We start from the raw sequence: 56,770 nt of genomic DNA, 5'->3' as shown, positions 1-56,770 counted from the left end.
GCGGGGGGGGGGTCTCGTGGGGGGGGGCGCGCGGGGGGGGGGCCCCCCGGCGGGGGGGGGGGGGGGGGGGGGGGGGGGGCGCCCCCCCCCCCCCCCAAACCCCCCCCCCCCCCACGACCAAGACCGACGCGCACTACAGCCAGCCGAAAGCGCCGGCCTTCAAAAGCCTAAGCCGACCCCGAATAAGCCAAAGCCATCTCGATCGTCTCGCTCGCCCAAACATCCCAGCTCAGGCCATCGGACCAGAACCGGCCACTGGCGGCCCGGTGCACACAGGATCCGATGATGGTCCGGCTCATCATCCGGATCGCCTGCTCCCGGTCCGCCCGGCGGATCTCCCCGAGACAAGGCTGGGACGCCTCCACGAAATCGCGCTGGATCGTGGCCAGCGCTTGGAGGCCACGATCCCGCCCCTCGGCGCGCTGACTGTCGAGCAGCTCGGAGAAGATCCGGTCGTGGCGGGCGAACGTCCTTGCCAGGGCCCGGGTGAACGCACCGACCACCCCGCGCAACCCGGGCTCAGCGGAGCCGAGCGCTTCGCCGACGCCGGATTCCAGTTGCCCGAGCAGCTGGTCTTTTACGGCGTAGAGCAGCTGATTCTTGCCGGAGAACCGGCGATAGATCGCACCCACCGACATTCCCGCCTGCTCGGCGACCGCCGCGACGGTGAACTCCTCGAAACCCTGGCTTGCCAGAACGTGCTCGGCGGCGGCCAGCACCTTCTGCAAGGACTCCCGGCTGCGGGCTTGCTGCGGCGGGCGGAAGCCCTGCTCGACGGATGACTGGCTCACCGGCCGGACGTTACCACAAACGCGAATGATAACTTCCGTTCGCATCTGACGAGCATGAGGAGGCCGGCCCGTGGTGAGCATCGAAGTACAGGACGCCTACGTCGATTTCCCGATTTTCGACGCCAAGACCCGGTCGCTCAAAAAGCAAGTGCTCGGCAAGGTCGGCGGCAAGATCGGCACCGACGCGAAAGTCCCGGTCATCGAGGCCCTGCGGGACATCTCCCTGTCACTGGGCGACGGCGACCGCGTCGGCCTGGTCGGGCACAACGGCGCCGGGAAGTCCACTCTCCTGCGGCTGCTGTCCGGCATCTACGAGCCGACCAGGGGCAGCGCGCGGGTCGCCGGGCGGATCGCGCCGGTGTTCGACCTCGGCGTGGGACTGGATCCCGAGGTCTCGGGCCACGAGAACATCCTGATCCGCGGTCTTTTCCTTGGCATGAGTCGCAAGAAGATGGAGAAACGGGTCGACGACATCGCCGAGTTCACCGAACTGGGCGACTACTTGCACCTACCCTTGCGTACCTACTCCGCCGGTATGCGGGTGCGGCTCGCGCTCGGCGTGGTGACCACGATCGATCCCGAGATCCTCATCCTCGACGAGGGCCTCGGCGCGATCGACGCCGCATTCCTCACCAAGGCACGCGAACGGCTGGTCGACCTCGCCCGCCGCTCGGGGGTGCTGGTGTTCGCCTCGCACTCCGACGAACTGCTGCGCGAACTGTGCACCACCGCCCTCTGGATGGACGAAGGCCGGATCCGCGCACGCGGCTCACTGGACGAGATTCTCGCCGAGTATCACAAAGTCCTTCGCGCGTAGCCGTCCAGCTCCGCACGGGAGAACGAAAGCTCCGCCACGTCCACGGCTCCGCAATCCAGTCCTCGCGACAAAAAGCTCGCCAGAGCCTGCGCGGTCGCCGGTTCGTCCAGCACGCCACGCCCGGTCTGGTCCGCGTAGTCCCGCAAACGGCTCAGCGCCGCCGGGAAACCCTCGCGGAAGAAGGCGTACGTGGCGGCGAACCGGGTCGGCAGCTGATGCGGATGCAGATCCCAGCCTTGATAGAAGCCACGTTCGAGGGATCGCCGCACCAGGCGCAGATGTTCGCGCCAGGCCGGGAGGATCGCGTCGCCGACGGGCAGCTTGTTCGTCGAGCCGTCCGAAAGCCGGACGCCGGTGCCCGCGGCCGAAACCTGCATGAGCTGCTTGGCGAAATCGGCGGCCGGGTGTTCCATGCTCTGGTACTCGGCGCTGATCCCGAGCCCGGCGCTGTAGTCGTAGGTGCCGTAGTGCAGGCCGGAGCAGCGGCCGCGCGCGGCTTCGATGATCCGCGGGACCGCCACCGTCCCATCGATGTCCACAATGGACTGCGCGGTCTCGATCTGGACCTCGAACCGCAACGTGCCGTCGGTCAGGCCGTACGCGGATTCGAGGCGCTCCAGGACATCCGCCGCCACCTCGACCTGCTCGACGGCGGTCACCTTCGGCAGCGTGACGACGAAACCTTCCGGCAGCGGCCCGCTTTCCAGCAATCCGGCCAAGAAGAGATCGAGCGTGCGGATACCGCGACGGCGGGTCGCGGCTTCGAAGCTCTTGAAGCGGATGCCGACGAACGGCGTGCCGCCCGTGACGGCGAGGGTCCGCCCCGCGGCGAGCGCGACGGCGTCCTCTTCCTCGTCACCCGGCCTGCCGAGGCCGTCCTCGAAATCGATCCGCAGATCTTCGATCGGCTCGGTCAGCAGTTTGGTCCGGACCCGGTCGGCGATGTCCGCGTCCAGGCCCAGCTGGTCGGCGTGCTCACCGAAGACCCGCAGGGCCTGCTTGCCCCAGTCCGCCACGAGCCGCGTCTTGTACTGCGACGCGGGCACGTACACGGTGTGCACGGGCTGGCGGCCGGGCGGCTCGCCGGGGTACTTGGCCGTGACGCGCGCGTCGGCCTCGGCGAGGCGCGCGTCAGCGGCGGTGTAGACGTCCTCGGTGAGCCGCCCGTTCCCCATCGGTCTACTTGATCCGTTCGTAGGCGGGCAGGGTCAGGAAGTCCGGGAACTCGTCGGCGAGCGCGACCTGCTCGAACAGCTCGACGGCGGGCTCCAGCAGTTCCGGTTTGATCTCGGCGGTGAGTTCGCCGCGGACCTCGGCCAGCACGCCGCGCACCAGTTCGGCGGTGACCTTGTCGCCGGTGTCGAGCTGCGTGCCGTTGCGCACCCACTGCCACACCTGCGAACGCGAGATCTCCGCGGTGGCCGCGTCCTCCATCAGGTTGTGAATGGCGGCCGCGCCGTTTCCGCTCAGCCAGGAGGCGATGTAGCGGATGCCGACGTCGACGGCGGCGCGCAGACCGGCCGCGGTGGCGCCACCCGGCGTCGAAGCCGCGTCGAGCAGCTGGTCGGCGGTGACGGACACCTCGTCGCGGGTGCGGTCGAGCTGGTTCGGCTTGTCGCCGAGGACCTTGTCGAACTCCTCGCGGCAGATGTCCACCATGCCGGGGTGCGCGACCCAGGAACCGTCGAAGCCGTCGCCGGCCTCACGGCTCTTGTCGGCGCGGACCTTGTCGAGCGCCGCGGCGGTGACTTCCGGGTCCTTGCGGTTCGGGATGAACGCGGCCATACCGCCGATCGCGAACGCGCCGCGCTTGTGGCAGGTGCGCACCAGCAGTTCGGTGTACGCGCGCATGAACGGCGCGGTCATGGTGACCGAGTTGCGGTCCGGCAGGACGAACTTCTCGCCCGCGTCGCGGAAGTACTTGATGACGCTGAACAGGTAGTCCCAGCGGCCGGCGTTGAGGCCGGAGGCGTGCTCGCGCAGTTCGTAGAGGATCTCCTCCATCTCGAACGCGGCCGGGATGGTCTCGATCAGCACGGTCGCGCGGACCGTGCCGTGCTCGATGCCGAGCGTCTTCTCCGCGTGGGTGAAGACGTCGTTCCAGAGCCGCGCTTCGAGGTGGCTCTCCATCTTCGGCAGGTAGAAGTACGGGCCCTTGCCGCGGTTGAGCAGCTCCTGCGCGTTGTGGAAGAAGTGCAGGCCGAAGTCGACCAGCGCGCCGACCGCCTGGCGCCCGCCGAAGGACAGGCCGCGCTCGCCGAGGTGCCAGCCGCGCGGGCGGACGACGATGGTCGCGTGCTCGACATCGTCCTTCAGCGCGTAGCTCTTGCCGCCGCTCTCCAGCGTGATGGTCTCGCGGACCGCGTCGTACAGGTTGACCTGGCCGGAGACGACGTTCGCCCAGTGCGGCGTGTTGGCGTCTTCGAGGTCGGCGAGCCAGACCTTGGCGCCGGAGTTCAGCGCGTTGATGGTCATCTTGCGGTCGGTCGGGCCGGTGATCTCGACGCGGCGGTCGCGCAGGGCGGGCGGGGCCTCGGCCACCTTCCAGTCGCCCTCGCGGATCTCCTTGGTCTCGGGCAGGAAGTCGAGCTTCCCGGTGATCCTGGCCTCCTCGCGGCGTTTGCTCCTGGCCTGCAGCAACTCGTCGCGGCGGGCGGCGAAGGCCTCGTGCAGGCCGGCGAGGAAGGCCAGGGCCTCCGGCGTGAGGATTTCGTCCCCGCGCTCGACCGGATCGCCGAGCACCTGAGCTTCAGACATGAGTAACACCCCGAGTTCGGAAAGATAACGTCCCTACGGTTTTACATGACGGACTATAGTTTCTGCATAGCGGAACATCAACGCCGACGTAAGGAGTACCACGGTGGCAGCGGAGAAGAACGGGCGCGATGGCGGCGTCCAGTCACTTCAGCGGGCCTTCGAGCTCCTCGAGCATCTCGCGGACACCGGCGGGGAGGCCAGTCTTTCGGAGCTGGCGACCCTGTCCGGGCTGCCGATGCCGACCATCCACCGGCTGATCAGGACACTGGTGGACCTGGGCTACGTCCGGCAGAACACCAACCGCCGGTACGCGCTGGGCGCCCGCCTCATCCGGCTGGGCGAGAACGCCAGCATGCAGTTCGGCTCGTGGGCACGCCCGCTGCTCGCGGAACTGGTCGACGAGGTGGGTGAGACCGCGAACCTCGCCGTCCTGGAGCGCGACGAGGTCGTGTACGTCGCCCAGGTGCCGTCGAAGCACTCGATGCGGATGTTCACCGAGGTCGGGCGGCGGCTCCTGCCGCACGGCACCGGAGTGGGGAAGGCGATGCTCGCGCACCTGCCACCCGAAGACGTCACGGCGCTGCTCGCCCGGACCGGCATGCCCTCCTACACCGAGCACACCTTCACCGACCAGGACGCGCTTCTGCGCGAGCTGGCGAAGATCGCCCAGCAGGGTTACGCGCTCGACGAAGCGGAGCAGGAGCTGGGCGTCCGCTGCGTGGCCGTCGCGGTCCCGGGCGCACCGGTGCCGGCCGCGGTCTCGGTGTCCGGGCCTTCGGGGCGGCTCACGATGGAGGCCGTCGAGCGGATCGCGCCGGTCGTCCAGCGGATCGCGACCTCGCTCGGCTCGACCCTTTCGCGGGACGGGGTCACCGTTTGAGCCTGGTCTCCAAACCGTCGAGCATCCTGTCCAGCCCGTAGCGGAACTTTTCGTCGCGGAGCCGGACAGGATCGGCTTCACCCTCTCCCCTGGCGAGCATTTCCCGCTGGTGCGGGTGCTCTCGCGCGGCCTCCTCGACGGCGGGACGCAGACGTTCCGCCCACTCGCGCTCGCTCCGGCCGCTCTTGGCGACGGTCGTGAGCCAGGCCGCCTCCGTCGTCCCCATGCCGATGACGTAGGAGATGACCGCGCTGATCGCCTGATCCGCCTCGTCTCCGGGAAAGCCCGCGCTCACGAAGACATCCAGCAGCCGCTCGTTGAGCCGCATGACGTTCGGCCCGAGGTACGACAGGCCGACCGAGCCGAGCAATGAAGCCACCCACGGGTGCCGCAGGATCATCGCGCGGACGCTTTCCGCCCCCACGACGGCCGCTTCACGCCACCGCGCCGGATCGTCGCCGTCCGGCACGGTGATCTCGCCGTAGACCTCGTCGACGACCAGTTCGATCAGCTCGTCGCGATTGGCCACGTGCCGGTAGAGCGACGTCGCGCCCGCGTTCAGCGCGGTGCCCAGCCTGCGCATGCTCAGCGCGTCGACACCTTCGACATCCAGGAGCCGGACGGCCTCGGCCACGATCTGCGCCTGGCTCAACGCGGGCTGATCCCGCTTCCGGCGAGGGCGGGTCCACACCGACTGGATCGGCTGTTCATCGACTGACATGCCCCCAGCCTAGCGCACGAAGTACCCCCTTGCGTACGTCGTTCCGATCTGCGTACAGTGTGCGCATCAACCGAACAACGTACGCAAACACTTCTGGGGGTTTCCCGATGAACGAGCCCATACGCGATCCGCGCCGCTGGTGGATCCTGATCGTGCTTTGCCTGAGCACGCTCGTGCTGGTCGTCGACAACATGGTGCTGACGGTCGCCGTGCCGCCGCTGGCCGAAGACCTCGGGGCGAGTGCCCAGGACACGCAATGGATCCTGGATTCCTACATCCTGGTGTTCGCCGGGCTGCTGCTCACGTCGGGAAGCCTCGGCGACCGGTTCGGGCGCCGGAAGGTGATGATCATCGGCCTCCTCCTGTTCGGGGTGGCCTCACTCGTCGCGGCGTTCGCCACGAACCCGCTCGAACTGATCGCTTCCCGCGCGGTGATGGGTGTCGGCGGCGCGCTGATCATGCCGAGCACGCTGTCGATCCTGATCACCGTCTTCGACGACGAGGAACGCCGCAAGGCGATGGCGGCCTGGAGCGCGGTCGCGATGATCGGCCTGATCGGCGGCCCGGTGCTGGGCGGCGTGCTGATCGCGTGGTTCTGGTGGGGCGCGGTGTTCCTGATCAACGTGCCGATCGTCGTCATCGCGGTGATCGCCGCACTCACCCTGATGCCGGAGTCCAAGGGCCCGTGGCAGAAGCCGGACCCGCTCGGCGCCGTTCTCTCCGCGGCGGGCATGGTCGCACTGGTCTGGACGATCATCGAGCTGCCCAAGCACGGCTTCGCCGAGGCAGGAACCCTGATCCCGCTGGCGATCGCGGTCGTGAGCCTGACCGGGTTCGTGTTCTGGGAGCGGCACACGCCGTCGCCGATGGTCCCGCTGAAGCTGTTCCGCAAGCGCAACTTCAGCGGCGGCAGCCTGTCGCTCACGCTGGTGCAGATCGGCAACGGCGGGCTGCTGCTGCTCCTGACCCAGTACCTGCAGTTCGTGCTCGGCTACACACCGACCGAGGCCGGGCTGGCGTTCATCCCGATGGCCGTCGCGTCGCTGCTGTTCAACACCCTTGGCGCCACGCTGGGCCAGAAGATCGGCAACCGGGCACTGACCACGGTCGGCATGATCGTGATGGCGGGCGGGTTCGGCCTGCTCGCGACGCTGTCGGTGAACGAAGGCTTCCTCCTGCCCGCGGCCGCGCTGTTCCTGCTCGGCGCGGGCGGCGGGGTGGCGATGCCGGCGGCGATCGCGGCGCTGATGGGCGAGGTCCCGGAGGAACAGGCGGGGGTCGGCTCCGCGCTCAACGACACGATCCAGCAGCTGGGCGCCGCGCTCGGCATCGCGATCCTGGGCAGCATCGTGTCGAGCCTGTTCACCTCGCAGATGCCCGACTCCGCCCCGGCGCAGGCGCGGCTTTCGATCGGCGACGCCTTCGCGACCGGTAACGACGGCCTCATCGCCGCGGCCCGCGAGTCGTTCACGTCGGCGATGTCGACGACGTTCCTGGCGAGCGCGGCCGGTGTGCTGGCCGCGGCGGTGGTCGCGTTCCTGGTGATGCGGGACAAGAAGACCGCACCGGTTTCGCCCGACGAGAACGTCACTGTCACAGCCTGACGCGCGCTATGAACGGGCCGTTCCTTGCAAAATTTGCAAGGAACGGCCCGTTCATAGCATTGGTCAGCTGCTGAGCAGGGCCTCGACGAACGCGCCCGGCTCGAACGGCGCCAGATCGTCCGGCCCCTCACCGAGGCCGACCAGCTTGACCGGCACCCCGAGCTCGCGCTGCACCTGGAAGACGATGCCGCCCTTCGCGGTGCCGTCCAGTTTGGTCAGGACGATGCCGGTGACGTCGATGACCTCCGAGAACACGCGGGCCTGCATCAGCCCGTTCTGCCCGGTGGTGGCGTCGAGCACCAACAGCACCTCGTCGACCTTCGCCTGCTTCTCGACGACTCGCTTGACCTTGCCCAGCTCGTCCATCAGGCCGGTCTTCGTGTGCAGGCGGCCGGCGGTGTCGACCAGTACCGCGTCCACCCCGGCCTCGGTGCCGCGTTTGACGGCGTCGAAGGCGACCGCCGCCGGGTCCGCGCCTTCCTTGCCGCGTACGACCTCGGCGCCCACGCGCTCGGCCCACGTCTGCAACTGGTCCGCCGCGGCGGCGCGGAAGGTGTCGGCCGCGCCGAGCACCACGGTGCTCCCCTGCGCGACGAGCACGCGGGCGAGTTTGCCGGTGGTGGTGGTCTTGCCGGTGCCGTTGACCCCGGCGACCAGCACGACGGCGGGCTGCTTCACCCCGTCGACGGTGTGCGGCAGCGCGCGGACGGCCCGCACCGCGTCGGTCGACAGGGCGGCGGTCAGCACCTCCTGCAAGACCGCGCGCGCCTCCTCGGACGTCCGCACGGCACGGCGCTTCAGCTCGTCGCGAAGACGCTCGACGATCTCGGTGGTCGTCGCGGCGCCCAGGTCCGCCATGAGCAGCGTGTCCTCGACGTCCTGCCACGAGTCCTCGTCCAGGTCGCCGGCACCCAGCAGGCCGAGCAGGCTCTGCCCGAACACCGACCGGGACTTGCCCAGCCTGCCGCGCAGCCGCTCCAGGCGTCCGGTGGCCGGGGCGATCTCCTCGGCGGGCGCGGGAGCCGGTTCCTCAGTGGCTTCGACGGGTTCGGGAAGTTCGACGTCGCGCACCGTGCGCTGCGCGGAATCCCTCGGCACCGACGCGTCGTCCCCGACCGCGGGCTGACCGTCGGTCTCCGGGCGATCCTCGACCGGGTGTTCCGGTTCCTCGGTCTCCTCGCCGCCGGGGGCGAGCGCGATCCCGCCTGTCGCGGTATAGCCGCCGCCCTTCGGCTTCTCGACGACGTCGGCAGCCTTGGACTCGTCCAGGCTGATCCGGCGGCGGCGCGCGATGAGCAGCCCGGCCACCAGAACGGCGACCAGGACCACGACGGCAACGACAACGATCCAGAACCAGGGGGTACTCGACACGGCGCCATCCTCGCATCCGCACCCCGTCGCGCTCAGACGCCCCACGGGAAGGAAGCCGATCTTGTCAAGCACCCACTGGATAGGACTCATTTCGGACAAGAAGAAACGGTCGTGCTTGCGCGGTCTCCGGAACGAGGGCTAGACCACTTCGAATGACGGTTTTCTCCGGCACTGGGGTCCGGGTCATCGGGCTCATCTCCGGCACCTCGATCGACGGGATCGACGTGGCGGCCGCCGAACTGCGCGCCGACGGGGACACAGTGGTGCTCTCGCCGCTCGGCCAGCTCGAAGTCCCTTATCCCGAAACTCTCCGCGAAGCCTTGCTCGCCGCCCTGCCGCCGAATCCCTGCGACGCCGAACAGCTCACGAAACTCGACACCCTGGTGGGTCAGGCCTTCGCCGAGGCGGCCGCGCGCGGCGTCGACGAACTGGCCGGCGGCGAAGCGGACGTCGTCGCCTCGCTGGGTCAGACGGTGTTCCACTGGGTCGAGGACGGCACCGCGCGCGGCACCCTGCAACTGGGGAATCCGGCATGGATCGCCGAACGCACCGGACTGCCGGTGGTGGCCGATCTGCGCGTGCGCGACGTCGCCGCCGGCGGGCACGGCGCACCGCTCGCCAGCACGATGGACGCGTTGTGGCTACGGGAGATGGCCACGCTCGGCCCGGTCGCGGCCTTGAACATCGGCGGGATCGCGAACATCACCGTGGTCCCGGCCGACGGCGCCGTACTCGCCTACGACACCGGCCCCGGCAACGCCCTCATGGACATCGCCGCGCACCGCGCCACCGGACTGCGCGCCGACATCGACGGAGCACTCGCCCTTCGCGGCGCGGTCCGGCCCGACCTGCTGGCGAAGCTCCTGCTCGACCCGTACTACGCGGCCGCGCCACCGAAGTCCACCGGCAAGGAACTGTTCCACGGCGCGTACCTCGACGCGGCGCTCGACGGGCTCCCGCCGGTCGGCGCGGAAGATCTCCTGGCGACGCTGACCGAACTGACCGCGGTGACGATCGCCGCGGAATGCCGTCGCCACGGCATCGCCACGCTGATCGTCTCCGGCGGCGGCGCCGACAACCCGGCGCTGATGGCCGCGCTCACCAGGAACCTGCCGGGCACGGCGTTGAAGACCAGTGACGACCACGGGCTGCCACGCGCGGGCAAAGAGGCATACCTGACCATTCTGCTCGGCTGGCTGACGTGGTCCGGCGTCCCCGGGAACCTCCCCTCGGCGACCGGTGCCCGCGGCCACCGGTTGCTCGGCAGCATCACCCCGGGCGCGGGCCCCCTGCGGCTCCCCGCCCCGCATACCTCAACCGTGACCCGGTTACGGGTAGCGGCGAAGACCGGCGAGCGATAGGAGATACGGATGCGCGCACTTGACCTCGCGATCATCGGGCTTTTTCTGGTCGGCATGCCCTTACTGGGTGTCTGGATCGGTGGCAAACAGAAATCCGGCTCCGACTACTTCGTCGGCGAAGGCAAGATCTCCTGGTGGGTGGCCTGCCTTTCGGTGGTCTCCGCGGAGACGTCCACCCTCACCGTGCTCTCCGTGCCGACGGTGGCCTACATCGCCACCCCCGGCGACGGCGGGATGACCTACCTCGCACTGGCCATCGGCTACATCGCCGGCCGGATCGTGGTGTCGATGGTGCTGCTGCCGCGCTACGTAGCGGGCAACCTGGTCACCGCGTACGCCTTCCTCGGCAAGCGCTTCGGCAGCGGGCTGCAGGGCACCGCGTCGGTGACCTTCCTGCTCACCCGCACGCTGGCCGACGGCATCCGGCTGTTCGCCACCGCGATCCCGATCAAGGTGGTGATGGCGGCCTACGGCCTGAACGTCTCGTACTGGACCATCGTGGTCGGGCTCGGTATCGCGATGGTGCTCTACAGCTTCTTCGGCGGCGTCCGCGCGGTCGTCTGGGTCGACGCGATCCAGATGCTCTGGTACATCCTCGGCGCGGTCGTGGTGATCTGGGCGATCTCCGGCAGGCTGCCGGACGGCTGGTTCGGCAAGGCCGTCGACGCGAACAAGTTCCAGATCTTCGACTTCTCCTCGAACATGCTCACCGGGCAGTACGCGTTCTTCACCGCGCTGATCGGTGGCGCGGTGCTCTCGATGGCCTCGCACGGCTCCGACCAGCTGATCGTGCAGCGCCTGCAGTCCACCAACGATCTGCGCGCCGCGCGGAAGGCGCTGGTGGCCAGCGGTTTCGTGGTGTTCCTGCAGTTCGCGCTGTTCCTGTTCATCGGTGTACTGCTGTGGGCGCTCTACAACGGCCTCGCCCCGACCAAGCCGAAGCCGGAAGGCCTCGGGCTGGCCAACAAGGACGAACTGTTCGCGAACTTCATCGTGAACGATCTGCCGAGCGGCCTGTCCGGGTTCGTGATCGCCGGGATCCTCGCCGCCGCACTGAGTTCGTCGCTCGGCGCGCTGGCCTCGTCGACGGTGACCGACGTCTACGAACGGGTGATCGGCCGGGAACTCCCGGAAGCCGAACGGCTGAAGCACGGCCGGATCTGGACGATCGTCTGGGCGGGCGCGCTGATCCTGTGCGCGGGTTTCTTCGCCTCCTCCAACAAGACCTCGGCCGATCCGATCGTGGTGCAGGCGCTCGGCATCACCGGGTACACCTACGGCGCGCTGCTCGGCGCGTTCCTCCTGGGCCTGCTGTTCAAGCGGGCGAGGCAGGCGGACGCGATCGTGGCGTTCGTGTCGACGGTGATCGTGATGGCGTTCATCATCCTGGGCGTCAAGTTCAACAAACCGGACGGCAGCCTGATCGGCGTCGACTTCAGCAAGTCGTCCGGGAACACGGTGGCACTGGCGTGGCCCTGGTACACGCTGTGCGGCGTGGTGATCACGCTCGTGGTGGGCGGGCTGTTGTCGCTGCGGCACAAGAGCGTGGACCCGCTGGCCGAAGAGGTGAGCAAAGAACCCGAATCCGTTTGATCACAACGGTTTTCCACAAATGTGGTCCGTGTCACAGTAATGAACGAGCCTCTGATCGTCCCCGTGTCGGTTGCGGGACCCGCCGGCTCACGGCGGGACGAGGAGAGGCGAACTCATGAAACGAGCAACCGTGGCCATCGCCGTCGGCGCATTGCTGATCGGCGGTGGCACGACCGCGTACGCAGCGACGAGCACCGGCGTGCCGGACGCGATCAAAGTGCCGGAGGGGAACAAGCGCATCGCCACCTACCGGGGCGAAGGCGTCCAGATCTACGGCTGCACCAACGGGGCTTGGGCGCTGATCCAGCCCGCCGCGACACTGAGCCACCGCGGGCGGGCGATCGCGCTGCACAGCAAGGGTCCGGTGTGGACGTCCACTGTAGACGGAAGCACGGTCGGGGCTGCGGCCGTCCCCGGCGCGTCCCACCCGAGACCGAACGCGGTACCGGAACTGCTGCTGAAGGCGAACCTGAACAGCGGTGACGGGATCTTCGGCAAGGTCACCTATGTCCAGCGGCTCGACACGCGCGGCGGACTCGCTCCGGCGGGCACCTGCGCGAGCGGCGCGCAGACGGCCGTCCGGTACTCGGCCGACTACGCCTTCTGGGTCGCGAAGTAACCGCTAGTGTCGCGTGATCCTGTTGCCTTGCGCCCGCTGTGGATCCACGTGGTTCCTGGCAAGACGGAGAAAAGTCGCTCGTACTGGATGTACTCGGGCTTTTCTCCGACGCAGCCAGGGGCCGCGTGGGCCGCAGCGGCGTAAGGCAAGCAGGGTCACGCGACACTAGGCGGTGACCGGCTCCTCTTCCGAGGTCCGGAGCCGCTGCGAGATCACCTTGGTGATGCCGTCGCCCTGCATCGAAACGCCGTACAGGGCGTCGGCGATCTCCATGGTCGGCTTCTGGTGGGTGATGATGATCAGCTGCGAGGAATCCCGCAGCTGCTCCAGCAGCCCGATCAGCCGTCGCATGTTGGTGTCGTCGAGCGCGGCCTCGACCTCGTCCATGACGTAGAAGGGCGAAGGCCGGGCGCGGAAGATCGCCACCAGCATGCCGACGGCGACGAGCGACTTCTCGCCACCGGAGAGCAGCGAGAGCCGCTTGACCTTCTTGCCCGGCGGGCGCGCTTCGACGTCGACGCCGGTGGAGAGCAGGTCGTTGGGCTGGGTGAGCACCATGCGCCCCTCGCCACCCGGGAACAGCACGCCGAACACGGTCTCGAACTCGCGCGCGACGTCCTCGTACGCCGACGCGAAGACCTCAAGGATCTTTTCGTCGACCTGCTTGATGACGGCTTCGAGGTCTTTGCGGGTGTCCTTGAGGTCTTCGAGCTGGGTCGAGAGGAACTTGTAGCGCTCCTCCAGCGCCGCGAACTCCTCCAGCGCCAGCGGGTTGACCTTGCCCAGCAGGCTCAGGTCCTTCTCCGCGCGCTTCGCCCGGCGGGCCTGGGTGTCGCGGTCGAACGGCATGGGCGGCGGCGGGGTGACGTCCTCGCCGCGTTCCTTGGCGGCCTCGTATTCGGCCATCTCCCCCGCGCTCGGCGGCACGGGAACGTCCGGGCCGTACTCGGTGACGAGGTCTTCGAGGCCGATGCCGAAGTCTTCGGCGATCTTGGTTTCGAGCTGTTCGAGCCGCAGCCGCTGCTCGGCGCGCAGCACCTCGTCGCGGTGGACGGCGTCGGTGAGCTTCTCCAGTTCGCCGGTCAGCTCGCGGACCTTGCTGCGGACCTGGGTCAGCGCGGTCTCCCTCGACTGCCGCTGTGCCTGCGCCTCGTCCCGCTCATGGGCGGCGCGCTGCACGGAGACCTCGATGCGTTCCAACGCGATCTCGCCGCCGTTGACCACCGCGTTGGCGATCTCGGCGCCGCGTTTCCGCGCGGCCCTGGACTTTTCGGCCCGTTCGCGGGCCTGCCGCTCGGCGTGCGCGGCCCGGCGGAGCGATTCGGCCTTGCCCTGGATGCTCCGCGCGCGTTCTTCGGCGGTGCGCAGCGCGAGCCGGGACTCCATCTCCTCTTGGCGGACCGTGCCGAGGTCTTCGGCGGCCTGGTCGCGCTCGGCGGTGTCCGGATCCTCGTCGACTTCCTGGTCGGCGACGGCGGCCAGCCGCTCTTCGAGTTCGGCGAGCTGCCGCAGCGCCTCTTCGCGGCTCTGCTCGACCTTGGCACGCTGGTTGCTCAGCCGGTCCATCTCGGCCTGCGCGGCGCGCGCGGCCTGCTGCATCCGGTTCAGCCGCTCGGAGGAACGGGCCTTGCGGACCTTCGCGTCCCCAAGCGCTTCCTTGGCCCTGCCGACCTCTTCGCGCCGGGCGGCCTGGCCGGCGCGGGCACCTTCGAGCTCGGCCGCGGTGCGTTCCAGCGCGCGCTCGGCGGCGTTCAGCCGGTCGCCCGCCTCGTCGACCGCGGCCTGCACCTCGATCACGCTCTCGCTGCGGGCCGAACCACCGACCGCCCAGCGGGCACCGAAGACGTCGCCCTCGGGCGTGACCGTGCTGACCTCGGGATACACCTCCACGAGACGGCGAGCGGTCTCCAGGCCGTCCACGATGGCCACCCGGTCGAGCGCGTGCTCGACGGCCGAGCGCAACGCGGGCGGCGCCGTGACCACTTCACGCGCCCAGCGCGCGCCCTCGGGCAGCGACGGCCAGGCACTGGTGTCTACAGTGGACTCAAGACCGCCGAGCAGTATGCCCGCGCGACCGGAATCGTTGTCCTTCAAGAACTTCAGCGCGGCGAGCGCGTCGGCCCCACCGTTGACCGCGACCGCGTCGGCGACCGGGCCGAGAGCCGCGGCGAGCGCGATCTCGTGGCCCGCCTCGACGGTCAGCAGCGCGGCGACCGAACCGAGCAGGCCCGGCAGTTCGTGCTGCGCGCCGAGCAGCGCGCCGGCGCCGTCCTTGCGCCGCAGGCCCATCGACAACGCTTCGACGCGCGCCTTCTCCGACGCGATCTCGCGTTCGGCGGCCCGCTCGGCCTTGACCAGCTCTTCGACCCTGGCCTTGGCGGCGTTGTTGGCCTCCACCGCGCGATCGTGGTGGGCCTGCAGGTCCGAGTCGTCGGATTCCTCGACACCGCCCGCGGCCTTGGCCTCTTCGAGTTCCTCGACGGCGATCTCCGCCCGCTCCGCGGCCTCTTCGAGCGACACGGTGAGCCTGTCGATCTCGTCGGAGGTGGCGCCGTTCTTGCTTCGCAGCGCCTCGACCTGCCCGGAGAGCTTCGCGAGCCCTTCCCGGCGGTCGGCGATGGCGCGGACGGCGGCCATATGCGCGCGCTCGGCGGCTTGGACGAGGTGTTCGAGCTGCTCGCGCCGCTGGACGGTCTCCGAAAGCACCAGTCGCGCCTCGGCGACGGCCTCGTTGAGCTCCTGCTCCCGCTCCGCGACCTGCTCGGCCTCGGCGAGCAGCTCGTCGGGGTCGCGGCCGGTGCTCGCCTGCTGCACGTCGGACGACAGATGCCGCTGACGCTCCAGCGCGAGCCGCACGGTTCCGCGCAGCCGCTCCGTCAAGGCGGAAAGCTTGTACCAGGTCTCCTGGGCGGCGGCCAGCTTCGGCGCGTCCTCGGCGAGCGACGCTTCGAGCTCGGCCTCCTCCGCGGCGACGATCTCCAGCGCCTGCTCGACCTCGGCGCGACGCTGGCGGGCGACGCGCTCGTCGGCCTCTTCCTTGGCGATGCCTTCGCGCTGGGTGACGAGGTCGTGGGCGAACAACCGCAGCCGGGCGTCGCGCAGTTCGGACTGCACCCACTGCGCCTTGCGGGCGATCTCGGCCTGCTTGCCCAGCGGTTTGAGCTGACGGCGGAGCTCGGTGGTGAGGTCGCCGAGGCGGTCGAGGTTGCCCTGCATGTTCGCCAGCTTGCGCAGGGTCTGTTCCTTGCGCTTGCGGTGCTTCAGGACACCGGCCGCCTCTTCGATGAAGGCGCGGCGCTCCTCGGGCTTGGATTCGAGGATCGCCGAAAGCTGCCCCTGCCCGACGATGACGTGCATCTCGCGGCCGATACCGGAGTCCGACAGCAGTTCCTGCACGTCCATCAGACGGCAGCGGTCGCCGTTGATCTCGTATTCGCTCGCGCCGTCACGGAACATCCGGCGGGTGATCGAGACCTCGGAGTACTCGATCGGCAACGCGCCGTCGGCGTTGTCGATGGTCAGGGTGACCTCGGCGCGCCCGAGCGGGGCACGGCCGGCGGTCCCGGCGAAGATGACGTCCTCCATCTTGCCGCCGCGAAGGTCCTTCGCGCCCTGGGTGCCCATGACCCAGCGGAGCGCGTCGAGGACGTTCGACTTGCCGGACCCGTTCGGTCCGACCACGCAGGTGATGCCCGGCTCGAAACGCAACGTCGTCGCCGAGGCGAAGGACTTGAAGCCCTTGAGCGTCAGGCTCTTCAGGTGCACGTCGTGCTGACCCCTCTGGCTGCGGGAACCGGTCTTTCAATCGGCCAAGGCTACCTGTGTGCTCACGGTGATCGTGGGACGCGGGGCCTCAGCGCTCCACGAACCCGCGGAGCCCGCCCTTCGCGGGCGACCAGCGTTCGACCACGTGGTCCACACTTCCGGGTGATTCCCCGGATCGCAAAGCCGCCAAAAGCCGCTCACAGTGTTCACGAACACCCTCCGCCACCACCTCGACACGCCCGTCGGCCAGATTGCCCGCGCTGCCGACCAACCCCAGCTCAAGTGCCCTGCTGCGGGTCCACCAGCGGAAACCGACACCCTGCACGCGCCCGTGCACCCACGCGGTCAGCCTGATGTGCGTTACTTCTTCACTCACGCCCCCTATCGTGCACCATGCGGATGAACGCGGAGGGTGAACACGACGCTCGCTGTAGTTCGCAGACGGTGAAGCGACGGTGATAATCTCCGCGCCGGGTCCCCACTTCGGGCTACCTCGCCCGGGTAGCCGAACTCCCCGAAGCCCCCCATCCGAGGAGCCAGCACATGCCCCGTCCCGACGGGTCTGATTCGAGCGCACGCGTGTCCGTGGCACCCCCGCGCGGCGCCACCGGCAAGCTCAACCGCGCCGGCTACGCCGTACTCGGCGTCAGCGGCCTCGTGGTGGCCACGGCCTTCGCCGCGATCGCCGAACTCGCGGGTCCCGGTGTGTCCGCCACCGCGGGCGGCACCGGTATCCCCGGCGGCGGCCAGGGCGTCACCCCCGCCGGCGTCCAGCTGGTGCCGGGCAACGCCGTCCCCGGCGGCCCGATGACCGTCAGCGGCTCGCCGACCCCCGGCGCGCCCTCCAGTTCGACGGCGCCGCCGACCACGGTGACGTCGGTCGGCCCGGACGGCAAGGAGACGACGAGCGTCGTCGTCCCGCCGCCGCCGGCGACGACCCCCGGTGGCGGCCCGGGCACCACGGTTCTGCCGCCGACCACGACCAAGACGCCGCCGACCAAGACGACGACCACCACCCCGCACACGTCGACGCCGCCCTCGTCGGAGCCGTCGGACCCCCCGTCCACCACGACGGGTGGCGGCTCCAGCTCCAGCGGCGCGCCCAGCGAGTCGGCTCCGGGCCGGTCGAGCACCTCCGGCACCGACACGTCCACGAGCAGCGCCCCGTAAGCCTCACCGCGTGCAATGAAGGGACCTTTCCTTGCGAAATTTGCAATGAAAGGTCCCTTCATTGCGTCGCGAGGTGACGTTCGCCTGCTGATGTCCCCCCGGGCGCTATGAACGGGCCGTTCCTTGCAAATTTCGCAAGGAACGGACCGTTCATAGTGTTCCGGCCCCAGCGGCGGCCGACGGGAGCCACGGATGTCATGAAAGGGTCGTTCAGGACGAAAAACGTCAGGAACGACCCTTTCATGACAGTCGGGACCGCAAGGGATCACATCTCGAAGCGGTAGCCCATCCCCGGTTCCGTCAGCAGGTGCCGCGGCCGCGAGGGTTCCGGCTCCAGTTTCCGCCGCAGCTGCGCGAGGTACACCCGCAGGTAGTGCGACTCCGTCTCGTACGTCGGTCCCCACACCTCGTGCAGCAGCTGTTTCTGCGCCACCAGACGGCCGCGGTTGCGCACCAGCAGTTCCAGCACACCCCATTCGGTCTTGGTGAGGTGCACTTCCTTGCCGTCCCGGCGCACCTTCTTCGCCGCGAGGTCGATCCGGAAGGATCCCGTGTCCACCACCGCGTCCGCACCGTCCACACTGGACGTGGCCGACCGGCGGACGGCGGCGCGGAGCCGCGCGAGCAGCTCGTCCATGCCGAAGGGTTTGGTGACGTAGTCGTCGGCGCCGGCGTCGAGGGCCTGCACCTTGTCGGCCGAGTCGCCGCGCGCGGACAGCACGATGATCGGCACCGTCGTCCAGCCGCGGAGCCCGGCGATGACCTCGGTGCCGTCGAGGTCGGGCAGGCCGAGGTCGAGCACGACGACGTCGGGTTTGGTCTCGGCGACGGCCTTCAGCGCGGCCGTCCCGTCGTGCGCGGTGATCACCTTGTAGCCGCGGGCGGACAGGTTGATCCGCAGGGCTCGCACGATCTGCGGTTCGTCGTCGACGACCAGCACGGTCGCCGACGCGTTGTCTGCGCTCATCGCACTCGCTCCTCCTCTTCGTTCTCGAGGCCCTCGTCGTCGAAGGCGAGGAGGCTCTTTTCCGGATCCTGACCAACATATGCGGGCAGCGAGATGACGACGGTGAGCCCGCCGCCCGGCGTGTCCTCCGCCCGGATCCGCCCGCCCATCGCCTCGGTGAACCCCTTGGCGACCGACAGCCCCAGTCCCACGCCGGGCACGTTGTCCCGGTCTCCCCCGAGCCGCTGGAACGGCGCGAACGCCGAGTCCGCGGTGCCCTTCTTGAGCCCGCGCCCGTGGTCGATGATGCGCAGTTCGACGTGCTCGGAATGCGTGCTGGCGCGCGCCGAGACCGGCTCGCCGGACGCGCCGTGGCGCAGGGCGTTGTCGATCACGTTCGCGACGACCCGTTCCAGCAGGCCGGGATCGGCGCATACCGACGGCAGCCGCGAGTCGATCGCGACCACGACCGAACGCGAATTATCCACATTGGACAGAGCGTGCGAGACGACCTCGTCGTAGCCCACCGGGCGCAGATGGGGGCGCACGGCACCGGTCGCCAGCCGCGACGAGTCGAGCAGGTTGTCGATCAGCCCGGCGAGCCGGTCGGCCGATTCCTCGATCGCTTCGAGCAGCTCGTCGGTGTCCTCTTCGGACAGTGAGATATCGGTCGCGCGCAGGCTGCCGATGGCCGCCTTGATCGACGTCAGCGGGGTGCGGAGATCGTGTCCCACGGCCGACAGCAACGCCGTGCGCAGTTCGGTCGCCTCGGCCTTGCGTTCGGCGCGGACGGCCGCTTTCGCCGTCCGTTGCTGCCGCAGCGCCAGCAACGCCTGCCCGGCGACGGCTTCCAGCACGCCCCGGTCCGACGCGGGCAGCGCGCGGCCCCGCAACGTCAGGTGGACGTCGGCGGTGGCCGCGATGTCGACGTCGGCCTGGTCCGGGTCGGCGCAGGGATCCGTGCCGGCGCTGGCCACCCGCTTCCACTTGCCGTCCCGCTTCTCCAGCATGGTGACCGAAGTCAGGCCGAAGTTCTCGCGGACCTTCTCCAGCAGCCGCTCGATGGGATTGGCGTGGGTGAGCACGGTCCTCGCGTACGACGCCAGCAACGCCGCCTCGGTCCGCGCCCGCGCGGCCTGCGTCGCGCGCCGGGCCGCGGTGTCGACGACCGCCGCGACGAGGATCGCCACCAGCACCATCGCGATCAGGGTGATCACGTTGCGCGGTTCGTGGACGGTCAACGTGTACAGCGGCGGGGTGAAGAAGAAGTTCAGCAGCCCGGCCGAGACCACCGCCGCGAGGAGCGCGGGCCCGAGCCCGCCCACGAGCGCGACGAGGACCGTCGCCAGCATGTAGGCGACCATGTCGGTCGAGAAGTCGAGCTGCTCCTTCAGCAGGACGCCGAGCAGCGTCGCCAGTACGGGCAGCACGACGGCGAGCACCCAGCCGGTCAGCCGCCGTGAAGGCGTGAGCGGGCTCCGGTTGAACCGGGCGCGCAGCCGTCCGCCCGCTTCGGCGTGCGTGACCATGTGGACGTCGATCGGGCCGGACCGCTGGACCACGGCCGCGCCGATACCCTCGTCGAACAGCCGCGCCACCCGTGACCGCCGCGAGGTCCCGACGACCAGCTGGGTCGCGTTCACCCCGCTCGCGAAGTCGAGCAGCGCCGTCGGCACGTCGTCGCCGACCACCGTGTGGAACGTCGCGCCGACCTCTTCGGCCAGCTTCCGGTATTTGCCGACCGCCGTCGGTCCCATCCCGGCCAGCCCGTCGCCGCGCAGGATGTGCAGCACCAGCAGTTCGGCGCCCGCGCGGTTCGCGATCCGGCGTGCCCGGCGGATCAGCGTCTCGCTCTCCGGTCCGCCGGTGATGGACACGACCACCCGTTCGCGGGCTTCCCACGTGTCGGTGATCTTCTGTTCGGCCCGGTACCGCTGCAGCGCCACGTCGACCTGATCGGCGACCCACAGCAGCGCGAGCTCTCGCAGCGCGGTGAGGTTGCCGGGCCGGAAGTAGTTGCCCAGCGCCGCGTCGATCCGCTCGGCCGGGTAGACGTTGCCGTGCGCCAGGCGCCGCCGGAGCGCTTCAGGCGTTATGTCGACCAACTCCAGCTGCTCGGCCCGCCGCACGACCTCGTCGGGCACCGTCTCCTGCTGGGTGACGCCGGTGATCCGCTCGACGACGTCGTTGAGGCTCTGCAGATGCTGCACGTTGACCGTGGAGAGGACATCGATCCCGGCGGCGAGCAGCTCGTCGATGTCCTGCCAGCGCTTCTCGTTGCGCGAGCCCGGCACGTTGGTGTGCGCGAGTTCGTCGACCACCGCCACCTCGGGGGCGCGGGCGAGCAACGCGTCGAGGTCCATTTCCTCGAACTCGCGGTCCCGGTGCGCGGACCGGCGGCGCGGCACGGTCTCAAGGCCTTCGACGAGCTCCGCGGTCTTCTTCCGCCCGTGCGTCTCGACCAGGCCGATGACCACGTCGGTGCCCCGGTCGAGGCGGCGTCGCGCCTCGCCGAGCATCGCGTAGGTCTTGCCGACGCCCGGGGCCGCGCCGAGGTAGATCCTCAACTCACCCCGGCGCGGCTTGGTCGTGTTCTCGTCCACGTCTGTCAGTGTGCTCCTCCGGCCGCGTCACGCACGGCCAAGTTGACCTTCAGCACATTGACGCCCGGCACACCGATCCCGGCACCACTCGTGTTCTCGGCCACGAGCTGCCGGATCTTCTCCTCGGGCAGGCCCGTGTTCCTGGCCACTCGCGGGATCTGGAGGTCGGCGTAGGCGACGCTGATCGCCGGGTCCATCCCGGAGCTCGACGCCGTCACCGCGTCGGCGGGCACCAGCGACTCCTGGACGCCTTCCCGGGCCGCGATGAGCTTCTTGCGCTCACCGATCGCGGAAACCAGGTCCTCGTTGTACGGGCCCTTGTTCGACGCGCCGGACGACGACGGGTCACCGGGGCCGAGCGGATCCTTCGAGCCCGCGGACGGGCGGTTGTGGAACCACGGGTCCTTGGCCGGGTCGGCGGCGACCGGGTCGACGCCGATCAGCGACGAGCCGACGGCTTGCCCGTCCTGGGTGATGATCGAACCCTCGGCGTTGCCTTCGAGGCCGGGGATCCGGGACACCGCCCACACGCCCAGCGGGTAGACCACACCCAGCAGGACGGTGAAGACGAGCAGGACACGCAGCCCGGCGAGGGTCTGTTTGAACAACGGTTTCACGAGGTCACCCGATTCCAGGGATGAGACGGACGAGCAGGTCGATCAGCCAGATCCCGAGGAACGGGCTGACGATGCCGCCGAGGCCGTAGACCAGCAGGTTCCGGCGCAGCAGCGCCGAAGCCGAGGAGGGCTTGTACCGGACGCCGCGCAGGGCGAGCGGGATCAGCCCGACGATGATCAGGGCGTTGAAGATGACCGCCGACAGGATCGCCGACTTCGGCGTCGCCAGCTGCATGACGTTGAGCGCGCCGAGCTGGGCGAAGATCCCGGTGAACATCGCGGGCAGGATGGCGAAGTACTTCGCGAGGTCGTTGGCGACGCTGAAGGTGGTCAGCGCGCCGCGGGTGATCAGCAGCTGTTTGCCGATCTCCACGATCTCGATCAGTTTCGTCGGGTCGGAGTCGAGGTCCACCATGTTCCCCGCCTCCTTGGCGGCGGAGGTCCCGGTGTTCATCGCGACGCCGACGTCGGACTGCGCGAGCGCGGGGGCGTCGTTGGTGCCGTCGCCGGTCATCGCGACCAGCCGTCCGCCCTCCTGCTCCTTCTTGATCAGCGCCATCTTGTCTTCGGGCTTGGCCTCGGCGAGATAGTCGTCGACGCCCGCGTCCTGCGCGATGGCCTTGGCGGTGAGCGGGTTGTCCCCGGTGATCATGACGGTCTTGATACCCATGGCGCGGAGCTGGACGAACCGCTCCTTCATCCCGGGTTTGACCACGTCCGACAGCCGGATCACGCCGCGTACGAAGGCTTTCGCGCCGTCGTACTCCGCGACCACCAGCGGGGTCCCGCCCTGCTGGCTGATCTCGTCGACGACGCGCTCGGTCTCGTCCGGCATGTCGCCGCCGCGTTCGCGGACCCACTCGCGCACCGCGGTGGTGGCGCCCTTGCGAACCTGGCGTTCGCCGATGTCGATACCGCTCATCCGGGTCTGCGCGGTGAACTCCACGAAGTCCGCGAGCTTCTCGTCGTCGGACGCGGTCTCCGCGAGCCCGTGTTCCCGAGCGACGAGTTCGACGATGCTGCGGCCTTCCGGCGTGCCGTCGGCGAGGCTGGAGAGCCGGGCCGCCGCGGCGATGTCGGCGATGGTGGACTCGCCGACCGGGATCAGCTCGGTGGCCTTGCGGTTGCCGAAGGTGATCGTGCCGGTCTTGTCGAGCAGCAGCGTCGAGACGTCACCGGCGGCCTCGACCGCGCGACCGCTTGTGGCGAGCACGTTGCGCTGCACCAGCCGGTCCATCCCGGCGATACCGATCGCGGACAGCAGCGCGCCGATCGTCGTCGGGATCAGGCAGACCAGCAACGCGGTCAGCACGATCACGGACTGCTGGGTGCCGGAGTAGCCCGCCATCGGCTGCAGCGCCACGACGGCGAGCAGGAAGATGATCGTGAGCGTCGAGAGCAGGATCGTCAGCGCGATCTCGTTCGGCGTCTTCTGCCGGGAAGCGCCCTCCACCAAGGCGATCATGCGGTCCACAAAGGACTCGCCGGGTTTGGTGGTGATCTTGACGACGACCCGGTCCGAAAGCACCGTCGTACCGCCGGTGACCGCGCACCGGTCGCCGCCCGATTCGCGGATGACCGGGGCCGACTCGCCGGTGATGGCCGATTCGTCGACGGTCGCGATGCCCTCGACGACGTCGCCGTCACCCGGGATGACCTGTCCGGCCTCGACGACCACGAGGTCGCCGACGCGCAGGTCGGCGCCCGGCACGGTCTCTTCGTCGCCGTCCTCGGCGAGACGGCGCGCGACGGTCTCCTTCTTGCTGCGCCGCAGGGTTTCCGCCTGCGCCTTGCCCCGGCCCTCCGCGACGGCCTCGGCGAGGTTCGCGAACAGGACGGTGAACCACAGCCAGATCGCGATGAGGATGGTGAACACGCTCGGGTCGGTGATCGCGAAGACCGTGGTCAGCGCCGAGCCGATCCACACCACGAACATGACCGGGTTGCCGAGCTGATGCTTGGGGTTGAGCTTGCGCAGTGCCTCCGGGAGCGAGGTCAGCAGCTGGCGCGGGCTGAAGATCCCCGCACCGACCCGGCCGGTGTTCTCGACGTGGTGCTGCGTTATCTCTTCAGGGGTGCGTTCTTGGGTGGCGGTCATGCGAGTGCCTCTGCGATGGGCCCGAGCGCGAGCGCCGGGATGAAGGTGAGGGCCGCGACGAGCACGATCGTGCCCGCGAGCATCGTGCCGAAGAGCGGTCCGGTGGCGGGTAGCGTGCCGGCGGTCTCCGGAACCTTCCTCTGCGAGGCAAGGGATCCGGCCAGGCACAGCACGGCGAGGATCGGGATGAACCGGCCGAGCAGCATGGCGACGCCGAGCGAGGACTGGAACCAGTCGTTGGTGACGGTGATCCCCGCGAACGCGCTGCCGTTGTTGTTGCCCGCCGACGCGTAGGCGTAGAGCACCTCGGAAAGCCCGTGGGCACCCGGGTTGTTCAAGGCGGCCAGGTTGCCGGGGTTCATCAGCGCGATCCCGGCGCCGAGCAGCACCACCGTCGGCATGGCGAGCATGGAGACCGCGGCGCAGGTGACCTCGCGTTTGCCGAGCTTCTTCCCCAGGTATTCCGGTGTCCGGCCGACCATCAGCCCGGCGAGGAACATCGCGATCACGGCCATCACGAGGATGCCGTAGAGACCGGTGCCCACGCCGCCCGGCGAGATCTCGCCCAGCAACATGTTGAGCAGTGTTCCGCCACCGCCGAGTCCGCTGTAGCTGTCGTGCATGCTGTTGACCGCGCCGGTGGACGTACCCGTGGTGCTGTTGGCGAACAGCGAACTCAGGCCGATGCCGAACCGCTGTTCCTTGCCCTCCATGTTCGCCCCGGCGGCCAGCGACGCCGGGCCGCTCGCGTTGGCTTCGGCCAGCCAGGTCACCGCGAGCATCGCGGTCCACAGCCCGGCCATCACCGACAGCAGGACGTAGCCCTGTTTGGTGTTGCCGACGAGCTTGCCGAACGTGCGGGTGAGCGACACCGGGATGACCAGGATCAGGAAGATCTCGATCAGGTTGGTCCAGGCGTTCGGGTTTTCGAACGGGTGCGAGGAGTTGGCGTTGAAGATGCCGCCGCCGTTGGTGCCGAGTTCCTTGATGGCCTCCTGGCTCGCGGCGGGGGCGAGCGCGATCTTGCTCGTGCTGCCGTCCGGGTTGAGGACGTCGACGCCGCTCTTGAGGCTCTGCACGACGCCGAGCGCGATCAGCACGATCGCCGCCACGAACGCGATCGGCAGCAGGATCCGGATCGTGCCGCGCGTCAGGTCCACCCAGAAGTTGCCGAGACGGTCGGTCTTCGAGCGGACGAAGCCGCGGACCACCGCGATGGCGACCGCGATACCGACCGCCGCGGACAGGAAGTTCTGTACGGTCAGCCCGGCCATCTGCACGAAGTGACCCATGGTCGCTTCGGGGCTGTAGGACTGCCAGTTCGTGTTGGTCACGAAGCTGACGGCGGTGTTGAACGCGACCGCCGGCGAGACCGGTTCCTTGCCGAGGCTCCACGGCAGGATCGCCTGAAGCCGCTGAAGCAGGTACAGGAGCACGACCGAGACGAACGAGAAGCCGATCACGGCGGACGCGTAGGTCTTCCAGTGCTGTTCCGATCCGGGGTTCACCCGGAACAGGCGGTACAGGCCGCGTTCGGCCTTGGTGTGTTTCTCTGTGGAGAAGACGCGCGCCATGTAGTCGCCCAGTGGCCGGTAGACCACGGCGAGCGCGACGAGTAGGAGGCCGGCCTGCAGGAGGCCGGCCGCGGTGTCTGACATCAGAATTTCTCCGGCCTGACCAGTGCGATGAACAAGTAGACGATCAGCCCCAGCGCCAGCAGTCCGCCGACGACGTTGGCCACGGTTCCCGTGCCGGTCACAGCTTCTCCAGACCACGAAGGGTCAGGGCGAGAACCACGAATACGCCGATCAGGAGCACGGCGTAAAGCAAGTCGGCCACTAGGCACCTCTCAAGACAGGTCACCCCATCGGCGACCAGGACTCCGCAACACTGCGCCAGGTCAAGCCGCATCCGGTTGAGGCCTGACGGCCTCTTGATGCCCCGATCAGGTGCTTTTACGACTTCTTGATGCCCGGTGACCTGCCCCACAGACCGTGACGCATGGCGGACGGAGCGTGCAATTCGGGCAGACAAGCAACCCGAAGCGTGTTACACCTGTGTTACGGATAGTTGTATGTGCTAAGCAACAGGAGGTAGCGATGTGCGGAATCGCAGGGTGGGTCTCCTTCGGCACGGACCTGACGCAGCGCCGGGAGGTCGTCGACGCGATGACTGCCACCATGGCCTGCCGCGGCCCTGACGACTCGGGCACCTGGGTCCGGCCGAACGTGGCGCTGGGTCACCGGCGGCTGGCGATCATCGACCTGCCGGGCGGCAGGCAGCCGATGGCCGAAGCCGGGCTGGCCGCGATGGTCTACAGCGGTGAGGCGTACAACTTCACCGAGCTGCGCGAGGAACTTCTCAAGCGTGGCCACAAATTCGAGACCGACAGCGACACGGAGGTCGTGCTCCACGGCTACCTGGAGTGGGGCGACGAGGTCGTCGATCACCTCAACGGCATGTACGCCTTCGCGATCTGGGACGAGCGGGACGAGAAGCTCGTGATGATCCGCGACCGCATGGGCATCAAGCCGTTCTACTACTACCCGACCCCGGACGGCGTCCTCTTCGGTTCCGAGCCGAAGGCGATCCTCGCGAACCCCTTGGCGCGCAAGGTGGTCGACACCGACGGCCTGCGCGAACTGATGTCCATGACCAAAACCCCCGGCTGGTCGCTGTGGAAGGGCATGCACGAGGTGGGGCCGGGCACGATCGTCACGGTCGACCGCTCCGGCGTCCGCACGCGGACCTACTGGAAGCTCGACGCGAAGCAGCACACCGACGACCGGGAGACCACGGTCGAACGGGTGCGTGAGCTGATGACCGACATCGTGCACCGTCAGCTGATCGCCGACGTGCCGCGCTGCGTCCTGCTCTCGGGCGGGCTCGACTCCAGCGCGGTCACCGGTCTCGCCGCCGCGCGGCTGGCCGAACAGGGCGAGCGGCTGCGCACGTTCTCCGTCGACTTCCAAGGCCAGGAGGAGAACTTCAAACCGGACGAGGTGCGCGACACCCCGGACTCGCCCTTCATCCGCGACGTCGCGCAACTGGTCGGCTCCGACCACAAGGACGTCGTGCTGAACCCGGCCGAGCTCAGCGACCCGGAGGTCCGCCGCAAGGTGCTGACCGCGCGGGACATCCCGGCCGGGCTCGGGGACATGGACACGTCGCTGTACCTGCTGTTCAAGGCGATCCGCGCGGAATCGACGGTGGCACTGTCCGGCGAATCCGCCGACGAGGTCTTCGGCGGATACCGCTGGTTCCACGACGAGGCCGCGGTGAACTCGGGCACGTTCCCCTGGCTCGCCTTCCGGATGGGGCTCACCAGCGAGCGGGGCGCCCTCCTGCGCGGCGAGGTCCAGGAGAAGCTGGACCTGCCCGGCTACATCGCCGACCAGTACGCCACCGCCGTCGCCCAGGTCGAGCACCTCGACGGCGAAAGCGAGCAGGACCGCAAGATGCGCACGGTCTGCAACCTGCACCTGAGCCGGTTCGTGCGGATGCTGCTGGACCGCAAGGACCGGGCGTCGATGGCCGTCGGGCTCGAAGTGCGCGTGCCGTTCTGCGACCACCGCCTCGTCGAGTACGTCTACAACACGCCGTGGTCGCTGAAGACGTTCGACGGCAGGGAGAAGAGCCTGCTGCGGCACGCGACCGAACACGTGCTCCCGGCGTCGGTGCGGGACCGGGTCAAGAGCCCGTATCCGTCCACTCAGGACCCCGGTTACGCGGCGGCGTTGCAGCAGCAGGCCAAGGAGGCACTGACCGAACGGGACAACCCGGTGTTCGAACTGGTCGACCGTGACTGGCTGCACCGGGTGTCCGAAGTGGACCCGGTGACGATGTCCTCGGCCCAGCGCTCCGGGATCGACCGGGCGCTGGACCTCTACCACTGGTTCGACCTGTACCGGCCGGAACTGCGGCTCGACTGAGGTCCCGGTCCGCCGCCGTACTCAGCGACGGCGGCGGACCGTGCCCCCTACCGCGGCACCCCCGAGTACCGCGGTCGCGGCGAGCAGGATGCCCGCCTCGGTCCACTGGAACCGCCAAAACCGGGCCGCGGGCTGGTAGACGGTGAAGTCCTGATATCCCGCCGCCTCGATACAGGCGTTCATCCCCTTGCCGCGAGGACATCCGGGGACCTCGTCCACCAGACGCAGCTCTCGGCCGTCCGGCGCGACCCGGCCCGCTTGGACGATCAATCCGTCGTTGGTGGATGGATCGACGCCGGCCGTCCGGACCGGCTCGGCGTAGTGCGGCCGCAGGAGCATCAGGGCGATCGAGGCCGCGACGAACACCGCGACCGTGATCGCGATGGCGGGCAAGGTCTTGCGCACCAGCACCCCCGCGGCGGCGCCGAGGGCGAAGGCGAACAGCCACCACGCGGCCGGCGCGATGCCGACGGCACCGAAGTACGACGTCTCGCTCAGCGTCTCCGCCTTGCCGGGGAAGATCTCCAGCCACCGGCCGACCATCTGTCCCGAAGCGAGCCCGGCGAGCGCCGCGGCCACCGCGAGGACACCGAACTTGGTGACCAGCCAGCGGCCGCGACTCACCGACTGCGTCCAGACGAGCTGATAGGTACCGCGTTCGTACTCCCTGGCGAGCAACGGCGCGCCCCAGAAGACACCCGCCAGCAACGGAACGAACGGCAGGATCACGATCAGCGGGTAGATCTTCTGGTAGAGGGCTTCCAGCCCGGCGTCGTACTCGCGGCAGGGCACGCCGCCGCCGTAGCAGTACGAGGAGATCTTGCCGTTCGCGGAGCCGAGGGCGGCTTGCCCGGAAAGGAGCAGGATCCCGCCGACCACGGCCAGGAAACCGAGGGTGACGAGCAGCTGGGTGCGGTGCTGCCGCCAGGTGAGCCAGAACAAGGAAAGGTGCCTTTCTAAGAGCGGCGTCGGATGGCGAAGGTCGCGGCGACGGCGAGCAGCAGCGAGATCCCCGCCAGGATCGCGGCTTCGGTCCATTGGAAGCGCCAGTACCAGTCGTGCGGCAGGACCTTGAGCGCGGTGATCTCCCCGGCGGCGTCCCTGACCATTTCCACGACCCGGCCCACGGGATCCTTGCCCAGCGGGACGAGTTCAGGTTCCGCGTAGCCGTCGCGGACGTTGCTCAGGCCGATCATCAGGCCCGCCGACACCGCGATGGTGACGGCGATGGCGGGCAGGGTCTTGCGGATGAGCGCGCCCGCGGCGGTGCCGAGCACGAATCCGAAGAGCCACCACGCGCCGGGTGCGACGCCGGTCATCGTGAACAGGACCGGGTTGTCGAAACGGCTGGTGAAAGCGGTGTCGCCGCGATCGGTGGGGAAGACCTCCACCCAGCGCTGCATCATCGCACCGAACGCGAGCCCGCCGAGGGTGGCGAGAACGGCGAGGAACCCCAGTTTCACGCCGAGCCAGCGGAACCGCGAGATCGACTGGGTCCAGGCGAGTTTCGTCGTGCCGCGCTCGTATTCGGCCGCGACCAGCGGGGCGCCCCAGAAGACACCGATCGCCACCGGGACGACCTGGAGCCAGGAGAGGTAGGTGTACAGATCCTTGAAGAGTTTCGCCGGATCCGGGCTGTCCGCGGCGGCGTTCCCGTTGACCAGCAACAGGATCCCGACGCCCACGAGCAGGCCCGCCGTGATCAGCAGCTGCATCCGGTGCTGGCGGTAGGTGAGCCAGAACATCGTTCCCCCTTACGCCGAAGCCAGTGTCGGGCGAGGCAGGCTCGCGGATTCGGGCCGCCGCAGGTACGCGAGTACCAGTTCCTCCAGGTTCGCCGGCCGCTCGGTCCACTGTGGACTCAGCGGAACCGGCTCGGTGCGGGCGAAGACGGTCGCCTGTCTCCCCGCGCGGGCCTCGTCCACGACGGTGACCCGCCTGGCCAGCGCGTCGGCCTCCTCCACCGGTCCGATGAGGGTGCGGTGCCCGGCGACGAGTTCGTCGATGTCGCCGCTGACCTGGACGCGGCCGCCGTTGAGGACGATCAGCCAGTCGCAGGTGTTCTCCAGATCGGAGACGACGTGGGACGAGAGCAGCACGGTCATACCGGTTTCGGCGACCGCCTCCATCAGCCCGCGCATGACCTCGTGCCGGGCCAGCGGGTCGAGGTTCGCGAGGGGCTCGTCGAGTACCAGCAGGTCCGGGCGTTTCGCGAGCGCGAGGGTGAGCGCGACCTGCGCGCGCTGCCCGCCGGACAGCTTGCCGACCTTGTGGTTCAAGGCGAGCCCGAGCGAATCGATGCGCTTGAGCGCGAACTCGTCGTCCCAGCCGGGGTTGAGGCGCCTGCCGAACTTGAGCATCTCGGCGATGCTGAAGCCCGGGTACAACGGCTTGTCCTGTGCGAGGAAGGCGGCCGTTCCCTGGATCGAGACCGAGCCGAGGGTCGCTTCGAGCAGTCCGACGGCCAGGTGCAGGAAGGTCGTCTTGCCGGCGCCGTTGGGCCCGACCAGTGCGACGACCCGTCCTTTCGGGACGGAGAGGGAGCAGTCGCGCAGCGCCCACTTGCGGCGATAACGCTTGCCTAGGCCGGTCGCTTCGATGATGGGCTTGTCAGTCACGCGGTTCGCTCCCCTCGAAAGCCATCGACCACCACCGAGGTGAACAGCGCCTCGACGTCTTCCTGATCCAGCCCCGATTCCCGCGCGTCGCGGACCCAAGCCCCCAGGCTTTTCCGCAACCGTGTGCGCTCCGCGAACGAAGCGCCTCCGAGCGTCTTCTGGACGAAGGTGCCGAGGCCCGGCTTCCCTTCGACGAGCCCTTCGCGCTCCAGCTCGCGATAGGCCTTGAGGACGGTGTTGGGGTTGATCGCCAGCTCGGCGACCACCTCCTTCGCCGTCGGCAGCCGGTCACCCGGCTCCAGCAACCCCAGTCGCAGGGCGTTCTTGACCTGCTGGACGAGCTGGACGTACGTCGCGACGCCCGAGCCCTTGTCCAGGTGGAAGGTGACCACTGGCAACACCCTTTCACTAATTAAGTAGTGAAAGGGTGCAGGCCGACCCCTGCGCCTGTCAAGTGATCACGCAGAAATACGTGAAGGCCCCCTTGAGGAACTTGAGTTCCTCAAGGGGGCCTTCACGGAAAACCCCAGCCCCAGTCAAGAAGAAGCGCCAGTTCGACGGCCCGGGGGAAGACGTCGAGCTGGCACTACCCCCAACCCCCACCACCGTCAGCCGGCGGTGCCTGTGCAAGTTGAAGGTGCCCACCGTCGTACCGGAACCGAATGGGGGGTCCTGCCCGTCTGGTTGGTTGGGCACGGTTCCGGCGACGGGTCCTCGGTGGACACATGGGCAAGGATCAGGCCGTCCGGATGCAGGGCGCTTGCACTACGCTTGCAGGCTCTGACGAGGGTGAGCGGAGGTGGCCGGGTGGAGTTCCGCGTCCTCGGCGCCGTCGAGGCGTGGTCCGGTGGCGTTCCGGTCGATCTCGGCTCGCCCAAACAACGGCTCGTGCTGGCGGTCCTGTTGCTGGAGGCGGGCAAGCCGGTTCCGCGCGACCGGATCATCGACCTGCTCTGGCCCGAAGAACCGCCCGCCAGTGCGCGGAACACCGTTCAAGCGCTGGTGTCCAGGCTGCGCGCGGTGTTCCGCGGCGCGGGCGGGCCGGAGATCGTCTCGGAGGGGACCCGGTACCTGCTCAAGGTCGACGCGCGCCAGGTCGACCTGCACCGCTTCACCGAGCTGACGGCGCAAGCCCGCGACGCCGACGACGAGACGGCCGTGGAACTCCTGGACGAGGCCCTCGGTTTGTGGCGTGGCGAGGCGTTGTCCGACGTGGTGAGCGGCGAGGTCGCCCAGCGGCTCCGCGGCGGCGTGCACGAGGCACGCTGGACGGCGCTGGAGGATCGCGCCGACGCGCAGCTGCGGCTCGGCCGTGGCAGGCAGGTCCTCGCGGAGCTGACCGAACTGGTCGCCGCGCATCCCCTGCGGCAGCGGTTCGTCGGGCAGCTCATGCTCGCGCTGCACCGCGAAGGCCGCACCGACGACGCCCTCGAAGCCTTCCGCGCGTTGCGGGACCGGCTCGGGGCCGAGCTGGGTCTCGACCCCTCCCCCGAATTGCGACGGCTGGAAACCGCCATCCTCGGCGCCGATCCCGCGCTGGAACCCGCGACCAGGCCTGAGCCGGTCCGCCCGGCCCAGCTGCCGCACGACGTCCGGGGATTCGCCGGGCGCGCGGCCGAGCTGGAACGGCTCGACGAGGCGACCCGGCACGCGGGCGAAGGCACCGACATCTGGGTCATCAGCGGGACCGCCGGAGTCGGCAAGACCGCGCTCGCGGTCCGCTGGGCCCATCGCGTCCGCGACGCGTTCCCCGACGGTCAGCTCTATCTCGACCTGCGCGGCTTCGATCCCGACCACGAACCGCTCACCCCGGCCGTCGCGCTCACCCAGCTCCTGCAGGCACTCGGCACCGCGCCCAAGGCGATCCCGCCGGACATCGACACGCGAGCCGCGTTGCTCCGCTCCCTCCTCGCCGACCGGCGGGTGCTCCTGGTGCTGGACAACGTGCGCGACAGCGGCCAGGTGCTGCCGCTGCTGCCGCCGTCGGGCACCGTCCTGGTCACCAGCCGCCAACGGCTCGGCGACCTCATCGCCCGCACCGGCGCCCGCGCGCTCCCGCTGTCCGTGCTGCCCGCTGAGGACGCGCGACACCTGTTGGAAGCCGTGCTCGGCAGTGAGACCGTCGCCGCCGAGGAAGGCGCGGCCGCGGAGCTGGCCCGGCTGTGCGGGCATCTCCCGCTCGCCCTCCGGATCGCGGCGGCCAACCTCGGCGCCAGCGGTGAACCCGAGATCGCCGAACTCGCCCGCGAGCTGGCCGGTGGCGACCCGCTGGCGGAACTGACCGTCGACGGCGCCGAGGAAAGCGCCGTGACCACGGCCTTCGGCGTCTCCTACCGCGCGCTTCCCGAGGAGCACCGCGAACTGTTCCGGCGTCTCGCGCTCGTTCCCGGCCAGACGTTCACCGCCCCCGCCGCTCAAGCGCTGACCGGCGTCCCGCACTCGAAGGCGAACCAGCAGCTCAAGGCGCTCGCGGCGGCGCATCTTGTCGAGCGCTACACACCGGGGCGCTACCGGTTCCACGATCTTCTCCGCAGTTTCGCGGCGGGCCGCACGCTGTCGGAGGACACGAAGGCCGAACGTGAGGCCGCGGAGAGGCGGCTCTTCGAGAGCTACCTGACCACGGCCGACGCCGCGGGCCGCGCCCTCATCCCGCATTTCCTGCGCCTGCCGCGCGAAGAACCGGCGGGCGAACCCTTCGCCGACACCGAGGAGGCATTGGCGTGGCTCGACGCCGAGTGGCCGAACCTCGCCGCCGCCGTCGAGCACAGCGCCGAACACGGCCCGCCCGAGTTCTCGTGGCATCTCGCCGACGCGCTCCGCGCCTTCTTCCACCAGCGCGGTCATCACGCGGAATGGATCGACACGGCCTCGACAGCGCTCAAGGCCGCCCGCCGCAGCGAAGCCGGGCAGGCACAGGCCGCGATGCACCTGAGCATCGCGCTCGCCTGCGTCAACAGCGGCCGCTACGACGAAGCGCGCGAGCATCTCACCAGCGCCTTGCGCGGCGACCTCCTCGACGGCTGGGACGCCGGCCGCGCGGCCGTGCTCAACAACCTGAGCGCGGTGCACCAGCGCCTCGGCGATCCGCAGGAGGCGATCCGCTGCGGGCTGGAATCCCTGCGGCTGTGCGAAGAACTGAACATGCCCGCCGTCTCGATGGCGCTGGCGAACCTCGGTTTCCCGTACTGGCAGACGGGTCAGCTCGACGAGGCGCTCGCCAACTTCACCCGCGCGCTGGCGGTCTCCGAACGGGACGGCGCGCGGTTCAGTGTCGCGGTGCTGCTGGTCGACCTCGGCAATGTCCACCGTGACCTCGGCCTTCCTGACGACGCCTACGACTTCTACACCCGCGCGCTCGCGGCCAACCGGGAACTGGGCTACACCTACGGCGAGGCGACCGCGCTGTCCGGCAGGGCCGTGCTCGAAAGCAGGCGCGACCCGAGCGAGCAGAACCGCACGGACGCGCTCGAAGCCGTCGAACTCACCCGCAAGATCGGCGACCGGGGCACCGAAGCCTGGACGCTCGCCGGACTCGGCGAGGTCTGCCTGCGGCTAGGCCTGCCCGAGGAAGCGGCCGAGCACTACCGGCTCGCGTTGTCCATCGCGCGGACGACCAGTTTCTTCTGGTGTGAGGCCGCCGCGCGGACCGGGCTCGCGGAAACCCTGCTGAAACTGGGAAAGCTCACGGAAGCCCGGACACACGGTGAGCTGGCACTCGAACTCGCCGCGCGCTCCGGCTACCGGCTCGTCGAAGAACGCGCGAAGCTGATCCTGGACGAGCTTTAGATCTTCCCGCCGGGTGACTTCACGCTGCCCGCGATCGCCGCCGCGACCGCCGCCAGGACACTGAAGACGATCATCAGCGCCATGGCGGTGCTGTCACCGTCGTCGAAGCTGAAGAGCCACTTGACCTGAGCCCCCAAGGGCGTGCCCGACACCAGCGGCGTCCCGACGAAGACCAGCACCAGGGAGAACACGCAAAGTCCGAACAGAGTCCACGCGCCGGGAATCCTGCGGGCGAACGTGAATCCCGCGACCACCACCAGTGATCCCGCGGCGAGGACGCCGAAGACCGCGTTCTGCACCATCAGGCCGGTCCAGCGGCCGTTCACGTCCGCGGCGACGAAGACGTTGTAGAGCGCGAACCAGATGAGCATGGCGGCGGCGAGCAGCGCCAGGACACCGGCGATCACCGCCGCCGGGGCGTTGGCCCGCGGTTTGGGCATCGGTCCGGCGGCCATCGGCGGCTGACCGTATTGAGGAAAGCCTTGCCCCGGTGGATTGGGCTGCATCCGCTCTCGCTCTCCTCGCGCGTCCGGTCCCTGTCGTTCGCGATCACCCTAGCGAGCGGGCGCTTCGACGGTGGTCGGTGGCAGGAAGCTGTCACTGGGCCGCTGGGTTGCGAAGGCGCGAAGAGCGAGATGTCTTGGGCGCCACTGGACTCCGGCTTCGCTGATGGCCGAACCGATCCGTGAAGGCCTCCTTACCCACCCTGAGGTCAATGCCAGGACATAGGACCAGCAGTTCGGGCGTGCCAGGTGGAGTACATGATGGCCCCCTTCCTTGCGCCTGACGCAAGGAAGGGGGCCATCATGTACTCCAGAAAAGCCTCACATGGTCACTAAACGGATAATTCAGGCAGAGATCCGGCAAGGTCGAATAGGCGCTGGCCGGTGTCGCTCTAGGCGATTCGGACTCCCTGCCATCACTTGACCAGCGGATAGGCGACACAAAGGAAAGCGCGCCTCAGACGCGGACCTCCTCGACGCGCACGGGGCGCCGTTCGCGGCGCGAGACCTCGCAGGCCTCGGCGATGTAGAACGCCTCCAGCGCGTCCGCCGCATCGCACGGGCTCGGCGCGCGACCGGCGGCGACGTCGAGGAACGCCTTCAACTCGCTGATGTACGCGGGGCGGAAGCGTTCCATGAATCCGGGATAGGCCGGGCCGGGCAATGGCTGGACACCCGGTTCCACCGAAGTCAGCGGCGCTCGGTCGTCGAGGCCCACGACGACGTTGCCCGCCGAGCCGAGCACTTCCAGCCGGACGTCGTAGCCCGCGCCGTTGTAGCGCGTCAGCGAAACCACCGCGAGCGTTCCGTCGTCCAGCGTCAGGGTCGCGGCGGCGGTGTCGACGTCACCGGCGTCGGCGAAGAAGCGCTCGCCCTTGTTCGTCCCCACGGCGTAGACCTCGACGACCTCGCGGCCGCTCACGAACCGGACGACGTCGAAGTCGTGCACCCCGCAGTCGCGGAACAGGCCGCCGGAGTGCGCGACGTACTCGGCGGGTGGCGGTGCCGGGTCGAGCGTGGTCGCGCGCAAGGTGTGCAGCCAGCCGAGTTCGCCCGAAGCCACCGCCGCCCGGGCCGCCGCGTAGCCCGCGTCGAACCGGCGCTGGAAACCGATCTGCACCGGGACGTCCGCACCGGAGATCTTGTCGATCACCGCGAGCGTTCCCGGGATGTCGGCGGCGACCGGTTTCTCGCAGAACACCGGGATCCCCGCGTCCACGGCCTTGAGGATCAGCTCCGGATGCGCGTCCGTCGCCGCTGCGATCACCAGTCCGTCCAAAGAGGACGCGAACAGCGAAGGGATGTCCGCCGCCGCTTCGACGCCGAGTTTGGCCGCGGCGGCCTGGGCACGGGCGGCGTCGACGTCGGCGACGACCACGGACGAAACCTCGTCGAAGCTCTTCAAGGTCTCGGCGTGCGAAGTGCCGATCCGGCCGGTGCCGGCGAGTCCCAACCTCATGTGGTTACCTTTCTGGAGCTGCGGTGGTCGAACGGACCACCAGCGACGGGTGCAGCAGATGCCGGACCGGTTCGGCTCGTTCGCCCCGGATCCGTTCGAGCAGTGCTTCGACGGCCAGCCTGCCCATCTCCGTGCGCGGCTGGTCCACGGTGGTCAGTGACAGATGGCGCAACGCGGCGAGCGAGGTGTTGTCGTAGCCGACCACGGAAACGTCTTCCGGCACGCGCAGGCCCGCCTCTTCCAACGCGGAGATCGCGCCGACGGCGTTGAAGTCGTTGCCTGCCACGAGCGCCGTCGGCATCCCGCCTTGCGGAGGATCGCCGAGCAGCTCGTGCACGGCCTTCTCCCCCGCGGTGTCGGTGTGCTCGCTGCGCACGATGACCGGATGCAGCCGATGCCGCCGCATGGCCTGCAGGTATCCCTTGCGCCTCGCGGCCGCACCGGCGGCGAGGCCACCGTCCAGATGGGCGATCCTTTTATGTCCCAAGGAAACCAGGTGATCGACGGCGAGCGCGGAACCGGCCTCGCCGTCGTCGTTCACCGTGTCCACGCCCGGCGCGCGCGAAGTCCGCGACACCAGGACGACGGGGCTTTGCGCGGCCGCTTCCTCGATCGCCGACGCGGGGACCACCGGCGACAGCAGGATCACCCCGGCGGGCCGGAAGGACAGCAGGCTCTTCAGCGCGGCACGCTCCCGCGCGGGACTCCGGCCACCGGTGTTGAGGATCAAGTGGAACCCCGCCGCTTCGGCCGCCGCGTCGAGCCCTTCGACGACGTCGGCGAAGAAGGCGTTGCGGAGATCTGAGACCATCACGCCGAGAACGGTCGACGTCCGGCTCGCCAGCGACCTGGCCATCGCGTGCGGCTCGTAACCCAGCTCGCGTGCCGCGGACAGCACGCGCGTACGCCGTTCGTCGGAGACGTTCGGCGCGTTCCGCATCACCAGCGACACGAGCGCACGGGACACCCCCGCTTTCGCGGCGACGTCCTCCATCGTCGGTCGCGCCATTTCCGCCCTCCCCCTGCCCTTGACTTTACTGTGACGGACGCTACATGATTAGAGCGCTCTAATCAATAGAGCGCTCTAACCCCGATCCCCCGGAGGCCGCCGATGACAGTCACGACACCCCGGATCCGCATCGCCGCCGCCCCGATCTCCTGGGGCGTCTGCGAAGTCCCCGGCTGGGGCCGCGTGCTCGACGCGGGAACCGTACTGGGCGAAATGGCGGAGCTGGGAGTGCGCGCCACCGAGCTCGGCCCGCCCGGATACCTGCCGCGAGACCCGGCCGAGTTGCGCGAACGGCTGGCCGGCCACCGGCTCGAACTGGTCGGCGGTTTCCTCGCCGTCGTCCTGCACGAGAATCCCGAAGCCGCGCTGGCGGAGGCCGAAGAATCCGCCGCGCTGTTCGCCGCCTGCGGTGGCGACATGCTCGTCCTCGCCGCCGCGACCGGGCTCGACGGTTACGACGATCGCCCCCGGCTGAGCGACGCCGAATGGACCACGCTCGTGGAAACCTCCGGCGAGATCAGGGAAATCGCCGCGCGACACGGCCTCCGCACCGTGCTGCACCCGCACGTGGGGACGCATGTGGAGACCGAGCGAGAGGTCGAGCGTTTCCTCGCCGATTCCGATCTCCCGCTGTGCCTGGACACCGGGCATCTCCTGATCGGCGGGACCGATCCGGTCGCGCTGGCGAAACGCCATCCGGGCCGGGTCGGGCACCTGCACCTCAAGGACGTGCGCGGTGAACTGGCCGAGGAAGTCCGCGCCGGAAGGCTTCCCTATGCCGAAGCCGTGGGCAAAGGTCTGTATGTCCCCTTGGGCGACGGGGACGTCGACATCGAAACGATGGTCAGGTTCGTCCACGAGGCGGGCTACGACGGGTGGTACGTGCTCGAACAGGACACCGCACTGAGCGAGGGGAGCCCGGAAGATCTGCCGAAGCGGGATGTCGCCAGGAGCCTGGCACATCTCGACGGAATCGTCAGCCGGCTCCCGGCTGCCAGTTAACGGAAGAAGCGAGGAGAGACGACGATGTCCCATCGCTTGAAAGGCATTCTGGCGCTCGTGGCGGGGCTGCTGCTCCTGTCCGCGTGCACCGGGCCGAAGGCCGAGGAGAAACCCGCCGCCGGCGCGGGCCCGGCGACGACACAGCCCAGCGGGCCGCTGCGGGTCGCGGTCATCTCGCACGGCACGGCCGGTGACGCGTTCTGGAACGTGGTCAAGAACGGCGCCGAAGAGGCGGGCAGGCAGCTCGACGTCCAGGTCGAATACAACTCCGACGGAGACCCCGGCAACCAGGCCAAGCTGATCGACAACGCGGTCGCCCAGCGGGTCGGCGGGCTGGTGGTGTCGATGGCGAACCCGGAGGCGCTCAAGACCTCGATCGAGAACGCGGTCCGCGCCGGGATCCCGGTCATCACCATCAACTCCGGCGAGGACAAGAGCGCGGGCTACGGCGCGCTCACCCACGTCGGGCAGAACGAGACCATCGCGGGCGAGGAGGCCGGGAAGAAGTTCCGGGAGCTCGGCAAGAAGAAGCTGCTCTGCGTGGTCCACGAAGCGGGCAACGTCGGGCAGGCGCAACGTTGCGACGGCGCCAAGACCGGCTTCGCGGGCGACGTGCAGACCCTGCAGGTCGACATCAGCAATCCCACCGACGCCGAATCCCGGATCAGGGGCGCGGTGCAGACCGACCCGTCCCTCGACGCCGTCCTGACGCTGAACTCGCAGGTCGCCGCCCGTGCGGTGAGCGCGATCAAGGCGGTCGGGTCGAAGGCCCAGGTCGGCACGTTCGACCTCAACACCGACGTCGTCGGCGCGATCAAGGCGGGCGACGTGGTCTTCGCGGTCGATCAGCAGCAGTACGAGCAGGGCTATCTCCCGGTGCAGTTCCTCAAGCTCTACCGGGACAACGCGAACGTCGTCGGCGGCGGGAAGCCGGTGCTCACCGGGCCCGACCTGGTCGACAAATCCACTGTGGACACCGTCGGCCAGTACGTGCAAAGGGGCACGCGATGACAACCACCACCCTCGACGAACGGATCGCGAAGCCGCGGCTCCTGGACAGGCTGGTCGTCCGGCCCGAGATCGGCGCGCTGCTCGGCGCCGTCGTCGTCTTCCTGTTCTTCACCGTCGTCACCGACCAGTTCTTCAGCGGCAGCGGCGTGGCGACCTGGCTGGACGACGCCTCGACGCTCGGCATCATGGCGGTCGCGGTGTCCCTGCTGATGATCGGCGGCGAGTTCGACCTGTCGGCCGGTGTCATGACGGCGTCCACCGCGCTCGTCACCGCGACACTGGCGACGCAGGCGGGCTGGAACGTCTGGCTCGCGCTGTTCGCGTCGCTGGTCTTCGCCCTCGCGGTCGGCGCGTTCAACGGCTGGCTGGTGATGCGCACCGGCCTGCCCAGTTTCATCGTCACACTGGGCACCTTCCTGGCGCTGCAAGGGCTCAACCTCGGCGTCACCCGGCTGGTCACCGGCACCGTCCAGGTGTCGGGGATGCGCTCGACCGACGGCTACGAGTCCGCGGGCTTCGTCTTCGCGTCCACTGTGGACATCGGCGGGTCGGCGTTCCAGATCTCGATCCTCTGGTGGATCGGGTTCGCCGTGCTGGCGGCCTGGCTGCTGGTGAGGACCCGCTTCGGCAACTGGATCTTCGCCGTCGGCGGCTCCGCGCAGAGTTCGCGCGCGGTCGGGGTTCCGGTGGTGCGCACCAAGATCATGCTGTTCATGACCACCGCGCTCGCCGCGTGGCTGGTCGGCTCGATCAACATCCTGCGGTTCGCGAGCGTCCAGGCGAACCAGGGCATCGGGCTGGAGTTCCAGTACATCATCGCGGCCGTGATCGGCGGCTGCCTGCTGACCGGCGGATTCGGTTCGGCGATCGGCGCCGCCATCGGCGCGCTGATCTTCGGTATGGCGAGGCAGGGCATCGTGTTCGCCCGCTGGGACAGCGACTGGTTCATGCTGTTCCTCGGGGTGATGCTGCTGTCCGCGGTCCTGGTCAACAACGCCTTCCGGCGGCGAGCGGAAAGGGTCCGGCGATGAGTCGTCTCCTCGAGGTGAAGGACGTCGGCAAGACCTACGGCAGCGTGATCGCGCTGCGCGACGTCTCCACGGTGGTCGACGCGGGCGAGGTCACCTGCGTACTCGGCGACAACGGCGCCGGGAAGTCCACGTTGATCAAGATCCTGGCGGGCGTCCACCAGCACGACAGGGGCGAATTCCTGGTCGAGGGTGAGCCGGTCAGGTTCGCCTCGCCGCGTGAAGCGCTCGATCGCGGCATCGCGACGGTGTACCAGGACCTCGCGGTCGTACCGCTGATGAGCGTGTGGCGGAACTTCTTCCTCGGCTCCGAACCGACGGTCGGCTTCGGCCCGTTCCGCGCGCTGGACCGGAAGAAGGGCCGTGAGACGACCAAGAAGGCGTTGTCCGACATGGGCATCGACCTGCGTGACGTCGAGCAGCCGGTCGGCACGCTCTCCGGTGGCGAGCGGCAATGCGTCGCCATCGCGCGAGCCGTGTACTTCGGGGCGAAGGTGCTGATCCTCGACGAGCCGACGGCCGCGCTGGGCGTCAAACAGGCGGGTGTCGTGCTCAAGTACGTCGCACAGGCCCGTGACCGCGGGCTCGGCGTCGTGCTGATCACGCACAACCCGCATCACGCGTATCCGGTGGCCGATCGCTTCCTGCTGCTCAAGCGGGGTGTTTCGCTCGGCGCCTACGAAAAGTCCGAGATCGACCTCGCCGAGCTGACCAGGCAGATGGCGGGCGGTGCGGAACTGGAAGCCCTGGAGCACGAATTGCGAGCCGCGGAGTCCCCTTCATGACCGTTCTCGAAGCGCTGACCGTCGGCCGGGTCGGGGTGGACCTCTACCCCGAGCAGAGCGGCGTGCCGCTGGCCGGGGTCAGCACCTTCGCCAAGTCGCTCGGCGGCACCGCGACCAACGTCGCGGTCGCCGCCGCGCGGCTCGGCCGCTCGACGTCGGTGCTGACGAAGGTCGGCCCGGACGGCTTCGGCGAGTACGTGCGGCAGGCGCTGCGGGAGTTCGGCGTCTCCCCCGAGCACGTCGGGACGTCGGAAGGGTTGCAGACGCCGGTGGTGTTCTGTTCGCTGGACCCGCCCGCGGATCCGCCGCTGCTGTTCTACCGGTCTCCGATCGCCCCGGACCTGACCATCGGCGAACACGATGTGCCCTGGGACGTCGTGGAATCCGTTCCACTGCTGTGGGTCACCGGGACGGGTGTCTCCGTCGAGCCGGCGCGCGGCACCCAGCGCAAGATGCTCGAACGGCGCGGACGCCGGTCGCATACCGTGCTGGACCTCGACTTCCGGCCGATGTTCTGGCCGGACACCGAGACGGCGCGCGAGGAGATCGGCTGGATGCTCGACCACGTCACGGTCGCGGTCGGCAACCGCGCCGAGGCGGAGGTCGCCGTCGGCACGGCGGATCCCGACGAGGCCGCGTCCCGGATGCTGGCCAGGGGTGTCGAGCTGGCGGTGATCAAGAAGGGCGCGGAGGGTGTGCTCGTGGCCACCGCCGAGGGGCGCTGGACCGTGCCGCCCCAGCGGGTCGAGGTCGTCTGCGGCCTCGGCGCCGGGGACGGTTTCGGCGGCGCGCTGATCCACGGTCTGCTCTCCGGCTGGGATCCGGTGCGCATCGCCACCTACGCCAACGCGGCGGGCGCGCTCGTCGCCTCGCGGCTCGCCTGCGCCGACGCCATGCCCACCGCCGACGAGATCGAGGAGTTGCTGTGAGCAAGCTGCACCGTCCACTCGGGACGCTTTCGGACGAGCGGGACCCGGTCCGGCTCACCCCGGATTCGGCGGGCTGGAGCTACAGCGGCCTGCGGGTCCTCTCGCTGGCCGCCGGGGAAACCAGGGTGGTGCGCACCGGCGAATACGAAGCCTTCGTCCTGCCGCTGGCGGGGTCGTGCACGGTCAGCGTCGACGGGCAGGTCTTCGAGCTGGCGGGGCGGGACTCCGTGTTCACCCGGGTCACGGATTTCGCCTATGTGCCGCGCGACGCCGAAGTCGAGTTGTCGACAGCGGCGGGGATCGAGGTCGCGCTGCCGATGGCCCGCTGCGGCCGCCGTCTCGAAGCGCGCTACGGACCGGCCGAGAACGTGCCGGTGGAGGTGCGCGGGGCGGGCCAGGCGACCAGACAGGTCACCAACTTCGGCGTGCCGGGTGTCTGGGACCACGCGGACAAGCTGAACGCGTGCGAGCTGATCACCCCGGGCGGCAACTGGTCGTCGTATCCGCCGCACAAACACGACGAGGCGTCCGAATGCGAGGTGGTCAACGAGGAGATCTACTACTTCCGCATCGCCGGCCGCGACGGCGTGACCCCGTCCCGCGAAGGGTTCGGCCTGCACCGGACGTACACCTCCGACGGTGAGCTGGACGAGGACGTCGCGGTCCGGGACGGGGACGTCTTCCTGATCCCGCGTGGCTATCACGGTCCTTGTGTCGCCGCACCGGGCTACCCGATGTACTACCTGAACGTCCTGGCCGGGCCCGCCGACGAGCGGTCGATGGCGTTCTGCGACGACCCCGCGCACGGCTGGGTCCGCGAGACGTGGAACGACCAGGAGCTCGACCCGCGATGCCCGGTCACGAGTCACGAAGGGCGGGTCTCATGAAGCTGACCACGGCACAGGCCCTGGTGCGCTGGCTGCTCGCGCAGCGGTCGGAAACCCTGGACGGGCGGGAGGTCCCGTTGTTCCCCGGGGTGTTCGCGATCTTCGGGCACGGCAACGTCCTCGGTCTCGGCACCGCGCTGGAGGAGTACCGCGACGAGCTTCCCGTGTGGCGCGGGCAGACCGAGCAGGGTATGGCGCTCGCGGCGGTCGGCTACGCCAAGGCGACGCACCGGCGCCAGGTCGGCGTGGTGACGTCGTCGATCGGGCCCGGCGCGCTGAACATGGTCACCGCGGCCGGGGTCGCGCACGCGAACCGGCTGCCGGTGCTGCTGCTCCCCGGCGACACCTTCACCAGCCGGGCGCCGGATCCCGTGTTGCAGCAGGTGGAGCATTTCGGTGATCCGACGGCCACGGTCAACGACGCCTTCCGCGCGGTGAGCCGGTACTTCGACCGGATCACCCGGCCGGAACAGCTGCTTTCGACGTTGCCGCAGGTCGCCAGGGTGCTGACCGATCCGGCGGACGCGGGACCGGTGACACTGGCGCTTCCCCAGGACGTCCAGGCGGAGACCTACGACTTCCCGGACGCGTTGTTCGCGCCGGTGACCCATCGCCCGCAGCGGCCGCGGCCCGACCGCCGGGCGCTCACCGAAGCGGCGGGTGCGCTGCGGGCGGCGCGGAAACCGTTGCTGGTGCTCGGCGGCGGTGTCCGGTATTCCGGCGCCGGTGAACGCGCGCTGGCCTTCGCCGAACGGCACGGCATCCCCGTCACCGAAACCACGGCCGGCCGCACCCTCGTGCCGCATGGCCATCCCCTGCACGCCGGCCCGCTCGGGGTCACGGGCTCGACCTCGGCGAACGTACTGGCCGCCGAGGCCGACGTCGTGCTGGCCCTCGGCACGCGTTTGCAGGACTTCACCACGGCGTCCTGGACGGTGTTCTCCCCCGGCGTCCGGTTGATCACGCTGAACGCCGCCCGGTTCGACGCGGTCAAGCACGGCGCGCTCGCCGTCGTGGCCGACGCCGACGCGGGTCTCGTGGATCTGTCGGCCCAGCTGGAAAACTGGCGAGTCGATCCACTGTGGACAGAACGTGCCGCGGCGGAGCGCGGCCGCTGGGACGCGCATATCGGCACCCTGCGCGCCGTTTCCGGCGACGTGCCGACGTACGCCCAGGTCGTCGGCGCGGTCAACGATCTCTCCGAGCCGCACGACTACGTGATGACCGCGTCCGGCGGGATGCCGGGCGAACTCATCGGCGGCTGGCGCGGATCGGGCTCGATCAGCATGGACGTCGAGTACGGGTTCTCCTGCATGGGTTACGAGCTCGCGGGTGCCTGGGGTGCGGCGATGGCGCACACCGAGGGCCTGGTCACCACGATGCTCGGCGACGGTTCGTACCTGATGCTGAACTCGGAACTGTTCTCGGCCGCCTTCGCCGGGCACCCTTTCGTGGCGGTGGTCTGCGACAACGACGGCTACGCGGTCATCGCGCGGCTGCAGGAGGGGCAGGGCGGTAAACCGTTCAACAACCTCCTCGGCGACTGCCGGAGCGCGCACGCCGATCCTCCTCGGGTCGACTTCGCGCGGCATGCGGAATCACTGGGATGCGCGGTGTTCACGGCGTCCACTGTGGACGATGTACGTGTGTCCTACGCGAAGGCACGGGAAGCCGCTGTGGCCGAAAAGCGGCCGGCGGTGGTCGTGGTGCGGACCCGGCCGGACTCGTGGACCGAGGCCGGTGCCTGGTGGGAAGTCGGCGTTCCGGAGCACCTCTCGGGACGGGAGGAGATCGAGCGCGGGAAGGCCGCCCAGGTCCGGTACCTGAACAGCCGCATTTAGCGGACTAAATGCGGCTGGCGAAGTAGCCGGCCGCCATGTCCTCGTCGCCGTGTCCGGCCTCGGACGCGCGCGCGAAGCGGGCTCGCCCGGCCTCGACCACGTCCATCCGGACGCCCGCGCGGGCCGCGGCCTCCAGCACCAGCCGGGCATCCTTTTCCGCGTTGTCGACCGAGAAGGCGGTGGTGTAGTCGTTCTTGAGGATCGCGGCGGATTTGGCCTGGAAGTAGCCGTTGTCCATCGGGCCGCCGGTGACGACGTCGACGAAGTGCCGCGGGTCGACACCGAGCCCTTCGGCCAGCGCCAGCGCCTCGCCGACGCCGTGGGTCAGCGCGATCACCCACGTGTTCAGCACCAGTTTGAGCCTGCTCGCCGCGCCGGTCCGGCCGTCTTCGCCGACCCACAGGGTGCGCTTGCCGATCGCGTCGAACAGCGGCTGGACGGTCTCACGCGTGTCGGCCGCGCCCGCCGCCAGCACGATCAGCTGCCCCAGCTCGGCGGGCTGGCGGGTGCCCTGCACCGGCGCGTCGACGAAGACGAGACCCTGCTCGTCGGCGTACGCGGCGAGTTCGTCGACGGCGTCGCCGACGGTGCTGAGCTGCACCCAGATCGTGCCCGCGGCGGGGGCGGCCGCGCGGATCGCCTCCAGCACCGCTTGGCCGTCCGTGAGGACGGTGATCACGACCGGCGCGCCTTCGACGGCTTCCGCGGCGCTCCCGGCGACCTCGACACCATGCTCGGCGAGGGCTTCGGCCTTGGCGGCGGTGCGGTTCCAGGCCCGGACCGTGAACCCGGCCTCGCTCAGGTTGCGCGCGACCGGGGCGCCGATGATCCCGGTGCCGAGCACCGCGACGGTCTTCGTCATGAGTTGCCTGCTCCTCGCCGATAGTGGAATGTTCGTTAAAGAACGAGATCGAAGGAAATCCGTGCGAGCGCGGGGGTTCTGTCACGAAACCTGGAACATCACAACGCCTGGATGGTGGTTTCGACTACTTGGGTGAGCGCCTGCCGGTCCGCGGTCTTGCCCAAGACCCGCAGGCCGTACATCGCGGCGAGGGTGAACCGTGCCAACGCCCGCGGATCGCCGCCGATCTCGCCCTGCTGCCGCGCGGCGGCGAACTCGGCGTGGAACGCGTTCTCCACCCGCTCGAAGTTGTGGCGGACACGGGCGGTGACCTCGTCGTCGATGCCGCCGAGTTCGAGGGCGGCGTTGACCGCCAGGCAGCCGCGATGCGCGGCGGAGGAGTCCAGCTCGTCGTCGACGACGTCCATCAGGACACGTCTGATCCGCGCCCGGATGGTCCCCGGCGCGGCCAGCATCTCCTCGACCCGGGTGGCGGACGTTTCCTCGTAGCGCCGAAGCGCCTGGCTGAACAGCTGTTGCTTGCCCGAGAACGTGTTGTACAGGCTGCCCCGCCCGAGCCCGGTGCCGTCGACCAGGTCCTGGGCCGACGTGGCGGCGTATCCCTTGCGCCAGAACGTGCCGACCGCGGCGTCGAGCACCTCGGTGGGATCGAAACCCTTGGGGCGGGGCATGTCGTCCAGCATCCCACGTTCTGTAACGATCAGTCAAATACCGGTCAATGCTCCGCCAGCAGGGAGCCGAAACCCCGCACGCGATCGGCGACACCGTTCTGCCGCAGTGCGTGCCAGTACAGGACGACGTTGTTCGAGAGGACCGGTTTGCCGAGCCAGAACTCGGCGGCCGCCGCGAGCCGCGCCATGGCGACGTTGGTGCCGACCTGGACGATGGCCTCGACGTCGGCGTGGTCGACCTCCTTGACCGCGTCACGGAGCGCGGTCTCGGGGATGTGGGAGATCTTGGCCGGGCTGGGCATGCCGAGACCGTGGACGCGCAGCAGGTCGTAACCGTTGTCGCCGAAGAAACGGCGCACCGGATCGTCGCCGACCGGCAGGTACGGCGTGATGACCGCGATCCGGCGGACGCCGTGCGCCGCGAGCGCGGCGTTGATCGCGTCCGGGCTCATCGTCACCGGGCGGCCGCCCGCGGCCTCCCGCATCGCGAGGAGCACCCGGCCGTGCGCCCCCGTTCCCTCCCAATGACTTTCCGGCGAGACCCCGATGATCACGCAGTCGGGGTCGCAGCCGACGACACCGCGGATCGCCGGCCGCGTCGACCGCCGGATCCCGTGCATGACGTGCTCGAACCCGGGTTCGTCGACCATCGGGTCGTCGTCGATCACCATCCTGCCGGTGTGGTTGGTGACCCCGTCGGGGCGCAGCGCGTCCAGTTCCGGCTGCGCCGAGGTGTTGGTGGACGGCACGACGACGCCTACCTTGAGGCGGGGACCGAGGGAGTCGGGCACTGGCGCTTCTCCTTAACTCAGCCGGGCACGGATCGCCGAGACCAGTTCGGCGACCCCGCTCTCCTTGAGGACGCTGTAGTGATCGCCTTCGAGCGTGACCACCTCCGGAGGCGTGGCCGAGTACCCGGAGCTGTTCTCGACGAACGAGTAGTCGTCGCCGTCGGCCTTGAACAGCGTCACCCTGGCCGCGATCTTCCGCCGCGCGAGTTCACGGAAGGTGTAGTCGAACTCGTAGGTCTCCTCCACGATCCGGACGATCCGCCGGATCAACTGCTCACCGAGCGCGGGCAGCAGCTTCGCCACGAAGGCCACGAAGCCGTCTTCGTCGCGGACCGTTTCCCGGCAGGCCACCGTTTCCGGCCCGGAGATCGACCCGAGGAAAACCGACAGCAGGATCGTCAGGTAAGCCGGGTTCGGGTAGCTCGCCACCCGCTCCCCGCCGCCCCCGACCTCGGGATTGCCCGGGCAGATCAGCAGCAGGTCGGCCACCCGCTGCCCCTGCTGTTCCAGCTGCCACGCCGTTTCGAAGGCCACGCGCGCGCCGAACGAGTAGCCCCACAGCGTGTACGGTCCCTCCGGCTGGACGCGCCGGATCTCGGCGACGTCGGCCCTCGCCATCTCCTCGACGGTGGCGTAAGGCGTCTCGCCGACGTTGATCCCGTGGGCCTGCACGCCGTAGAAAGGCCGGCCGAGGCCGCTTTCCGAGGCCAGCGACCGCAGGTTCATCGGATAGCCACCGAGGCCTGGCCAGCAGAACACCGGGAGACCACCGCCGGTCGCCAAGGGGACCAGCCGTGACGACGGCGAGGTGGAATCCTCGCCGATGCGGGCGGCCAGGTCGGCCAGCTTCGGGCATTCGAAGACGACCTGCAGCGGCAGCCGGGTGCCGTACTCGCGATTGATCCGGTTCACCAGGGAGACCGCGGTCAGCGAGTTGCCGCCGGAGGCGAAGAAGTCGTCGCGCGCCGAGACGTCGTCGTAGTTCAGCGCCTTGCCCCACACCCCGGCCAGCCACCGTTCATGGCTCGTCGAAGGCGCGACATACGGCGCGCCTCCGCTCGCGGAGCGGACGGCGCCGGTCTCCGCCAGCGCGTGCGCGTCGACCTTCCCGTTGGCGGTCAACGGCAACGCGTCCAGCACCAGCACCCGGTTCGGGATCATGTAGTCGGGCAGGGTGGTCGCGAGTTCGTCGCGGATGATCTCCGCCGGGCCTTTCATGTGCACGGCGTCTTCGCGCATTCCCTCGCTGCGCACCTGCTCCGGGCTCACCTTTCCGCCGAGGAAGAAGTACGACGGTCCCGAGGCGATCCCCTGCCCGGCGAGGATGTCGTCGATCCGCCGGGCGGCGGGCAGTGGGTGGCCGCTCTTCGAGCTGTAGCCCGAGGACATGAAACCGAATCCCGCATCGTTGCGCTGCAAGTGGTGCAGCTTCGCGCCGAGACCGATGTACGCCAGCCGCTCGTCGGCGGTGCGGCTCACCGCGGTGATACCGAAGGCCGCGCGTCCGTACACCTGCTGGTTGATCGCGATCACGTGCCTGGCCTCGATCAGGTCGCCGGAGACGCGTTCGAAGTCCCCGTCGCGCCAGCGGTAGGTGCCGGCGGGCAGGCCATCGACGCGGCCCGGATGCGCTTGGACGAACAGTTCGATGTCGGCAGGCCGGGGCACCCCGTCATCGGCCTGCAAGGAGAACGTGCCGAGGTAGTGGTCTTCGGCGGCGGCACCGGCCCGCGCGGCGACGGCGGGATCGGACGCCGCCGGGCTGATCGTGAGGCCGTATCCGGGCAGGATCTCCTCGAACACCCCGACCATATGCCCCGTCTCGAACTCGAGGACCTCGCGGATGTTGTTCTTGTAGACCGGTTCGATGGCGCCGGTGCGGCCGATGAAGTGCACCGAGTGCCCGGTGCTCGTGCTCGCGCCGATCCGGACCAGCGTGTGGTCGATGGGGTGGTAGTAGTACAGCCCGGCGCCGAGACCGTCGAGACCGCTGGTCTCCAGGTACAGCTGCGTCGCATACAGCGCGCCCGGCGAGGCGTACGCGTACTTCGGCAGCAGCCGCTCGTCGCTGCGGAACCGGCCGAACCACCGCAACAGCTCACCCAGTTCGGCGAAGGTGAGCTCGCCGGGTTCGCGCGAGTACGTGCTGACCGGCACTGGCCTCAGGAGCGCGGCGAGGTCGTCGCGGGTGACCGCGCCGCCCTCGTAGTGGCGATAGGTCTTGCGAGCGAAGACTTCCCGCCGCTGAAGACCGGTTTCGCGGTTGCCCGGCAACGCGACGGCGGGGCGATCCGCGAGGTCACGGACGCCGGGATTCGCCAGCTGTGCCTTGACCTGCAGCTTGCTGGCCTTCGACTGATGGTGCCCGCCGTGGTTGCCCTGATCCATCACCGCGGCTTCGCGCGGATTCAGCTCCACGCAGGCGACGAGCGCCTTCGAGCCGGTCCGCGCGTCGTCGGTCACCACCGCCGCGGCCCGGCGCACCCACGTGTGCTCCTCGATCGCCACCGCGATCTCGTCCAGCTCGACGCGGTAGCCGCGCAGCTTGACCTGGTTGTCGGCACGGCCGACGAACTGAAGGGTGCCGTCCGGGTTCCACTGGACGAGGTCGCCGGTCCGGTACAGCCGACCGGTCGGCACGAACGGGTTCGGCACGAACTTCTCGGACGTCTGCTCCGGCCGGTTCAGGTAGCCCCGCGCGAGCTGCACACCGCCGATGTACAGCTCGCCCGTCTCCCCGATGTCGACCGGGGACAAGCCTGCGTCGAGCACGAAGCACTGGGTGTTGTCGACCGGCACGCCGATCGGGACCGTTCCGGCACGCTCGTCGATCGTGCCAGGGTCGACGACGTGGGCGGTCGCGTTGATAGTGCACTCGGTCGGCCCGTAGAGGTTGATCAGCCGTGCCGACGGCAGCTCACGGGCGAGGTCCTTGGCCAGCCGCCGGGAGAGCGCCTCGCCTCCGGAGAACAGTTTCCGCAGCGTGGTGCAGGTCGCGAAGCGCTCGGTGTCGAGCAACGCCTGCAGCAGCGTCGGGACACCTTGCAAAGTCGTGACGCCGTGCTTCACCACCGTGTCGATCAGGGCTTCGGGGTCCCGGAAACTTCCCGGCGCGCTCATCACCACGCGGGCGCCGGCGGCGGGCGCCAGGATCTCCCATTGCGCGGCGTCGAAGCTCATCGGCGTCTTCTGCAGCACCGTGACGTCCGGGTCCAGGTGACCGCAGGCCCGCAGCCAGCTCAGCTGCGACACGACACTGTGGTGCTCGATCATCACGCCCTTCGGTTTCCCGGTGCTGCCGGAGGTGTAGATGACGTACGCGAGCGAGTCCGGCCGGGGACCACGCGGTACGTCGGTCGCTCCGGAGTCGGTCACCGAGACGATCCGCGTCCCGGCGGGCACCAGCCCGGCCAGGCGTCCGGCGAGATGCGGCTGTGTGACGACGACGCCGGTGCCGCTGTCTTCGAGCATGTACCGCAGCCGGTCTTCCGGATATTCCGGGGACAACGGCAGATAAGCGGCGCCGGAGGCGAGAATGCCCCACGCGCCGGCCATCAGCTCCAGGGACGGCTCGACATGCAGGCCGACGGTGTCGTCCACACCGATCCCGAGGCCGGCGAGACGCGCGGCGAGTTCCGTGCTCGCTTCTTCGAGTCCGCGAAAGGTCAATTCCCGGTCGCCGTCCACGACGGCGACCGCCTCCGGCCGCGTATTCGCCCAGTGCCAGAGCAGATCCGTGAGGCAGCCGCCGGAACGGACACGATGCAGCGGTGCGAGATTGTCGGTCGATGGCATGGTCGTCCCCCAGTGCGAATTCCGTGGTTTTCGTTTCCTTGCCACAGGAGTGACGCACTCTTCGCGAGATACCGGCCGATAAACGAGAACGCCCGGCCGTCCCTTCTTTGCCACCCTTTGGGGCGACCGCACTCTTCGGGCACTCGATTCCGCCAGAATCGAAAGCATGATTCCCACTTTCGTCTTCGTGCACGGTTCGGGAAGTTCGGCACACGCCTGGACGGCCACTCAGCGGGAAATGGCGTCGCGCGGGCATCGGACACTCGCGGTCGATCTCCCCGGCAGGGGCGCGGGATTCACCAGGGCCTATCACGAGCAGGACCTCGAAACCTTCGCGGCCGAGCCGTCGGCGATGAGCGGCCTGACCGCGGACGACTTCGTCCGGCCGGTCGTCGAAGCGGTCCAGCGGGTGCGTCACCACGGTCCGGTCGTCCTGGTCGCGCACAGTTTCGGCGGGCTCCCGGTGACCGCCGCCGCCAACGCGATCCCCGAACTGATCGACCGCGTCGTCTACATCGCCGCCCAGTGCCCGGTGGACCGCGCGCCCAGCGAGTACCCGGCACTGGCCGCGTGGTCGTCGTCGGATCTCTTCCCCGCGACAGCACCGCTTCTCGTCGGCGACCCGTCGCGGCAGGGGTTCATCCGGGTCAATTGGCGTGGCGCCGACCGCGCCCAGCGCGACGCGCTGCGGAAGGCCATCTCCGGCGAACTCACCGAGGAGGAGTTCCTCCAGGTCGTCGTCACGAGCCAGCCGGACGAGGTGTTCTGGCTGACCGGGCAGGAGTGGGATCGACGCGCCGACAAGGACTCCTGGGGCCGGATCCCGCGCACGTTCGTCAGGCTGACCGAAGACCGGTCGATGCCGCTCGCCGCGCAGGACGTCTACATCGCCGAGGGCGACGCGCTCACCCCGGACAACCCGTTCGACGTCCACGACCTCGCAAGCAGCCACGCCGGATTCTTCCGGCGGCCCGCCGGCCTGGCCGCGATCCTCGACTGTCTCAGCGTCCGAGCAGGCGCCGGATCTCGGTGACGGCCGCCCGCCCGGCCCGGTTCGCGCCGACGGTGCTGGCGGACGGGCCGTAGCCGACCAGGTGCAGCCGCGGTTCGGCGACGACGCGGGTGCCGTCCATCCGGATCCCGCCCCCGGCGGCGCGCAGGTGCAGCGGCGCCAGATGGTCGATCGCGGCGCGGAACCCGGTGGCCCACAGGATGACGTCGGCCGGCTCGAAGGTGCCGTCCGCCCACTCCACGCCGTCCGGCGTGATCCGGTGGAACATCGGGCGGCGGTCGAGGATGCCGGCGTCCAGCCCCGCGCGCACTTCGGGGGTCACGGCCAGATCGGTCACGCTGACGACGCTCTCCGGCGGCAGGCCCTCGCGGACGCGACGGTCGACCTTCGCGACGGCCTCACGGCCCCAGTCCTCGCTGAACGGTTCGTCGCGCCATACCGGCGGGCGCCGGGTCACCCAGCGCGTCGAACGCGCGAACGGCGCGATCTCCAGCAGCAGCTGGACGGCCGACGAACCACCGCCGACCACGACGACCCGCTTCCCGCGGAAGGCCTCGACGCCGCTGTAGTCGGCGGTGTGCAGTTGGCGGCCCCGGAAGGTCTCCTGCCCGGGATAGTGCGGCCAGAACGGCCGGTCCCAGGTGCCGGTCGCGCTGATCACCGCACGCGCGGCCCAGGTTTCGGCCGCGCTCGCGACGACCAGCCGATCGTCCTCGGCACTCACCGACAGGACATCGACCGGACGATGGACCGGAAGGTCGTAGGTGCGTTCGAAGCGGCCGAAGTAGTCGGAGACGACGTCGGCGGCGGGCAGTTTCGGATCCGGGGTGCCGAAGGCCATGCCGGGAAGGTCGTAGAAGCCGTGCACCTTCTCCACGATCAGCGAAGGCCAGCGGTACTGCCACGCGCCGCCGGGCCGTTTGCCGTGGTCGAGCACGACGAAATCCGCCTCGTTGGCGAATCCCGCGCGGCGCAGGTGATACGCCGCCGACAGCCCGGCCTGGCCCGCCCCGATCACCGCCACGTCGACTTCGTGATCCGCCTTCATACCCGGTTCAACGGTGGCGGGCCCCGGCTATTTCCTTCTACGTCACTATGTCCGATGCGTCACAGCCCGCACGATCGCGACGATCAAGAGCACCCCGGCGAGGACCACCAGCACCGGAGCCACCCGTTTGGCCACGGATTCGCCCGCGTATTCCATCAGATCGATGGCTTCGCCCTCCGTCACCGGCTTGACCGCTTGCAACGGCGGGCGTTCCCGGGGCTTCTCCGGCTCGGGTGTGCCGAGCTTGCCGGACAGGCACTCCGCGAACGAATCGAGGATCTTGCCACCGACCTCGGAGATCATCCCTCGCCCGAACTGCGCCGGTTTACCGGTGACCGCCAGGTCGGTGGCGACGGCGCCGTGGGTGACGCCGTCCTTCTCGGTCAGGGTGAGCGTCACCGTCGCCGACGCCGTGCCCGCCCCTCGGGCGTCTTTCCCGGCGGCCTTGATCACCACCCTCTTCGCGTCGGCGTCCTTCTCGACGAAGTGGCCGGTTCCCTTGTAGAGCAGGGAGATCGGCCCGAGCTTGACCTTCACCGTGCCTTTGAAGGCGTCCCCGTCGACCTCGGTGACGGTGGCGCCGGGCATGCACGGCGCCACCCGTTCCGGGTCGACGACGGCCTTCCAGACCTCGCCGACCGGGGCGGGAACGGTGAATTCGTGGTCGAGCCGCACGGGCCGACCTCCCTTCTGCCTAGGAGCCCGCCGCGGCGAGGACCGCGCGGCCGGTCAGCACCCGCGCGAGGTGCTGCCGGTAGTCGACGTCGGAGTTGCCGTCGGCCGTGGGATTCGTGCCCTCGGCCGCGCGTTCGGCCGCACCGCGGATCGCCTCGGCGGTGGCCGCGCAGCCGACCAGTGCCTCCTCGACCCCGGCCGCCCGCACCGGGGTCGAGCCCATGTTGATGAGCGCGACCCGCGCCTCCTCGATGGTGCCCGCCTCGGTGCGGACACAGGCCGCGACCGCGACCATCGACCACGCCTGCGCGACCCGGTTGAACTTCTCGTAGTGGGCACGCCAGCCCGTGTGCTTCGGCACCCGGACCTCGACCAGCAGTTCGTCCGCGGCGAGCGCGGTGGTGAACATGTCCTGGAAGAAGTCCGCCGCGGCGACCGTCCGCCGCCCGCCCGGCCCGGCGACGACGAGTTCGCAGCCGAGCGCGAGCACGGGAGCCAGCAGGTCACCGGCGGGATCGGCGTGCGCGATGGCGCCGCCGAAGGTGCCGCGATGGCGGATCTGCGGATCGGCCACCGTGTCGGTGGCGGCCTTGAGCAACGCGGCGTGCTCGGCGACCATGGCGTCGCGCTGGACGTCGTAATGCGTGGTCATCGAGCCGATCACCAGCGCGTCGCCGTCCTCGCGCACGCCGCGCAGCTCGGCGATCTTCCCGAGGTCGACCAGCGTGGTCGGCGTGGCGAGCCGCATCCTCAGCACCGGCAGCAGGCTCTGCCCGCCCGCCAGCACCTTGGCGTCCTCACCGGCTTCGGCGAGCGCACTGATCGCTTCGTCCACTGTGGACGGGGCGACGTAGTCGAACGGGGCCGGGATCACTGGGCACCTCCGGTTGCGTCGATCGAGCCGAGACCGCCACCGGCTTCGGAGCCCAGCCCGCCCGCGGCGGCCGACCCGTACTGGATGGCGTGCCAGACCCGCATCGGGGTCAACGGCATTTCGATGTCGTTCACCCCGAAATGCCGGACGGCGTCGACCACGGCGTTGACCACCGCCGGGGTCGAGGCGATCGTGCCCGCCTCCCCGACTCCCTTGGCGCCCAACGGGTTCGTCGTCGACGGGGTCTCGGTGCGGTCGGTGGTGAAGCTGGGCAGATCCGCCGCCGACGGGAGCAGGTAGTCGGCGAAGGTCCCGGTGGTCAGGGTGCCGCCTTCGTCGTGGACGGCCTCTTCGAACAACGCCTGCGCGATGCCCTGCGCGAGCCCGCCGTGCACCTGGCCTTCGACGATCAGCGGATTCACCGCGACCCCGACGTCGTCGACGCAGACGTAGGAGCGCAACCGCACGCGTCCGGTTTCCGTGTCGACCTCGGCCGCGCAGAGATGCGTGCCGTGCGGGAAGGAGAAGTTCTCCGGATCGAACGTGTCCGACGAGTCCAGCGAGGGTTCGACGCCGTCCGGCAGGTTGTGCGCCGAGAACACGGCCCACGCGATGTCCTGGATGGACGTCGAGGAATCCGTGCCCTTGACCGAGAACTTGCCTGCCGAGAATTCGAGGTCGTCCTCGGCGCATTCCATCAGATGCGCCGCGATCGGCTTGGCCTTGGCGAGGACCTTGTCCGCCGCCTTGATCACCGCGATCCCGCCGACCACCAGCGACCGGGAGCCGTAGGTGTCCATGCCCTTGTGCGAAGACTGGGTGTCGCCGTGGATGACCTCGATGTCCTCGAACGGGACGCCGAGCTTGTCGGCGACGATCTGGCTCCACGCCGTCTCGTGGCCCTGGCCGTGCGCCGAGGCGCCGGTGATGACCTCGATCTTGCCGGTGGGCAGCACCCGGATCTCCGCGTGCTCCCAGCCGCCCGCCGCGTAGTCCAGCGAGCCGAGCACCCGCGACGGCGCGAGACCGCACATCTCGGTGAACGTCGAGATGCCGATGCCGAGCTGGACCGGGTCGCCCGATTCCCGCCGTTCCTTCTGTTCGCGCCGGAGGCCGTCGTAGTCGAAGAGCTGCTTGGCCTTGTCGGTGGCGGCCTCGTAGTTACCCGAGTCGTAGGTCAGCCCGGCCACCGTGGTGAACGGGAACTCCTCGTGCTTGATCCAGTTCTTCTCGCGGATCTCCATCGGGTCCATGCCCAGTTCGACGGCGAGCTCGTCCATCATCCGCTCGATCCCGAACGTGGCCTCCGGCCGCCCCGCGCCGCGGTACGCGTCGGTCAGCGTGGTGTTGGTGAACACGTTGGTGCAGGCGAAGTGGTACGCCGGGAACTTGTAGATCGCGTTGAACATGAACGCGCCGAGGATCGGCACGCCGGGGCCGACGAGGCCGAGATACGCGCCCATGTCGGCGAGCAGTTCGACCTTCAAGCCGGTCACCGTGCCGTCGCGGTTCGCGGTGATGGTGAGGTCCTGGATCTGGTCGCGGCCGTGGTGCGCGGCGACCATGGTCTCCGAACGGGACTCGTTCCACTTGACCGGTTTGCCGAGCCGCTGGGCGATGAGCGTCGACATCATCTCTTCGGGCAGCACGCCGATCTTGCCGCCGAACCCGCCGCCGACGTCCGGTGCGATCACCCGCACCTTGTGTTCGGGGAGGCCGAGGGTGGCCGCGGTCATCGTCTTGAGGATGTGCGGGATCTGGGTGGCCGACCACATGACCAGCTGATTGCCCGTCGGGTCCACGACGCACGCCCGCGGTTCCATGAACGCCGGCACCAGCCGCTGCTGACGGAACCGCCGCTTGAGCACGACCTCGGAATTCGAAATCGCGTCTTCGACGCTGGATCCGGTTCCCGCGTCCGCGGAATCGAAGACCCAGACCGCGTTCTGGTTGGTGCCGAGTTCCTCGTGCACCAGCGGCGCGCCCTCGGCGAGCGCGTTCTCCAGGCCGAGGACGACCGGAAGCTCGTCGTAGTCGACGTCGATCATTTCGAGCGCGTCGTGCGCTTCGGCCGACGTGCGGGCGACGACCACCGCGACCCCTTCACCGGCGAAGTTCACCGTGTCCGAAGCGAGGATGGGCCGCCTCGGCGACTTCATGTCCGGCGTGATCGGCCACGCGCACGGCATGCCGATGGCACCTTCGGGGTCGAGGTCCTTCCCGGTGAAGACCGCGACCACGCCCGGCGCGGATTTCGCCTCGGTGACGTCGATCGAGACGATCTTGGCGTGCGCGAACGGGCTGCGGAGCACCGCGAGGTGCAGCATGCCGGGCAGGGTCAGGTTGTCGGTCCAGCGGGTCCTGCCGGTGATGAGGCGCTCGTCCTCCTTGCGGCGGCGGGATTTCCCGACCTCCGGTTCGATCGTTGAGGTCATCACTCACCACCCGCGCCGACACGGGAGGCGGTGTCCGAAGCGAGCCGCTCGGCCTCGGGACCGGCGCCGGGCCGCATCTCGTGGGCGGCGTCGCGTACCGCGCG

The 56,770-nt window shown here is 69.3% G+C and carries 46 protein-coding genes (1 of these 46 running past the window's edge); 17 read left to right on the top strand and 29 right to left on the bottom strand.

Annotated elements, in window-relative coordinates:
• Positions 1–167: 167 nt before the first annotated feature.
• Positions 168–791: a TetR/AcrR family transcriptional regulator gene (locus ACIBTM_RS30975; RefSeq protein WP_395880677.1), complete on the bottom strand. Its 624-nt coding sequence runs from the start codon at positions 789–791 to the stop codon at positions 168–170.
• A 70-nt stretch (positions 792–861) separates the two neighbouring features.
• On the opposite strand from ACIBTM_RS30975, the gene ACIBTM_RS30970 reads away from it, so the two are divergent.
• Complete coding sequence (locus tag ACIBTM_RS30970) at positions 862–1,608, top strand: ABC transporter ATP-binding protein (protein WP_395880676.1); 747 nt, start codon at positions 862–864, stop codon at positions 1,606–1,608.
• On the opposite strand, the gene ACIBTM_RS30965 is transcribed toward ACIBTM_RS30970, so the two are convergent.
• On the bottom strand, positions 1,587–2,783 hold the full coding sequence (locus ACIBTM_RS30965) for a DUF6986 family protein (protein WP_395880675.1): 1,197 nt from the start codon (positions 2,781–2,783) through the stop codon (positions 1,587–1,589). The two genes, ACIBTM_RS30970 and ACIBTM_RS30965, sit on opposite strands and share 22 nt — an antisense overlap.
• A gap of 4 nt (positions 2,784–2,787) precedes the next feature.
• Positions 2,788–4,365 (bottom strand): malate synthase A, encoded by a 1,578-nt coding sequence (aceB, locus tag ACIBTM_RS30960; protein ID WP_395880674.1) that lies wholly within the window; start codon positions 4,363–4,365, stop codon positions 2,788–2,790.
• A gap of 103 nt (positions 4,366–4,468) precedes the next feature.
• On the opposite strand from aceB, the gene ACIBTM_RS30955 reads away from it, so the two are divergent.
• On the top strand, positions 4,469–5,245 hold the full coding sequence (locus tag ACIBTM_RS30955) for an IclR family transcriptional regulator (RefSeq protein WP_378368632.1): 777 nt from the start codon (positions 4,469–4,471) through the stop codon (positions 5,243–5,245).
• Here ACIBTM_RS30955 and ACIBTM_RS30950 read toward each other — a convergent pair.
• Complete coding sequence (locus tag ACIBTM_RS30950) at positions 5,235–5,966, bottom strand: TetR/AcrR family transcriptional regulator (RefSeq protein ID WP_395880673.1); 732 nt, start codon at positions 5,964–5,966, stop codon at positions 5,235–5,237. The genes ACIBTM_RS30955 and ACIBTM_RS30950 overlap by 11 nt on opposite strands.
• A gap of 107 nt (positions 5,967–6,073) precedes the next feature.
• Here ACIBTM_RS30950 and ACIBTM_RS30945 point away from each other — a divergent pair, with 107 nt between their 5' ends.
• A complete protein-coding gene (locus ACIBTM_RS30945; protein ID WP_395880672.1) occupies positions 6,074–7,570 on the top strand; it encodes an MFS transporter in 1,497 nt (498 codons plus the stop codon).
• A 63-nt stretch (positions 7,571–7,633) separates the two neighbouring features.
• Here ACIBTM_RS30945 and ftsY read toward each other — a convergent pair whose 3' ends face one another.
• A complete protein-coding gene (gene ftsY / locus ACIBTM_RS30940; protein ID WP_395880671.1) occupies positions 7,634–8,941 on the bottom strand; it encodes a signal recognition particle-docking protein FtsY in 1,308 nt (435 codons plus the stop codon).
• 152 nt (positions 8,942–9,093) lie between these two features.
• Between ftsY and ACIBTM_RS30935 the strand changes: the two genes are divergently transcribed.
• From ACIBTM_RS30935 to ACIBTM_RS30925, 3 genes are all read left to right on the top strand, one after another.
• Complete coding sequence (locus tag ACIBTM_RS30935) at positions 9,094–10,302, top strand: anhydro-N-acetylmuramic acid kinase (RefSeq protein WP_395880670.1); 1,209 nt, start codon at positions 9,094–9,096, stop codon at positions 10,300–10,302.
• 9 nt (positions 10,303–10,311) lie between these two features.
• Positions 10,312–11,895: a sodium:solute symporter gene (locus tag ACIBTM_RS30930; protein WP_395880669.1), complete on the top strand. Its 1,584-nt coding sequence runs from the start codon at positions 10,312–10,314 to the stop codon at positions 11,893–11,895.
• A 115-nt stretch (positions 11,896–12,010) separates the two neighbouring features.
• A complete protein-coding gene (locus ACIBTM_RS30925; protein ID WP_395880668.1) occupies positions 12,011–12,514 on the top strand; it encodes a DUF3455 domain-containing protein in 504 nt (167 codons plus the stop codon).
• 165 nt (positions 12,515–12,679) lie between these two features.
• Here ACIBTM_RS30925 and smc read toward each other — a convergent pair whose 3' ends face one another.
• Together smc and ACIBTM_RS30915 are read right to left on the bottom strand one after the other, a co-directional pair.
• On the bottom strand, positions 12,680–16,279 hold the full coding sequence (gene smc, locus ACIBTM_RS30920; RefSeq protein WP_395880667.1) for a chromosome segregation protein SMC: 3,600 nt from the start codon (positions 16,277–16,279) through the stop codon (positions 12,680–12,682).
• 88 nt (positions 16,280–16,367) lie between these two features.
• Positions 16,368–16,655, bottom strand: a complete 288-nt coding sequence (locus tag ACIBTM_RS30915) for an acylphosphatase (RefSeq protein WP_084098086.1) — start codon at positions 16,653–16,655, stop codon at positions 16,368–16,370.
• A gap of 167 nt (positions 16,656–16,822) precedes the next feature.
• Between ACIBTM_RS30915 and ACIBTM_RS30910 the strand changes: the two genes are divergently transcribed.
• Positions 16,823–17,449 (top strand): hypothetical protein, encoded by a 627-nt coding sequence (locus ACIBTM_RS30910; RefSeq protein WP_395880666.1) that lies wholly within the window; start codon positions 16,823–16,825, stop codon positions 17,447–17,449.
• Between the two features lie 265 nt (positions 17,450–17,714).
• Here ACIBTM_RS30910 and ACIBTM_RS30905 read toward each other — a convergent pair whose 3' ends face one another.
• The 6 genes from ACIBTM_RS30905 to kdpF are packed head-to-tail and all read right to left on the bottom strand — an operon-like array spanning position 17,715 to position 25,472.
• Positions 17,715–18,416: a response regulator gene (locus tag ACIBTM_RS30905; RefSeq protein ID WP_037342241.1), complete on the bottom strand. Its 702-nt coding sequence runs from the start codon at positions 18,414–18,416 to the stop codon at positions 17,715–17,717.
• Positions 18,413–20,998 (bottom strand): DUF4118 domain-containing protein, encoded by a 2,586-nt coding sequence (locus ACIBTM_RS30900; RefSeq protein ID WP_395880665.1) that lies wholly within the window; start codon positions 20,996–20,998, stop codon positions 18,413–18,415. The genes ACIBTM_RS30905 and ACIBTM_RS30900 overlap by 4 nt, the downstream gene beginning before the upstream one ends.
• A gap of 5 nt (positions 20,999–21,003) precedes the next feature.
• Positions 21,004–21,615: a potassium-transporting ATPase subunit C gene (locus tag ACIBTM_RS30895; protein ID WP_395880664.1), complete on the bottom strand. Its 612-nt coding sequence runs from the start codon at positions 21,613–21,615 to the stop codon at positions 21,004–21,006.
• A 4-nt stretch (positions 21,616–21,619) separates the two neighbouring features.
• Positions 21,620–23,713, bottom strand: coding sequence for a potassium-transporting ATPase subunit KdpB (kdpB, locus tag ACIBTM_RS30890; protein WP_395880663.1), 2,094 nt, complete (start codon positions 23,711–23,713; stop codon positions 21,620–21,622).
• Complete coding sequence (kdpA, locus tag ACIBTM_RS30885; RefSeq protein WP_395880662.1) at positions 23,710–25,371, bottom strand: potassium-transporting ATPase subunit KdpA; 1,662 nt, start codon at positions 25,369–25,371, stop codon at positions 23,710–23,712. Before kdpA ends, kdpB begins: the two co-directional genes overlap by 4 nt.
• A complete protein-coding gene (kdpF, locus tag ACIBTM_RS30880; RefSeq protein WP_020630647.1) occupies positions 25,371–25,472 on the bottom strand; it encodes a K(+)-transporting ATPase subunit F in 102 nt (33 codons plus the stop codon). Before kdpF ends, kdpA begins: the two co-directional genes overlap by 1 nt.
• A gap of 340 nt (positions 25,473–25,812) precedes the next feature.
• Between kdpF and asnB the strand changes: the two genes are divergently transcribed.
• A complete protein-coding gene (gene asnB / locus ACIBTM_RS30875; protein WP_395880661.1) occupies positions 25,813–27,645 on the top strand; it encodes an asparagine synthase (glutamine-hydrolyzing) in 1,833 nt (610 codons plus the stop codon).
• Between the two features lie 21 nt (positions 27,646–27,666).
• Here the strand turns inward: asnB and ACIBTM_RS30870 are convergent, their stop codons facing one another.
• Genes ACIBTM_RS30870 through ACIBTM_RS30855 form a run of 4 tightly spaced genes read right to left on the bottom strand, consistent with a single transcriptional unit; the run spans position 27,667 to position 30,655 of the window.
• Positions 27,667–28,587: an ABC transporter permease subunit gene (locus ACIBTM_RS30870; RefSeq protein ID WP_395880660.1), complete on the bottom strand. Its 921-nt coding sequence runs from the start codon at positions 28,585–28,587 to the stop codon at positions 27,667–27,669.
• Positions 28,588–28,601: 14 nt separating this feature from the next.
• Complete coding sequence (locus ACIBTM_RS30865) at positions 28,602–29,390, bottom strand: ABC transporter permease (RefSeq protein WP_395880659.1); 789 nt, start codon at positions 29,388–29,390, stop codon at positions 28,602–28,604.
• Between the two features lie 9 nt (positions 29,391–29,399).
• Positions 29,400–30,263, bottom strand: a complete 864-nt coding sequence (locus ACIBTM_RS30860) for an ABC transporter ATP-binding protein (RefSeq protein WP_395880658.1) — start codon at positions 30,261–30,263, stop codon at positions 29,400–29,402.
• Positions 30,260–30,655, bottom strand: coding sequence for a GntR family transcriptional regulator (locus tag ACIBTM_RS30855; protein ID WP_016336295.1), 396 nt, complete (start codon positions 30,653–30,655; stop codon positions 30,260–30,262). Before ACIBTM_RS30855 ends, ACIBTM_RS30860 begins: the two co-directional genes overlap by 4 nt.
• 415 nt (positions 30,656–31,070) lie before the next feature.
• Here ACIBTM_RS30855 and ACIBTM_RS30850 point away from each other — a divergent pair, with 415 nt between their 5' ends.
• On the top strand, positions 31,071–34,049 hold the full coding sequence (locus ACIBTM_RS30850; RefSeq protein ID WP_395880657.1) for a BTAD domain-containing putative transcriptional regulator: 2,979 nt from the start codon (positions 31,071–31,073) through the stop codon (positions 34,047–34,049).
• On the opposite strand, the gene ACIBTM_RS30845 is transcribed toward ACIBTM_RS30850, so the two are convergent.
• The 3 genes from ACIBTM_RS30845 to ACIBTM_RS30835 form a co-directional block, all read right to left on the bottom strand.
• Complete coding sequence (locus tag ACIBTM_RS30845; RefSeq protein ID WP_395880656.1) at positions 34,046–34,504, bottom strand: hypothetical protein; 459 nt, start codon at positions 34,502–34,504, stop codon at positions 34,046–34,048. The two genes, ACIBTM_RS30850 and ACIBTM_RS30845, sit on opposite strands and share 4 nt — an antisense overlap.
• Positions 34,505–35,009: 505 nt before the next feature.
• A complete protein-coding gene (locus ACIBTM_RS30840; protein ID WP_395880655.1) occupies positions 35,010–36,011 on the bottom strand; it encodes a Gfo/Idh/MocA family oxidoreductase in 1,002 nt (333 codons plus the stop codon).
• A gap of 4 nt (positions 36,012–36,015) precedes the next feature.
• Positions 36,016–37,020, bottom strand: a complete 1,005-nt coding sequence (locus tag ACIBTM_RS30835; protein ID WP_395880654.1) for a LacI family DNA-binding transcriptional regulator — start codon at positions 37,018–37,020, stop codon at positions 36,016–36,018.
• Between the two features lie 102 nt (positions 37,021–37,122).
• Here ACIBTM_RS30835 and ACIBTM_RS30830 point away from each other — a divergent pair, with 102 nt between their 5' ends.
• The 7 genes from ACIBTM_RS30830 to iolD are packed head-to-tail and all read left to right on the top strand — an operon-like array spanning position 37,123 to position 44,503.
• Positions 37,123–38,022 (top strand): sugar phosphate isomerase/epimerase family protein, encoded by a 900-nt coding sequence (locus ACIBTM_RS30830; protein ID WP_395880653.1) that lies wholly within the window; start codon positions 37,123–37,125, stop codon positions 38,020–38,022.
• Positions 38,023–38,046: 24 nt separating this feature from the next.
• Entirely contained in the window at positions 38,047–39,033 is a 987-nt protein-coding gene (locus tag ACIBTM_RS30825; RefSeq protein ID WP_395880652.1) for a sugar ABC transporter substrate-binding protein, read from the top strand.
• Positions 39,030–40,064 (top strand): ABC transporter permease, encoded by a 1,035-nt coding sequence (locus tag ACIBTM_RS30820; RefSeq protein ID WP_395880651.1) that lies wholly within the window; start codon positions 39,030–39,032, stop codon positions 40,062–40,064. Before ACIBTM_RS30825 ends, ACIBTM_RS30820 begins: the two co-directional genes overlap by 4 nt.
• Positions 40,061–40,846, top strand: coding sequence for an ATP-binding cassette domain-containing protein (locus ACIBTM_RS30815; protein WP_395880650.1), 786 nt, complete (start codon positions 40,061–40,063; stop codon positions 40,844–40,846). Before ACIBTM_RS30820 ends, ACIBTM_RS30815 begins: the two co-directional genes overlap by 4 nt.
• The gene (iolC, locus tag ACIBTM_RS30810; protein ID WP_395880649.1) at positions 40,843–41,775 is read left to right on the top strand and encodes a 5-dehydro-2-deoxygluconokinase; all 933 of its coding nucleotides are present in this window, start codon (positions 40,843–40,845) and stop codon (positions 41,773–41,775) included. Before ACIBTM_RS30815 ends, iolC begins: the two co-directional genes overlap by 4 nt.
• Positions 41,772–42,662 (top strand): 5-deoxy-glucuronate isomerase, encoded by an 891-nt coding sequence (gene iolB / locus ACIBTM_RS30805; RefSeq protein WP_395880648.1) that lies wholly within the window; start codon positions 41,772–41,774, stop codon positions 42,660–42,662. Before iolC ends, iolB begins: the two co-directional genes overlap by 4 nt.
• The gene (gene iolD / locus ACIBTM_RS30800) at positions 42,659–44,503 is read left to right on the top strand and encodes a 3D-(3,5/4)-trihydroxycyclohexane-1,2-dione acylhydrolase (decyclizing) (RefSeq protein ID WP_395880647.1); all 1,845 of its coding nucleotides are present in this window, start codon (positions 42,659–42,661) and stop codon (positions 44,501–44,503) included. Before iolB ends, iolD begins: the two co-directional genes overlap by 4 nt.
• A gap of 4 nt (positions 44,504–44,507) precedes the next feature.
• Here the strand turns inward: iolD and ACIBTM_RS30795 are convergent, their stop codons facing one another.
• From ACIBTM_RS30795 to ACIBTM_RS30780, 4 genes are all read right to left on the bottom strand, one after another.
• Positions 44,508–45,395, bottom strand: a complete 888-nt coding sequence (locus ACIBTM_RS30795; RefSeq protein ID WP_395880690.1) for an NAD(P)-dependent oxidoreductase — start codon at positions 45,393–45,395, stop codon at positions 44,508–44,510.
• 68 nt (positions 45,396–45,463) lie between these two features.
• Positions 45,464–46,036: a TetR/AcrR family transcriptional regulator gene (locus ACIBTM_RS30790; protein WP_395880646.1), complete on the bottom strand. Its 573-nt coding sequence runs from the start codon at positions 46,034–46,036 to the stop codon at positions 45,464–45,466.
• A gap of 44 nt (positions 46,037–46,080) precedes the next feature.
• Positions 46,081–46,827, bottom strand: coding sequence for an arylmalonate decarboxylase (locus tag ACIBTM_RS30785; protein WP_395880645.1), 747 nt, complete (start codon positions 46,825–46,827; stop codon positions 46,081–46,083).
• Between the two features lie 12 nt (positions 46,828–46,839).
• A complete protein-coding gene (locus ACIBTM_RS30780) occupies positions 46,840–50,622 on the bottom strand; it encodes an amino acid adenylation domain-containing protein (RefSeq protein WP_395880644.1) in 3,783 nt (1,260 codons plus the stop codon).
• Positions 50,623–50,788: 166 nt separating this feature from the next.
• On the opposite strand from ACIBTM_RS30780, the gene ACIBTM_RS30775 reads away from it, so the two are divergent.
• A complete protein-coding gene (locus tag ACIBTM_RS30775; protein WP_395880643.1) occupies positions 50,789–51,655 on the top strand; it encodes an alpha/beta hydrolase in 867 nt (288 codons plus the stop codon).
• Here the strand turns inward: ACIBTM_RS30775 and ACIBTM_RS30770 are convergent.
• The 5 genes in view from ACIBTM_RS30770 to ACIBTM_RS30750 are tightly spaced (at most 45 nt apart) and all read right to left on the bottom strand, a layout consistent with a single transcriptional unit that may run on beyond the window.
• A complete protein-coding gene (locus ACIBTM_RS30770; RefSeq protein ID WP_395880642.1) occupies positions 51,624–52,682 on the bottom strand; it encodes an NAD(P)-binding domain-containing protein in 1,059 nt (352 codons plus the stop codon). The two genes, ACIBTM_RS30775 and ACIBTM_RS30770, sit on opposite strands and share 32 nt — an antisense overlap.
• A gap of 45 nt (positions 52,683–52,727) precedes the next feature.
• On the bottom strand, positions 52,728–53,357 hold the full coding sequence (locus ACIBTM_RS30765; protein WP_395880641.1) for an SRPBCC family protein: 630 nt from the start codon (positions 53,355–53,357) through the stop codon (positions 52,728–52,730).
• Positions 53,358–53,376: 19 nt separating this feature from the next.
• A complete protein-coding gene (locus tag ACIBTM_RS30760) occupies positions 53,377–54,231 on the bottom strand; it encodes an FAD binding domain-containing protein (protein ID WP_395880640.1) in 855 nt (284 codons plus the stop codon).
• Positions 54,228–56,666: a xanthine dehydrogenase family protein molybdopterin-binding subunit gene (locus tag ACIBTM_RS30755; protein ID WP_395880639.1), complete on the bottom strand. Its 2,439-nt coding sequence runs from the start codon at positions 56,664–56,666 to the stop codon at positions 54,228–54,230. The genes ACIBTM_RS30760 and ACIBTM_RS30755 overlap by 4 nt, the downstream gene beginning before the upstream one ends.
• Positions 56,666–56,770, bottom strand: partial view of a (2Fe-2S)-binding protein gene (locus ACIBTM_RS30750; RefSeq protein WP_395880638.1) — the final stretch only. 426 nt of this gene lie beyond the right edge of the window; 105 of the gene's 531 nt are visible here — the last part of the coding sequence; the start codon falls outside the window, past its right edge; its stop codon occupies positions 56,666–56,668. The genes ACIBTM_RS30755 and ACIBTM_RS30750 overlap by 1 nt, the downstream gene beginning before the upstream one ends.

It is taken from the genome of Amycolatopsis sp. NPDC049868, from assembly GCF_044461365.1.
Taxonomy (GTDB): Bacteria; Actinomycetota; Actinomycetes; order Mycobacteriales; family Pseudonocardiaceae; genus Amycolatopsis.
This window is presented reverse-complemented; position numbering and strand designations above follow the sequence as displayed.

Excerpts from the sequence above, each read along its gene's own strand:
- ACIBTM_RS30935 (WP_395880670.1), top strand. The coding sequence starts at position 9,094 with ATGACGGTTTTCTCCGGCACTGGGGTCCGGGTCATCGGGCTCATCTCC.
- ACIBTM_RS30775 (WP_395880643.1), top strand. The coding sequence starts at position 50,789 with ATGATTCCCACTTTCGTCTTCGTGCACGGTTCGGGAAGTTCGGCACAC.
- ACIBTM_RS30835 (WP_395880654.1), bottom strand. The coding sequence starts at position 37,020 with ATGGCGCGACCGACGATGGAGGACGTCGCCGCGAAAGCGGGGGTGTCC.
- ACIBTM_RS30950 (WP_395880673.1), bottom strand. The coding sequence starts at position 5,966 with ATGTCAGTCGATGAACAGCCGATCCAGTCGGTGTGGACCCGCCCTCGC.
- ACIBTM_RS30780 (WP_395880644.1), bottom strand. The coding sequence starts at position 50,622 with ATGCCATCGACCGACAATCTCGCACCGCTGCATCGTGTCCGTTCCGGC.
- ACIBTM_RS30770 (WP_395880642.1), bottom strand. The coding sequence starts at position 52,682 with ATGAAGGCGGATCACGAAGTCGACGTGGCGGTGATCGGGGCGGGCCAG.
- ACIBTM_RS30845 (WP_395880656.1), bottom strand. The coding sequence starts at position 34,504 with ATGGCCGCCGGACCGATGCCCAAACCGCGGGCCAACGCCCCGGCGGCG.
- ACIBTM_RS30790 (WP_395880646.1), bottom strand. The coding sequence starts at position 46,036 with ATGCCCCGCCCCAAGGGTTTCGATCCCACCGAGGTGCTCGACGCCGCG.
- iolD (WP_395880647.1), top strand. The coding sequence starts at position 42,659 with ATGAAGCTGACCACGGCACAGGCCCTGGTGCGCTGGCTGCTCGCGCAG.
- ACIBTM_RS30820 (WP_395880651.1), top strand. The coding sequence starts at position 39,030 with ATGACAACCACCACCCTCGACGAACGGATCGCGAAGCCGCGGCTCCTG.
- ACIBTM_RS30865 (WP_395880659.1), bottom strand. The coding sequence starts at position 29,390 with ATGTTCTGGCTCACCTACCGCCAGCACCGGATGCAGCTGCTGATCACG.
- ACIBTM_RS30840 (WP_395880655.1), bottom strand. The coding sequence starts at position 36,011 with ATGAGGTTGGGACTCGCCGGCACCGGCCGGATCGGCACTTCGCACGCC.
- ACIBTM_RS30925 (WP_395880668.1), top strand. The coding sequence starts at position 12,011 with ATGAAACGAGCAACCGTGGCCATCGCCGTCGGCGCATTGCTGATCGGC.
- aceB (WP_395880674.1), bottom strand. The coding sequence starts at position 4,365 with ATGTCTGAAGCTCAGGTGCTCGGCGATCCGGTCGAGCGCGGGGACGAA.
- ACIBTM_RS30830 (WP_395880653.1), top strand. The coding sequence starts at position 37,123 with ATGACAGTCACGACACCCCGGATCCGCATCGCCGCCGCCCCGATCTCC.
- kdpA (WP_395880662.1), bottom strand. The coding sequence starts at position 25,371 with ATGTCAGACACCGCGGCCGGCCTCCTGCAGGCCGGCCTCCTACTCGTC.
- asnB (WP_395880661.1), top strand. The coding sequence starts at position 25,813 with ATGTGCGGAATCGCAGGGTGGGTCTCCTTCGGCACGGACCTGACGCAG.
- iolC (WP_395880649.1), top strand. The coding sequence starts at position 40,843 with ATGACCGTTCTCGAAGCGCTGACCGTCGGCCGGGTCGGGGTGGACCTC.
- ACIBTM_RS30910 (WP_395880666.1), top strand. The coding sequence starts at position 16,823 with ATGCCCCGTCCCGACGGGTCTGATTCGAGCGCACGCGTGTCCGTGGCA.
- ACIBTM_RS30945 (WP_395880672.1), top strand. The coding sequence starts at position 6,074 with ATGAACGAGCCCATACGCGATCCGCGCCGCTGGTGGATCCTGATCGTG.
- kdpB (WP_395880663.1), bottom strand. The coding sequence starts at position 23,713 with ATGACCGCCACCCAAGAACGCACCCCTGAAGAGATAACGCAGCACCAC.
- ACIBTM_RS30755 (WP_395880639.1), bottom strand. The coding sequence starts at position 56,666 with ATGACCTCAACGATCGAACCGGAGGTCGGGAAATCCCGCCGCCGCAAG.
- ACIBTM_RS30815 (WP_395880650.1), top strand. The coding sequence starts at position 40,061 with ATGAGTCGTCTCCTCGAGGTGAAGGACGTCGGCAAGACCTACGGCAGC.
- ACIBTM_RS30905 (WP_037342241.1), bottom strand. The coding sequence starts at position 18,416 with ATGAGCGCAGACAACGCGTCGGCGACCGTGCTGGTCGTCGACGACGAA.
- ACIBTM_RS30825 (WP_395880652.1), top strand. The coding sequence starts at position 38,047 with ATGTCCCATCGCTTGAAAGGCATTCTGGCGCTCGTGGCGGGGCTGCTG.
- ACIBTM_RS30965 (WP_395880675.1), bottom strand. The coding sequence starts at position 2,783 with ATGGGGAACGGGCGGCTCACCGAGGACGTCTACACCGCCGCTGACGCG.
- ACIBTM_RS30930 (WP_395880669.1), top strand. The coding sequence starts at position 10,312 with ATGCGCGCACTTGACCTCGCGATCATCGGGCTTTTTCTGGTCGGCATG.